Annotated in this window: 49 protein-coding genes, 2 tRNA genes, 2 rRNA genes and 3 riboswitches (1 of these 56 running past the window's edge); of the genes, 17 read left to right on the top strand and 36 right to left on the bottom strand. The window is 34.7% G+C overall.

Features of this window, described 5'->3' with window-relative positions; all coding sequences use genetic code 11:
- The 7 genes from ptsG to ACFYKX_RS25920 form a co-directional block, all read right to left on the bottom strand.
- Window positions 1-200, bottom strand: partial view of a glucose-specific PTS transporter subunit IIBC gene (ptsG, locus tag ACFYKX_RS25950; RefSeq protein WP_389365031.1) — the 5' end (the start) only. Its footprint begins 1,870 nt before the window's first position; only the first 200 of its 2,070 coding nucleotides appear in the window; the start codon lies at window positions 198-200; its stop codon lies off the left edge, out of view.
- A gap of 223 nt (window positions 201-423) precedes the next feature.
- A complete protein-coding gene (gene glcT, locus ACFYKX_RS25945) occupies window positions 424-1,266 on the bottom strand; it encodes a glucose PTS transporter transcription antiterminator GlcT (RefSeq protein ID WP_389365029.1) in 843 nt (280 codons plus the stop codon).
- Window positions 1,267-1,426: 160 nt separating this feature from the next.
- Window positions 1,427-2,755 carry an NCS2 family permease gene (locus ACFYKX_RS25940; RefSeq protein ID WP_389365027.1) on the bottom strand — a complete coding sequence of 443 codons (1,329 nt, stop codon included), beginning with the start codon at window positions 2,753-2,755 and terminating at the stop codon, window positions 1,427-1,429.
- Between the two features lie 108 nt (window positions 2,756-2,863).
- A riboswitch (purine riboswitch) is annotated at window positions 2,864-2,965 on the bottom strand.
- 92 nt (window positions 2,966-3,057) lie between these two features.
- Entirely contained in the window at window positions 3,058-4,611 is a 1,554-nt protein-coding gene (gene guaA, locus ACFYKX_RS25935) for a glutamine-hydrolyzing GMP synthase (RefSeq protein WP_389365025.1), read from the bottom strand.
- Window positions 4,612-4,743: 132 nt separating this feature from the next.
- A riboswitch (purine riboswitch) is annotated at window positions 4,744-4,845 on the bottom strand.
- A 33-nt stretch (window positions 4,846-4,878) separates the two neighbouring features.
- The gene (locus ACFYKX_RS25930) at window positions 4,879-7,077 is read right to left on the bottom strand and encodes a DUF4129 domain-containing transglutaminase family protein (RefSeq protein WP_389365023.1); all 2,199 of its coding nucleotides are present in this window, start codon (window positions 7,075-7,077) and stop codon (window positions 4,879-4,881) included.
- Complete coding sequence (locus tag ACFYKX_RS25925; RefSeq protein WP_389365021.1) at window positions 7,074-8,291, bottom strand: DUF58 domain-containing protein; 1,218 nt, start codon at window positions 8,289-8,291, stop codon at window positions 7,074-7,076. The genes ACFYKX_RS25930 and ACFYKX_RS25925 overlap by 4 nt, the downstream gene beginning before the upstream one ends.
- A gap of 1 nt (window position 8,292) precedes the next feature.
- Window positions 8,293-9,249, bottom strand: coding sequence for an AAA family ATPase (locus tag ACFYKX_RS25920; RefSeq protein ID WP_389365019.1), 957 nt, complete (start codon window positions 9,247-9,249; stop codon window positions 8,293-8,295).
- 383 nt (window positions 9,250-9,632) lie between these two features.
- Between ACFYKX_RS25920 and ACFYKX_RS25915 the strand changes: the two genes are divergently transcribed.
- Window positions 9,633-9,899 carry a Parvovirus coat protein VP1-like protein gene (locus ACFYKX_RS25915; RefSeq protein ID WP_389365018.1) on the top strand — a complete coding sequence of 89 codons (267 nt, stop codon included), beginning with the start codon at window positions 9,633-9,635 and terminating at the stop codon, window positions 9,897-9,899.
- A 178-nt stretch (window positions 9,900-10,077) separates the two neighbouring features.
- On the opposite strand, the gene ACFYKX_RS25910 is transcribed toward ACFYKX_RS25915, so the two are convergent.
- Entirely contained in the window at window positions 10,078-10,632 is a 555-nt protein-coding gene (locus ACFYKX_RS25910) for a hypothetical protein (RefSeq protein ID WP_389365016.1), read from the bottom strand.
- Between the two features lie 60 nt (window positions 10,633-10,692).
- Entirely contained in the window at window positions 10,693-12,390 is a 1,698-nt protein-coding gene (locus ACFYKX_RS25905) for a transglutaminase domain-containing protein (RefSeq protein WP_389365014.1), read from the bottom strand.
- A gap of 435 nt (window positions 12,391-12,825) precedes the next feature.
- Between ACFYKX_RS25905 and ACFYKX_RS25900 the strand changes: the two genes are divergently transcribed.
- Window positions 12,826-14,001, top strand: a complete 1,176-nt coding sequence (locus ACFYKX_RS25900) for a DUF4317 domain-containing protein (protein WP_389365012.1) — start codon at window positions 12,826-12,828, stop codon at window positions 13,999-14,001.
- A gap of 70 nt (window positions 14,002-14,071) precedes the next feature.
- On the opposite strand, the gene ACFYKX_RS25895 is transcribed toward ACFYKX_RS25900, so the two are convergent.
- From ACFYKX_RS25895 to ACFYKX_RS25860, 8 genes are all read right to left on the bottom strand, one after another.
- Window positions 14,072-15,031 carry a hypothetical protein gene (locus ACFYKX_RS25895; protein WP_389365010.1) on the bottom strand — a complete coding sequence of 320 codons (960 nt, stop codon included), beginning with the start codon at window positions 15,029-15,031 and terminating at the stop codon, window positions 14,072-14,074.
- Window positions 15,032-15,084: 53 nt separating this feature from the next.
- A complete protein-coding gene (locus ACFYKX_RS25890; protein ID WP_389365008.1) occupies window positions 15,085-16,074 on the bottom strand; it encodes an alpha/beta fold hydrolase in 990 nt (329 codons plus the stop codon).
- Between the two features lie 469 nt (window positions 16,075-16,543).
- The gene (locus ACFYKX_RS25885; RefSeq protein WP_389365006.1) at window positions 16,544-16,708 is read right to left on the bottom strand and encodes a hypothetical protein; all 165 of its coding nucleotides are present in this window, start codon (window positions 16,706-16,708) and stop codon (window positions 16,544-16,546) included.
- Between the two features lie 136 nt (window positions 16,709-16,844).
- On the bottom strand, window positions 16,845-17,183 hold the full coding sequence (locus tag ACFYKX_RS25880) for a hypothetical protein (RefSeq protein ID WP_389365004.1): 339 nt from the start codon (window positions 17,181-17,183) through the stop codon (window positions 16,845-16,847).
- Window positions 17,143-19,587, bottom strand: coding sequence for a hypothetical protein (locus ACFYKX_RS25875; protein WP_389365002.1), 2,445 nt, complete (start codon window positions 19,585-19,587; stop codon window positions 17,143-17,145). Before ACFYKX_RS25875 ends, ACFYKX_RS25880 begins: the two co-directional genes overlap by 41 nt.
- 74 nt (window positions 19,588-19,661) lie before the next feature.
- Window positions 19,662-19,744, bottom strand: a riboswitch (cyclic di-GMP riboswitch).
- Window positions 19,745-19,864: 120 nt separating this feature from the next.
- Window positions 19,865-22,663, bottom strand: a complete 2,799-nt coding sequence (locus ACFYKX_RS25870; RefSeq protein WP_389365000.1) for a TrlF family AAA-like ATPase — start codon at window positions 22,661-22,663, stop codon at window positions 19,865-19,867.
- 312 nt (window positions 22,664-22,975) lie between these two features.
- Entirely contained in the window at window positions 22,976-24,577 is a 1,602-nt protein-coding gene (locus ACFYKX_RS25865; protein ID WP_389364999.1) for a hypothetical protein, read from the bottom strand.
- Between the two features lie 48 nt (window positions 24,578-24,625).
- Window positions 24,626-24,835 (bottom strand): hypothetical protein, encoded by a 210-nt coding sequence (locus ACFYKX_RS25860; protein ID WP_389364997.1) that lies wholly within the window; start codon window positions 24,833-24,835, stop codon window positions 24,626-24,628.
- A 455-nt stretch (window positions 24,836-25,290) separates the two neighbouring features.
- Between ACFYKX_RS25860 and ACFYKX_RS25855 the strand changes: the two genes are divergently transcribed.
- The 7 genes from ACFYKX_RS25855 (at window position 25,291) to ACFYKX_RS25825 (ending at window position 30,464) form a co-directional block, all read left to right on the top strand.
- Complete coding sequence (locus ACFYKX_RS25855) at window positions 25,291-25,467, top strand: hypothetical protein (RefSeq protein ID WP_389364995.1); 177 nt, start codon at window positions 25,291-25,293, stop codon at window positions 25,465-25,467.
- Window positions 25,433-25,576 (top strand): hypothetical protein, encoded by a 144-nt coding sequence (locus ACFYKX_RS25850; RefSeq protein ID WP_389364994.1) that lies wholly within the window; start codon window positions 25,433-25,435, stop codon window positions 25,574-25,576. Before ACFYKX_RS25855 ends, ACFYKX_RS25850 begins: the two co-directional genes overlap by 35 nt.
- A 64-nt stretch (window positions 25,577-25,640) precedes the next feature.
- Window positions 25,641-25,805 carry a hypothetical protein gene (locus ACFYKX_RS25845; RefSeq protein ID WP_160314235.1) on the top strand — a complete coding sequence of 55 codons (165 nt, stop codon included), beginning with the start codon at window positions 25,641-25,643 and terminating at the stop codon, window positions 25,803-25,805.
- 12 nt (window positions 25,806-25,817) lie between these two features.
- Complete coding sequence (locus ACFYKX_RS25840) at window positions 25,818-26,924, top strand: recombinase family protein (protein ID WP_389364992.1); 1,107 nt, start codon at window positions 25,818-25,820, stop codon at window positions 26,922-26,924.
- 100 nt (window positions 26,925-27,024) lie between these two features.
- Window positions 27,025-27,237 (top strand): hypothetical protein, encoded by a 213-nt coding sequence (locus ACFYKX_RS25835; protein WP_389364990.1) that lies wholly within the window; start codon window positions 27,025-27,027, stop codon window positions 27,235-27,237.
- Window positions 27,230-28,846 (top strand): recombinase family protein, encoded by a 1,617-nt coding sequence (locus ACFYKX_RS25830; protein ID WP_389365033.1) that lies wholly within the window; start codon window positions 27,230-27,232, stop codon window positions 28,844-28,846. Before ACFYKX_RS25835 ends, ACFYKX_RS25830 begins: the two co-directional genes overlap by 8 nt.
- A 385-nt stretch (window positions 28,847-29,231) precedes the next feature.
- A complete protein-coding gene (locus ACFYKX_RS25825) occupies window positions 29,232-30,464 on the top strand; it encodes an AAA family ATPase (protein WP_389364988.1) in 1,233 nt (410 codons plus the stop codon).
- A gap of 56 nt (window positions 30,465-30,520) precedes the next feature.
- Here the strand turns inward: ACFYKX_RS25825 and ACFYKX_RS25820 are convergent, their stop codons facing one another.
- Genes ACFYKX_RS25820 through ACFYKX_RS25805 form a run of 4 tightly spaced genes read right to left on the bottom strand, consistent with a single transcriptional unit; the run spans window position 30,521 to window position 37,248 of the window.
- Window positions 30,521-31,234 carry a M48 family metallopeptidase gene (locus ACFYKX_RS25820; RefSeq protein WP_389364986.1) on the bottom strand — a complete coding sequence of 238 codons (714 nt, stop codon included), beginning with the start codon at window positions 31,232-31,234 and terminating at the stop codon, window positions 30,521-30,523.
- Between the two features lie 13 nt (window positions 31,235-31,247).
- Window positions 31,248-34,403, bottom strand: coding sequence for a type I restriction endonuclease subunit R (locus tag ACFYKX_RS25815; RefSeq protein ID WP_389364985.1), 3,156 nt, complete (start codon window positions 34,401-34,403; stop codon window positions 31,248-31,250).
- Between the two features lie 12 nt (window positions 34,404-34,415).
- Window positions 34,416-35,714, bottom strand: a complete 1,299-nt coding sequence (locus ACFYKX_RS25810; RefSeq protein WP_389364983.1) for a restriction endonuclease subunit S — start codon at window positions 35,712-35,714, stop codon at window positions 34,416-34,418.
- Window positions 35,715-35,730: 16 nt separating this feature from the next.
- On the bottom strand, window positions 35,731-37,248 hold the full coding sequence (locus ACFYKX_RS25805; RefSeq protein ID WP_389364981.1) for a type I restriction-modification system subunit M: 1,518 nt from the start codon (window positions 37,246-37,248) through the stop codon (window positions 35,731-35,733).
- A gap of 231 nt (window positions 37,249-37,479) precedes the next feature.
- Here ACFYKX_RS25805 and ACFYKX_RS25800 point away from each other — a divergent pair, with 231 nt between their 5' ends.
- The gene (locus tag ACFYKX_RS25800) at window positions 37,480-37,716 is read left to right on the top strand and encodes a helix-turn-helix domain-containing protein (protein ID WP_389364979.1); all 237 of its coding nucleotides are present in this window, start codon (window positions 37,480-37,482) and stop codon (window positions 37,714-37,716) included.
- Between the two features lie 29 nt (window positions 37,717-37,745).
- The gene (locus tag ACFYKX_RS25795) at window positions 37,746-38,945 is read left to right on the top strand and encodes a site-specific integrase (RefSeq protein WP_389364977.1); all 1,200 of its coding nucleotides are present in this window, start codon (window positions 37,746-37,748) and stop codon (window positions 38,943-38,945) included.
- A 100-nt stretch (window positions 38,946-39,045) separates the two neighbouring features.
- Here ACFYKX_RS25795 and ACFYKX_RS25790 read toward each other — a convergent pair whose 3' ends face one another.
- Window positions 39,046-40,215 (bottom strand): DUF3800 domain-containing protein, encoded by a 1,170-nt coding sequence (locus ACFYKX_RS25790; protein ID WP_243530731.1) that lies wholly within the window; start codon window positions 40,213-40,215, stop codon window positions 39,046-39,048.
- A gap of 237 nt (window positions 40,216-40,452) precedes the next feature.
- Between ACFYKX_RS25790 and ACFYKX_RS25785 the strand changes: the two genes are divergently transcribed.
- Entirely contained in the window at window positions 40,453-41,664 is a 1,212-nt protein-coding gene (locus ACFYKX_RS25785) for a site-specific integrase (protein ID WP_389364975.1), read from the top strand.
- Between the two features lie 83 nt (window positions 41,665-41,747).
- Here the strand turns inward: ACFYKX_RS25785 and groL are convergent, their stop codons facing one another.
- Together groL and groES are read right to left on the bottom strand one after the other, a co-directional pair.
- Window positions 41,748-43,385: a chaperonin GroEL gene (gene groL, locus ACFYKX_RS25780; protein ID WP_389364973.1), complete on the bottom strand. Its 1,638-nt coding sequence runs from the start codon at window positions 43,383-43,385 to the stop codon at window positions 41,748-41,750.
- Between the two features lie 168 nt (window positions 43,386-43,553).
- Window positions 43,554-43,841 (bottom strand): co-chaperone GroES, encoded by a 288-nt coding sequence (gene groES, locus ACFYKX_RS25775; protein WP_389364971.1) that lies wholly within the window; start codon window positions 43,839-43,841, stop codon window positions 43,554-43,556.
- Between the two features lie 443 nt (window positions 43,842-44,284).
- On the opposite strand from groES, the gene ACFYKX_RS25770 reads away from it, so the two are divergent.
- The 4 genes from ACFYKX_RS25770 to ACFYKX_RS25755 all read left to right on the top strand — a co-directional run bounded on the left by ACFYKX_RS25770 (window position 44,285) and on the right by ACFYKX_RS25755 (window position 49,313).
- Window positions 44,285-45,016 (top strand): CPBP family intramembrane glutamic endopeptidase, encoded by a 732-nt coding sequence (locus ACFYKX_RS25770; RefSeq protein ID WP_389364969.1) that lies wholly within the window; start codon window positions 44,285-44,287, stop codon window positions 45,014-45,016.
- The gene (locus ACFYKX_RS25765) at window positions 45,013-45,222 is read left to right on the top strand and encodes a YdiK family protein (protein ID WP_389364967.1); all 210 of its coding nucleotides are present in this window, start codon (window positions 45,013-45,015) and stop codon (window positions 45,220-45,222) included. Before ACFYKX_RS25770 ends, ACFYKX_RS25765 begins: the two co-directional genes overlap by 4 nt.
- 178 nt (window positions 45,223-45,400) lie before the next feature.
- Window positions 45,401-46,822: an ABC transporter substrate-binding protein gene (locus ACFYKX_RS25760; protein WP_389364965.1), complete on the top strand. Its 1,422-nt coding sequence runs from the start codon at window positions 45,401-45,403 to the stop codon at window positions 46,820-46,822.
- On the top strand, window positions 46,806-49,313 hold the full coding sequence (locus ACFYKX_RS25755) for an EAL domain-containing protein (protein WP_389364963.1): 2,508 nt from the start codon (window positions 46,806-46,808) through the stop codon (window positions 49,311-49,313). Before ACFYKX_RS25760 ends, ACFYKX_RS25755 begins: the two co-directional genes overlap by 17 nt.
- A gap of 47 nt (window positions 49,314-49,360) precedes the next feature.
- Here ACFYKX_RS25755 and tatC read toward each other — a convergent pair whose 3' ends face one another.
- The 4 genes from tatC to moaC all read right to left on the bottom strand — a co-directional run bounded on the left by tatC (window position 49,361) and on the right by moaC (window position 51,690).
- Complete coding sequence (gene tatC / locus ACFYKX_RS25750) at window positions 49,361-50,107, bottom strand: twin-arginine translocase subunit TatC (protein ID WP_389364961.1); 747 nt, start codon at window positions 50,105-50,107, stop codon at window positions 49,361-49,363.
- 112 nt (window positions 50,108-50,219) lie between these two features.
- Window positions 50,220-50,408, bottom strand: a complete 189-nt coding sequence (locus tag ACFYKX_RS25745; RefSeq protein WP_389364959.1) for a twin-arginine translocase TatA/TatE family subunit — start codon at window positions 50,406-50,408, stop codon at window positions 50,220-50,222.
- Between the two features lie 100 nt (window positions 50,409-50,508).
- Complete coding sequence (locus ACFYKX_RS25740; protein WP_389364957.1) at window positions 50,509-51,165, bottom strand: redox-sensing transcriptional repressor Rex; 657 nt, start codon at window positions 51,163-51,165, stop codon at window positions 50,509-50,511.
- Between the two features lie 30 nt (window positions 51,166-51,195).
- Window positions 51,196-51,690: a cyclic pyranopterin monophosphate synthase MoaC gene (moaC, locus tag ACFYKX_RS25735; RefSeq protein WP_389364955.1), complete on the bottom strand. Its 495-nt coding sequence runs from the start codon at window positions 51,688-51,690 to the stop codon at window positions 51,196-51,198.
- Between the two features lie 197 nt (window positions 51,691-51,887).
- Between moaC and ACFYKX_RS25730 the strand changes: the two genes are divergently transcribed.
- A complete protein-coding gene (locus tag ACFYKX_RS25730; RefSeq protein WP_389364953.1) occupies window positions 51,888-53,816 on the top strand; it encodes an ABC-F family ATP-binding cassette domain-containing protein in 1,929 nt (642 codons plus the stop codon).
- A 245-nt stretch (window positions 53,817-54,061) separates the two neighbouring features.
- On the opposite strand, the gene tsaD is transcribed toward ACFYKX_RS25730, so the two are convergent.
- From tsaD to ACFYKX_RS25690, 8 genes are all read right to left on the bottom strand, one after another.
- On the bottom strand, window positions 54,062-55,087 hold the full coding sequence (gene tsaD / locus ACFYKX_RS25725) for a tRNA (adenosine(37)-N6)-threonylcarbamoyltransferase complex transferase subunit TsaD (protein WP_389364951.1): 1,026 nt from the start codon (window positions 55,085-55,087) through the stop codon (window positions 54,062-54,064).
- On the bottom strand, window positions 55,087-55,536 hold the full coding sequence (gene rimI / locus ACFYKX_RS25720; RefSeq protein ID WP_389364949.1) for a ribosomal protein S18-alanine N-acetyltransferase: 450 nt from the start codon (window positions 55,534-55,536) through the stop codon (window positions 55,087-55,089). The genes tsaD and rimI overlap by 1 nt, the downstream gene beginning before the upstream one ends.
- Window positions 55,537-55,555: 19 nt before the next feature.
- Window positions 55,556-56,251: a tRNA (adenosine(37)-N6)-threonylcarbamoyltransferase complex dimerization subunit type 1 TsaB gene (tsaB, locus tag ACFYKX_RS25715; RefSeq protein ID WP_389364947.1), complete on the bottom strand. Its 696-nt coding sequence runs from the start codon at window positions 56,249-56,251 to the stop codon at window positions 55,556-55,558.
- Complete coding sequence (gene tsaE / locus ACFYKX_RS25710; protein ID WP_389364945.1) at window positions 56,248-56,703, bottom strand: tRNA (adenosine(37)-N6)-threonylcarbamoyltransferase complex ATPase subunit type 1 TsaE; 456 nt, start codon at window positions 56,701-56,703, stop codon at window positions 56,248-56,250. Before tsaE ends, tsaB begins: the two co-directional genes overlap by 4 nt.
- A 256-nt stretch (window positions 56,704-56,959) precedes the next feature.
- Window positions 56,960-57,035 (bottom strand) — tRNA-Asp (locus ACFYKX_RS25705).
- Between the two features lie 8 nt (window positions 57,036-57,043).
- A tRNA-Met gene (locus ACFYKX_RS25700) sits at window positions 57,044-57,120 on the bottom strand.
- 79 nt (window positions 57,121-57,199) lie between these two features.
- A 5S ribosomal RNA gene (rrf, locus tag ACFYKX_RS25695) occupies window positions 57,200-57,316 on the bottom strand.
- A gap of 228 nt (window positions 57,317-57,544) precedes the next feature.
- A 23S ribosomal RNA gene (locus ACFYKX_RS25690) occupies window positions 57,545-57,671 on the bottom strand; the annotation flags it as partial.

Below are 57,671 nucleotides of genomic sequence, written 5' to 3'. Positions count from 1 at the left end.
ACGATATCTCCCGCATTCTGCATAATGGCTGCGACCATTTCTACTCCACTATTATCTAAGAATGGAGCAAGTTCTAGTAGAGTTGGATTTCTTAATGCTGCACCTAAAGCAAGCAATATACCTGCTGCTGGTAATAAAGCTACCGGTAGCATAAGTGCTCTACCTACTTTTTGGAGAACACCAAAAGCATTCTTAAACATGTAATTACCTCCTACTTTTTAGTTGTTAACTCATTAAGTCTCTTCCCTTACGAGCTTTTAAAAAACAAATAAAAAAGGCATGAGCGAATTAAAAATAACCGAAAAAGAGTTACTCAGGGATAGCATACCCCTTAAACTCTGTTTCAATTATCTTTTTTCACTCATGCCTAATCGAATTAGTAACACGTAATTAAAGATAAGATCTATTCATTTTAAAAGTTCACTATTTAACTTTCTTTTGAAGCCGTTGAAGGTGCATGGTCAAATAGACCGCTTCTGCATCAAATACTTGTTTTTTCAAAACTTGTTGCATCACCTTAATGAGTTTCCATGACAGATTGTAACACAGTGGGTACTCTTCTTTCAAGAGAGCAGTTATTTTTTCTGGTTCCTCAACCTTCTCTCCATTATTAACACGTTCAATGGTAAAACGAATATGACGAACAAGCCTCATATAATCAATACTGTCTTTATCAATTTGAACCTTAAGCTGTTCTTCAATCATATTAATTAGTTTTGTAACCAATTGGGAGTGTTGGTTTACTTCATTTAAGTTACGATTATTAACCGCACTGTGTATATGAAGGGCAATAAATCCAATCTCACCATCCGGTAAGTGAACATCTGTTTTTTCATTAATATGATTTACAACCTCTGTCGCAACATCATATTCAAATGGGTAGAGTGCTTTTGTCTCAATTAAGAAAGGATTCTTCATTTCTAACCCATTTGTAAGTCTATTTATTGCAAATAATAAGTGATCCGTTAAGGCTACGTGGATGTGTTCATTAAGAGGCGCACGGGTTCTCTCCTTTATTAATTGAATAGAGGAGATCACCACATCTAATAAATCATTATCTATAAAAGGAAGTAATTTAATATAGTTTTCCTGCTCTTTTTCGTTCTTAAGAACAAATAATTTTTCTACTAGCGAAGAGTCAATTAAATCCCCAGTTCTTCTCCCGAAGCCAATTCCTTTTCCGATTAACACAACTTCCCCAAAGGAAGAATGCTTCCCTATTAATACATTATTATTTAATACTTTAATCACCGTTACTTGTTCCATCGTCATTTCCTCTGTACGACATATTTCGACCTAGAATAGACTAATGTTATAAAAATATATAGTAAAAAGTCAATATCAATGGATGCTTCTCAATATTTTCCTCTTTAGTTCGATAAAAAAGAGACCACAGTATTAACGTGGTCTCTCAAAATTTATAATTTTAGTGTAAGAATACAAAGTAAAGGACGAAAATTACGAATAAGAAATACATAACCGGATGAATCTCTTTTGCACGACCCTTAACAATCATTGTAATTGGGTAGAAGATAAACCCAATCGCAATACCAGTAGCAATGCTATACGTTAATGGCATAGAGATAATGGTTAAGAATGCAGGTACTGCCACTTCGAATTTAGTCCAATCAATGTTACCTAAAGCTGAAACCATTAATACCCCAACAATAATTAGAGCTGGCGCCGTTACCGGAGCTGTAATTACTTCTAATAATGGGAAGAAGAAAATGGATAGCAAGAAGAATCCTGCTGTTACAACTGCTGCAAAGCCTGATCTAGCTCCTGCTGCTACCCCAGATGATGATTCAATATAAGATGTAGTTGTTGATGTACCAAGGATAGCACCCGTTACAGTAGCACATGAATCTGCAAATAAAGCTTTACCAGCTCTAGGAAGAACCTTCCCTTTCATAAGTCCTGCTTGGTTAGCAACTGCCACTAAAGTTCCAGCAGTATCAAAGAAATCAACGAATAAGAAAGTAAGAATTACAACAAGCATTTCTGTAGTATAGAAAGAGCTATCACCGAATGCACCGAACGCCGCTCCAAATGTTGGCTCTAAGCTTGGAACTGCACCAACGATACCGCTTGGTGGACTAATTAATCCAAAAATCATCCCTACTACTGCTGTGATAACCATACCGATGAATATACCAGCATTAAAACCACGAGTCATTAAGATTACCGTTACGATAATACCGAAAATTGCTAATAAAACAGGGCCTTGAGTAAAATCACCTAAACCTACTAAAACCGCATCATTATTTACAATGATTCCAGCGTTTTGAAAACCGATAAATGTAATAAAAAGACCAATACCCGCTCCAACAGCATATTTAAGTTCAGCTGGGATAGAGTTAATAATTTTTTCACGTAAGCCTGATAATGTTAAAAGAATAAATATAAGTCCAGAAACTAAAACTCCACCTAATGCGTTTTGCCATGAAATACCCATAGTCAAAACAACTGTGTAAGCAAAAAATGCATTTAAACCCATACCTGGAGCAAGAGCGATTGGATATTTGGCTATTAACCCCATCAGCAAGGAACCTACTGCTGCTGCAATGGCCGTTGCTACGAAAACTGCTCCATAATCCATTCTCATTGCGTCAGGAAGATCCGGAACCGTTGTTAAAGAAAGTGTAATTGGATTAACAACTAAGATATATGCCATAGCCAAGAAAGTTGTTAAACCACCAATGAACTCACGACGGTAATTCGTTCCAAGCTCTTCAAACTGGAAAAACTTCTTCATTCTGATTTCCTCCTATAATTAGAAAATAAATGCAAAAAACGTTCCGTTTTTCTACCGGAACGTTGACATGAAGTTTGTAGTTTAAAGAGGTGGAATAGAATACACCTAATAAACATTCACATACTTCGTAGTCAAGCTATTTACGGTAGCTCGGTAGAAACTTTCGGGCCATATTCCCGATATTATACGACGTAAATCGACAAATATTCTGTTCCTCTTCATTTTAGCAAGCAGCTCCGTAATCGTCAATAGAAAAAACGAACATTTTTAAAATGTCCGTTTCAAATGTTCGTATTTAACTATTATTCCCACTCAATCGTTGCTGGTGGCTTACTTGTAATATCGTAAACTACACGGTTAACATGATCTACTTCATTTACAATTCGAGTCGAGATTTTTTCAAGTACTTCCCAAGGGATTCTAGCCCAGTCAGAGGTCATCCCATCAATAGAAGTTACTGCTCTAATTCCGATTGTGTAATCATACGTACGTGCATCTCCCATTACCCCAACACTACGAATATCAGGCAACACCGTGAAATATTGCCAGATATCACGGTCTAGTCCTGCAATTTTGATTTCTTCACGTAAAATAGCATCAGATTCTCTTACAATTTCAAGTTTGTCTTCTGATATTTCACCAAGTACACGGATTCCAAGACCAGGACCTGGGAATGGTTGTCTCCAGACAATTTCATCTGGAATTCCTAACTCAGAACCTAGAGCTCGCACTTCATCCTTAAATAGAGTATTTAACGGCTCAATTAGCTTGAACTGCATATCTTCTGGTAATCCACCAACATTATGATGTGATTTAATCGTTTGAGCAGTAGCCGTTCCACTTTCAATTATATCTGTATAAAGAGTACCTTGAGCTAGGAATTCAATTCCTTCTAACTTTGTTGCTTCATCATCAAAAACGTAGATAAATTCGTTACCAATAATCTTACGTTTTCTCTCAGGATCACTTACACCTTTGAGCTTATCTAAGAAACGATCTTTTGCATCCACTTTAATTACATTCATGTTAAAACCTTCAGAGAACGTCTTCATGACGCTATCAGCTTCTCCTTTTCTAAGAAGCCCGTGGTCAACGAAAATACAAGTTAACTGATCCCCGATAGCTTTATGAATTAATACCGCAACGACAGAAGAGTCAACTCCTCCACTCAGTGCACAAAGAACTTTTTTGTCTCCAACTAACTGACGAATCTTTTCCATTTCGATTTCAATGAAATTTTCCATCGACCATTCGCCTTTACATTCACATACATTGAATACAAAGTTCTTTAGCAATTCATTTCCATGTACGGAATGACGAACTTCAGGGTGGAATTGTACGGCATATAACCCGCGAGATTCATCACTCATAGCGGCAATTGGGCAAGAAAGGTTCGTTGCATCAATGTTAAAACCTTGAGGAGCTTCAACTACTAAATCCCCATGACTCATCCAAACAACTTGTTCTTTAGGAAGGCTACCGAACAGCCTAGTTTCATTTTGAACATGAAGTGTTGCTTTACCATATTCTCTATGCTTAGCTCTTTCTACTTTCCCATTGAAGTGAGTAGTCATTAATTGCATTCCATAACAAATTCCTAAAATAGGTACACCTAAGTCAAATAATGCTTCATCACAACGGAAAGAGTTTTCATCGTAAACACTATTTGGCCCACCAGATAAGATAATTCCTTTTGGATTCATCTTTTTAATCTCTTCAGCTGTTATCGTATGTGGGTGTAATTCACTGTACACACCAAACTCACGAATTCTTCTCGTAATTAATTGGTTATACTGGCTACCGAAATCTAGTACGACGATAATTTCTTGGTTTTGTAATTCTACTTTGACCGCCATTAGTTCACCTCATAAAAGAATGTAATGTATATCATATAACTTCTGTTAACAGTGCTAAAAATATAAAAAAACTAGAATTCACTGGTCCAACAAATAAGTTGAAGGCAGAATTCTAGTCTTTTAAGCTTGACCGATAGAATGATCTGCCTTCATAGTCAAATCGTTTAAGGTGATTTGGTAGAGACTCTCGAACCATATTATCGAGGATATATGAAGGACGTATTTTTCTATATTCGTGAACATTGTATCAACATGTTCAAAATTTGGTCAAGCTATTGTCTTTTTAATTAAATTTTCCCACAATTCCTTTGATTCTTTCCAACTTCCTTCCTCTAGATGACCATTATACAAATATCGTTCATAACGGGACGTCAATCTACCCATCTCTCTAGAAGAAAAGAAATGATCGATATAACGGGCATATTCGCGTAGAGTTTGATTGTTTTTCCTCTTTAACCCATAGCGATCAAGTTGTTTTAATAGAACCAAATAGGCTTTAACGAAATCCTCATCCTTTTTCAATAGTTTAAATCTTAATAGGATTAATCGAGGTAACCATTTTAATCTCAATTTATAAAGTATAAAACCTGCTAGTCCTATAAGAGCTAGATAAATCAAAATCTTACCCCAATGTTTTACAAAGAACTCCTTCATACTATTAAATAGCTTTTCAAATGAGAATGATGAACTAGACGTTTGGTCTGTTTCTTCCGCATTTTCAGGCTTTTCTTGTTCAGGTTGTTCCTCTTGCTCTGGTGTTTCAGTATTCGTTGAAGTAGTTGTTTCGTCAAAGTTAAACTGTACGTTATTAGAGAAGCCTTGTGTTGGCTCAAAAGGTACCCATCCTACCCCCTCAAAATAGACTTCTACCCATGAGTGAGCATTATTATTTGTGATATTAAAGAATCTTTTTCCTGATGGAGCAACACCTGAGTACTCCCCTTCTGTATACCCTTTAACCCATCTAGCTGGAACACCGACTGATCTTAACAACACTACCATGGAAGAAGAGAAATTGTCACAGTAACCACGTTTAGTTTCAAACAGGAATTGGTCAACATAATCATCGTTCATCCCTGGAACGGCAACATTCTGCTGATCGTATGCATACTCATTTCTTCCGAAGTATCTTTCCACTGCTCTTGCCTTATCAAATAATGTTTCTTCACCTTCAGTGATTTCTAGCGCAAGGTCCTTAACACGTTGTGGAAGATTTTCTGGTAACTGAGTATACTGTTGCAATAATGCCGTATCAATTGGGTTCTGATCCCCTGCTTTCATTGCTGTTACACTGAATCTTGGGGAATCAAAGGTTAAATGATACTCCTCTAGAGGACTTACTGATGTCCTATCTAGGGAATAAATTTTTTCAATAGCTGAATCGACTTCAAATGTGTAATTTGCATCTGCCTGAACCTTCTTTAAACCTAATGGATAAATTAGATGCGGATACTGACTAAAGGCAAAGACGCTACTAATACGTTCCTCAGTTTCTATCGCTTCACCTGTAAGATTCGAAAAAGGAACAGGTTGATCCTGTGTAAAAGGCACTCGTTCTTCACCAATTTGAGATTCAACCCAGCCTTTCCCTGTATAAACATCCTTTGTTTCTATTCTCCAGTAATGTCTAGAGTCGACTTCAGCACGGAATACAATTTCATTATCCCCGATAAAAGGACCCCCAAGCCGTGAATCATCCGTCCCATAACCTACTTTACTAACAGAAGAACCTCCAGTTCCACTATCCTTTGAATAGGATTTAATGTAAGGGACTGGATCAGGCCAAATCGGATCAGCTTTTGGAGCTGCATACCCAACGATAACACTTAATCCAATCATCGTAGCCAGTGGGATCATCCATCTCTTTGAAAAAGAAAACTCTTTTTTGATCTTTTCTTTATCGATAATTCGATAGAATGTTAGCATCCCCATAATCGCGAATCCACAGATAACAGTCCGCACAATTGCATGATCTGCCTCATACGGGGTAAACGTATCTAATACGGTTACGTAAACCAGTGTCATGAAAAAGAAAATAAAGATTTGTCTACGATTAATCAACCAATATTGAATTAGATACGTCATAAGCCATAACAGAACAAAGAACAAAAAGCTTCGGAATAAATCACTTAGATTTGTCCAATCTGCATCAAAGACAGATGCTATATTTCTTTGGAAGACACTGATAAGCTCACCAATCCAACCGAATCCAAAGAAAGAACCTTGCAAATATAAGTTTTGTAAGGCATATAAAATATAAAGAACTTTAATAAAGGTACCTAAGAAAATATTGACTTTAAAATAAGATAGTGCAAACGATACGATGAGAAAAATAACGAACACACCTATATTGGCGGTATCCGTTAGTTGTTCAACTGGTCTTAACCATTCAGATAAAAGAAGAAAACCTAATACATACAAAAACAAGGAGGATACATCAAATTTCTTTTCTTGTTGAGAGGTCACCCTCTATTCACCTCCGAAAACGCATCTGAAAAATGTCCGTCATGAACAAATACAACTCGAACACCCCTTGCATTTGCAGAAGCCCTCAGAGATATTTCGTTCTGTGTAGGAGATTCCTTTTCATTTTTAATCGTAAAAATGGTAACTGATCCTTTTCTCGATGCGAAAAAACTAGCCTTTTCAATAAGTGCTTTTGTTAATTGTGATGTAATAAGCATTAAGGATGTATTTTGTTGAGCCAAGAAATTTTCCGCTTGAATGACCTTATCAAGTGTGACTGTACTTTGATCTTTAACTTTCGCTAAATGATAAAAAATCTGTTGCTGATGAGCTTCTCCACTTCTAATTTGAAAAGATGCTCGTTCAGCACTTGATGAAAGTAGACCAACCTGTGCCCCTTTTCTTAAAATGGCTCTCGTTATAGAAGCAGTAAAAGAAACAACCGCTTCAAAACGTTTTTCCGGTGCACAGTCCATAATAATGAGAACATCATGAGATTGTCGTTGTTCAAATTCCTTCGTCATAATATCATTTCTCTTGGCGGTTGCTTTCCAGTTAATCCAAGAGAAACGATCTCCAGGCTGATATTCTCTTAGCCCAATTGCCATCGTCGTGTCCCTTTGAACACGCTCTTTTGATGCCGTCATCCCTTGGTCATAATGATTCTCTAGAGGGCGATAAATTAATTCCTCATAAGCTGGATACACAATAATCTTATCATTGGAAGGAATGGTTCTTTGTTTTTCAACCAGCCCAAGTGGGTCTCCGATCTTTACTGTAACCCCATTAAAAACATGTTCTCCCCTAGGAAGCTCCTCTAACTCATAATCAAACAGTACTTCCTTCTGAAAATGTGGAAATAAAAGTGACTTAGACCTCTTTTTTTGCTTACAAAATGAAAGAGGCTCACTTAATTGATCATCCATTAACATATAAAACAGTGGAAATGATGAAAAACGTCTAAGCTTCACAGCTACTAGTAGTTTTTCACCCGCATTATAATCTGTCTTTAAGAATACTCTCTCTACACTCTGAATCTTAAACGGATAAATGGATAAAGCTATTCCATAGATAGCAAAAGGCAAGAAACTATAGAATAGGAACCAACTAACGAATCCCCCTTGAAACATCGCATAGGAAAAAGTGATGACAGTTAAAAACAGCAAACTAAATAATTTCCAAAGGTTTTTTACTACTGTTAAAACCTTTTTCATGTTACTTCACTAATCTCTGAACAGGGACAGGTACTCTCGCGATCACTCTATTTACGATGTCCTCTGCCGAGATCCCTTCGAATTTCGCTTCTGATTTTAAAATGATTCTATGTGCAAATACATTTGGTGCCAAATATTGAATATCGTCTGGCAATACATAATCTCGGCCGTACATAAAGGCATATGCTTGAGCTGCTTTCATTAAAGCAATCGAACCACGAGGGCTAGCCCCTAAATACACACTACCATGTGTTCTTGTTCTATTTGCTATATCAACAATATATCTCTTAATGGTATCGTCCACGTTTACTTCTTTAATTTGCTGCTGTAGCTCTCTTAGTTCTATCAAATCAATTACTGCCTCAAGCTCTTCAATTGGGGCTCTTTTTTGTGCTCGATTCAAAACTTCCATTTCTTCTTGAACGTCTGGATAACCCATCTTCATTTTTAATAAGAAGCGATCAAGCTGTGCTTCTGGTAGTGGATAAGTCCCTTCATATTCAATTGGATTCTGAGTAGCCATAACAAAGAAAGGCTTTTCAAGTCTGTGCGTTACACCATCAATCGTCACACTACTCTCTTCCATTCCTTCTAATAATGCCGATTGAGTCTTAGGGGATGTACGGTTAATCTCATCCGCTAAGATGATATTACCCATAATCGGTCCCGGTCTGAATTGGAATTCCATCTCTTTCGGATTATAGATAGAAACACCTGTTACATCCGACGGTAATAAGTCCGGGGTAAACTGAATACGTCTGAAATTAGCGCTAACAGATTTAGCTAAAGCACGAACCATCATCGTTTTTCCGACACCTGGAACATCCTCTAATAAAACATGTCCCTCGGCAAGCAATGCAACCAAACTTAGCTCCGCTACATTTCTTTTACCGATCATAACTTTCTCTATATTTTTAAGGATTCTTTCGACTGTTATGTTCATTGAATCACGTGACATAATTTCCCTCCTGATCTTTTCAGTTGATGGAATATTTCCTAAGACTTTTTATAAAACAAGACAATTCAATTATATATTCGATACTTCCTGTAAAATTCCTGTAATATTTAGGAAAGTTTGTAACATGTGCATACTATTTTTAGACGTTATTCTATCTTAAAAGGTTTCGCATTTATTTAATTGGATATAATTCACCAATTTGTCCTTCTATTTCCCCAAACCTAGTCAGACAAAAATTGCTCAAATATTTGTAAGGCAAAAACACAAACATATTGACCGCTTCATGAATATAAAGACATTAAAAGGAATGCAAGTCCACATAGATTCTGTTTTCAACAAATGTTAAATATTTGCCTATTATTAATTTTGAAAGGAGAAAGAGTATGAGAAGAAGAAGAGGTGGCTTCTGTGTACCTAGGTATAGGTGGTGTGGTCCTGGGTGCAGCGGTCCAGGAGCACCTACTAATGATGTAGATGCATGTTGTATGGCACATGACATGTGCTATAGAAGATTTGGACCATCAGGCTATTGTGACCAAAGATTTATGAATTGCCTTAAGCAAAGAATGCATCGGAATTCCCGGTATCGTCAGGATGCTAGCTTGTTTTATAATGTTATGAAACTTAAACAAGGATTTAGGTCGTATTAATAACAGCTTTTTGCTAGGCCGAAACCCATCATAACGATTTGTATAACGTGTCATTGGCAACAAAAAAGAGGCTACCAAAAGTTCCAAAGAACGATGGAAATACCCCTTTATTAAGCCGTTAAGGTAAATGGCACCTATAGACATTCTTCCCTTACGAATACCCTTTTGCAAAATGATCCTACTCTTTAAATTTTGTAAATTTCGGGATAGATCCTTGCGCAAATACAAGAAACCATAGAGAGAAAAGAAAGAATATGGTGGAGAAGTAAACATCAGAGTTTTCTCCAAGTTTTTCAATCACGTTCTTTGTCGTTGGATAGTAACCTCCTCCACCTAGAAGGAGTAGTATTGCTGCATATATCCAGTAGATTGCCCTATACTTCGTGTATCTCTTCTTTCCACTGAATAATATTTCTGCTATCAGTTCTCTATACTTAAAAGCACCTAAACCTACGATTAAAAAAATCAGGCTGGTCATTAAAGGAGATATCTTTATAATAGCTGGATATAGGGAATAAAGGGACATAATGATCAATCCTATATAAGCCGACAGTCCTCTTACTCTTCTAGACTGAATTGATTTTTTTGTAATATCCAAATAAATGTTAAAACAGAAATACGGTAGGATTGTTATTAAGACAAATATCACACTATATAAGCTTTCACTTCCAATAAATACTAGCATAGAAAAAATTAAAGGTAATAATGTAAAGATGGTCACTTTTTTAGACATGTTTTACCTTCCTTTTGATCAGAGTATTTGTATCAATTAATACAATAAAAAGGTTCTCTATCAGTAAGTAACCCCCTTACGATTATGTGTCTTTTCAAATTCAGATACGTCTGGATCAAAGTACTTTGTATTATACTCAGCCACAAATTGGCCATCCTTTATATACCCTGCTCCCCAAGTGGGATCCATTGTTAGCCACTCTCCATCAACCTTTATTTCTACCCATGCATGGTTAGATGGAAAGAAACCTCCAGTTGCTGTCCCTTCTATCATTCTAGCTTCCATATTACTCGCGCGTAATAAGGCAACGGCTAAGTATGCATAATCCTGACATACGCCTGTTTTAGAGTCTAGTGTTTTTAAGGCACTATCATCCCAACTAAACGTGTTATTTTCTAATTTATCTACATCGTATGAAATGTTGCTAGCCACATATTTATAGACAGCTAGTGCTTTTTCACGTTCATCACTAATGCCTGTAGTTAGCTGGTTAGCTAAATCGATGATTTCTGGCGCATCTGATTCAACACCTCTAGAAGGTAGTAGGTCACGTTGATCCTCACCAGTTGATTCAACTTCAAACTTTGCAAATCCAAAGAATCTAAAGTAGCTAGTGCTGAATCGAGTTGTTTCAGGAACACTTAGAGTAACCTCATACGTTCCAGGTCCAAATCTTAAATAAAAGGATCCATCAAAGACGAAATCTTCTACCGGAATAACATCCAGTGCTTCGTCCTCTCCCTTTTTTGTTGTGACATAAATATGGGTCGTTTCTGGCCCAAATTCGACACTAGGATCAATCTTTCCTTTTACCTCAAACATTCCATTTGACTCTACACCACCATATTGAGGGGATTCTAACGTTACCCCACGCTCTTCGTATGTTCTCGAGTATTCAATTGGCTTCATCACCCTATCAGACTCGTTTTCTATTAGAATCTTAGTTGCTGTTTGATAGTAATTGTCACGTTCTTTGTCAGGTACTAATATTTCTAATTCATGAACTCCCTTACCAAAAAATAACGGCACATCATAAGAGAATTTACCACCTTCTATAGGAAGGACGTGTTTCCAAGTATCTGCATCCTTGTTCAGTTTTAGCATAATCGTATCTTGATCCGTTAAGTTTCCAGCATCCCCATTTAAAGAAAACACTTCATTTTCTACGAGATAACCTTGATCCAGATTTATTGTGAGTCCCGCTTCTTGACCAAATGGGGAATAAGTTACATCCATCTTCTTTTCCGGATTTACATTATGTACCGTGAAAGAAGCTGTATCATAATAGTAGTTTTCTGAGTCCTTACTTGGAACCTGTACATCTACTTGATACACACCTTCACCATTAAAAAAGCGAATTTCTTGTTTGAATTTCCCCCTTTTGAGCATCGTATAGTATTCTTGTTGATTACCTGCAGGACCTTCTTCAGTTGAGTGGACTTTAATCCAGACATAATTTGATTTTAATTCTTCATATTTTTCAATGTTACCCTCTACAACAACTTTTCCATTTACCGCAAACTCTTTATAAATTGGTTCTTTTAACGTTGCTCCTACTTCCTCACTATAAGAAGTTAGCTCAATCGGTTGAAGTTCCAGTTCTTTGTTTTTTTCTTTGACTAGCTTCTCAAACTTATCTTCCTCTTGTTTCTTCACTTTCGTTTCAGCACTGCTTGGGCCTGAGCTACATGCAGATAAAAAGAGCAAAGTACTTAATAGACTAATCCAGACTATTAATAAAGGATTCTTTCTATTCATAACGTCCCCCTTAAATTCGAAAAAATAATATATCCAATTTATGTATTTATTTACGATTTATCACTCAGTTGGTTTCTAGGTCTTCTTTCCTCATTTAGGCTAGTGGGTACGTTAGTAAATTAGTATTACTTTTTCAGCCCTTTTCCACTAAGGCAAAAAAAGAAGACTAGCTAATGAACAACAGCTAATCTCCTATCTAATCTTTGTGAACTTTTCTTAGACTAACAGAAACGTTTATAAAGAAATGTAAGTTAATATTTTATTTTTCAAAGGATATCACTCCTACTATATTTAAAACTCAGTTTCCCTAATAATGACAGAAAGAAAATAACTTTAGAATCCCTCTAACCATTTATGTTAAAATTAATGCCTTAAAGGATTGATTTTTTCTCGTAATGTTCTAATCATCACGGCAATTTGGGAGTGGAATAAATTATGAATAAAAAAGACATAGCACAAATCCGAAAACAATTCAAAATGAATAATGACTTACTTAAAATCCACGATATTTTCAATGTTTATATTATGAAGGGATCTAGTGATATCTATCATCATCAAAGCCAACCATTCGAGATGTTAGACCAAGATCAACAAGAATTATTTTTGAGTAACTTTAAAAAATTACTTGCCGGCCAAGTCGATGAAAAGCTCTTTGAATTAAAATTTCAACGAAATGCTGAAAATAACAGTCAGCTTATATTGCATCAAGGTTTACTAAGCAGTGATGTAGAAGACTGGAAAGAGCAAATGCTAAAAATGGTAGGAAAAATGATTGCAGACAGACAATATGAAATGGATATTGTCGTCACATTTATTCGTGCAGAGTATTTAAAACCTACAAAACGTCGAAATGAAGAGGCTGAAGAAAGCGAACGAGATACGGTCTACTCCCACCCTTTTATTCTATGTAGCATCAATAATACACAAGAACCGAAAAAAGAGTTGCTTTTTGACTACGTAGAGAAAGAGTTCAAGTATCATTTTGTTGTTGATCCTATCATAAACCTTAATGCTCCAATTGCCGGTTTTCTCTTTCCTTGCTTTACTGACAACTCAGCAGATGTTAATCACATTCTCTATTCAGCAGGAAAGGTACATGAACCTGATTACCAATTCATAGAAGACGTTTTAAACGGCGAAGAAATAATGACGGCAAAGGACGATAAGATTGTATTTGAAGAAATTATTAAAGACGTCACAGGAGACCAGCTAAATACATCAACTCTGTCTAGTGTGTATGAAGAGATTAACCGTATGATTGTTGAAAATGAAGAAGAAGAACTACCAAAGTTAGATACTCAAGATGTAGAACGAGTTTTAAAGATAAGTGGCCTTGAAGATGTGAATACTGAAAAAGTAGAAATGGCTTTCAAAAAAGTAATTGATGATGAAAAATATGAAATAAAAGCGAGTAGTGTTTTGCCGAAGTTTTCTTCAAAATCTATTAAAATTCAAACGAAAATCGTAAATATATCTATCAGTCCTCAGGATCTAAGATATGTTAAACAAGTAAATCTTAGTGGAAAACGTTACCTCATGATTGAAGTGGAAGAAGATACTGTAATTGAGGGCTTCACCATGATTCCGGAGGCTTTTGGAGAATCAAATTAAAAAAGAGAGGCGATATCGTTCCGTGATGAACATATCGTCTCTCTTTAGTATAAAGTTAATGAACAAGCCCTTAACTACTGCAGCCGCCCCCACAACTAGAGCAGCTAGACCCTCCTGAATCTCCGCCACCACCTGAATCACCAGCATCACTGCCACAAGCAAAACCAGTACAAGATGATCCCCCACTGAATGGAGCCCCTTTTTCGTATTCTTCTGGAACAACTTCACTCATATGCTCATGAAATTCATCTTCATCATAAATGGAATAAAAGACAGCTGCCATTGCTGCATATGAATAAAGGTTAGTGCTACTTGTTGAGGTATGCGGAGCAAACTTCTTTGAGCCTGTGTTTTGCTGCTCAGCCTCATGAATCTCATTTTTCATCTTCCTAATTAAATACCTTTTTACTTCTATCCATTCATCATTTTTTCTAAAATATTTTGATAGTAGCTCATCTTCAGATAATAAACGAAAATCGTCTAGAATTTCTCTCTTAATCGGGTTCTGTAAAAAACGCCCCCAGATGGCTCTACTGTTCGTCGTCACTTCGAATAAACTAATATAAACCCAATCAAAAAAAGCTCGTTCCCCTGGAATTGGTGTACGATCCATATTAGGTGTATGGTGCAACTTATCGTTGTAAAAACTCTTAGAAAACTGCTCATAATCCCTAGTAAACATGAGCATCTCATGCCAAATTTCATCTACATGATGGCTAAACATCGGAACCGATTTTAATAAACTATTCATATAGAAATAACGCTTTAATTCAAACATTCCCCAGTCAAACTCGTGTTCTTTCCATTTCGTATGACTCTGTAGGACACGGTTTTTCACATTATCTATATAAAAGTCTGACAAGGATTGGTCGAGTTTTTTCACAATCTCTATTCCTTCTTCTACCTGTACACCTAATTTTTCAGGGATTGGGTCATTCGTTAATGATTTTTTCTTCCCAGCTGAAAACAATGTACTTCCTAGTAGAACAAAGATTCCAATGAAAATTAAACCAATAATAAGTTCCACCATAGCCCCTCCCTTTTTATAAGATGCATCTAACTCTTTATTTCCTTATATACGATTTAATCATACTTAAGTTTCGTGAATAAGGAAAAACAATATAAATTCCAATGCCCCAGGGTTTGATTGAGGTGGATATAGTGACTAGCATTTTTAACAACCAAATGTTTACTATTCTTAGATAAGGAAGCTGTTTGTCTTTGAAGATTGGACCACTCTGGGTAGTCTTCATGTTCTGCAGATAATATATATAGTGGCATTTCCCTGAATCCTTCCAGTTGAGCAGCGCGAACCTGATCCGCTGACTTCGTCATCATAAATTGGAGTTCGCTTATTTGGTCTGCGTTATAGAAGTGTTGATGGAAAAAATGGAGAGATAACTTGTCATTTGCAAAATGGTCATGAATAGGAAGCATATTAATTAACCCTAGTAATCTTCCAACACCTATTTCCTTCAACCCTCTAATTAAATAACTTTCACTCTTTGAAAAACCACCATCCTGAGCCACATGTGAGGAGTCAATTAGTATAAGCCCAGCAACATCTTCCTTATACTTCTGAGCAAATACCTGAGAAGTAAAGCCACCAAATGAATGACCGACTAAAATATATGGCCCTTTTTCGCCCGAGTGTTCGAGCAGACCATGAAGATCATCAGCAATTTTTTCTGTTGTTCGTTCGTTATTAGCAGGTTCACTCCAACCATATCCTGCTCGGTCATATGAAATGACCCTAGTATAATTAGAAAGTTCAGATTGTATCTTTTCCCAATCCTTATAAGAAGAAGGTGTTCCTAATCCAGATTCTAGTATGATAGTAGGACGATTATTTGCTTCCCCAAGAGCGTATAGGTGTAACTTATATTCCCCTATATTCACCGTTTCCCCCACTGGTTTATACTTATCAGCTGTCACTCTAGTAACAATTTGCTGATAAGAGAACCCTATGAAGATTAATACCCCAAAAGAGATTCCTATCCATTTAAAAAAAGTAAAAAAACCCCTAATCAAATGCTTTTTCCTAGTCTCGTTTAAACGTATTTGCTTTTCCATCTATTCACCTCAGACTTTATACAGAATATGTAAAATTATACCATCTAAATATGTTTAGACTATGAGTTTTATGTAAATTTTCCTTGGAGGTAAGGTCAGAGGTAAAAGGTTTTTCTCAACTTTCTACTACTTTTTCATTTCCATTTATCATACCTATACCAAAAGAAAAAGCCCTACATCATTTTGAATGATGTAGAGCTTTCATTTGCATAGTATGGTGCATGAATTACATCATGCCGCCCGTAAGCTTTGAGGGTGTAACATCGTTAACGAGAGGTGCAAAAAGCGCGGTAAATCAACGTTTTGGATATTATTTACTGTAACATCTTTAACGGTGATTTACCGTTTTTTACAGGAATGCGTTAGCAAAATGTTAGCATTTTGTTAATACCGTTGTTAAATGAGAATCTTCTTTAAGTGATAAATAAAAGCAGGTAAGAGATATTTTTTCCTTTTCCTGTTGTTACTTTCAACTTTTTGAATTTTCATTTTCGTTATTTTTATTTAATTCCTTAATTTTCAGTGTAACATCTACTGCAAATCCAACACCCTTGGCAGCGAGTTCTCCCATTTTACCAGCTGCTTTTAATCGAGTTTCTTCCGGTAATTGGTTCAATAAATCTTTTTTATTCATTTCATTTCCTCTAGGCATTTTAATTTGGTTTAAGATAAATCTAATTTATATAATTCCTCGTATTCATTTATTTAAATCAATGGTTATTTCTGTTTTTGAAACATTAGGCTATACTTTTTAGTTTTTAAATTCTTTTTTAAAAATCAAATCCTAAATTATTGGTTAGGTCACCATCAGGATTTGTTCTCTCATAACCTCCGCCTTCACTAGCAGTTAGGTCATGGTGAGTATTTCCATCTCCATCTCTCCAATAACCATCAACATGAGTACCGTCATTTCTTGTATAATCTTGAACATAATGTGGATTAACATCGTGTGTACCAACTAAATTATTTTCACTAACGTTATTAAGATTCTGCTGATTAGTAAATGGATTATTTTCAGATCCTCCACTTAATTGAATTTCCTCAACTTTACCCATGTTTTCAAATGGATCATTTGATTGTTGCTGTTGTCTGAAGGGATTTTGGAACATTTCCCGTTACCTCCTTCTGAAAGTTTTCTAGATATTGGTTACTTAAATTAACTGTTTGATGTGTTAATTCAACTAATTCCTTTTTCTTTATTGTAACAGAATCGTCAATCGGTAATTGCTTATATGTGTAATACTGTGTAATTTTATTAAACAATTCCTTTTGAACTTCTTTTGATTCAAGTTGCGGTTTATATATTTGATGAAGCTGTTGGAATGTTTGATAAACAGAGTTGTTTGTCTCATTAATATAATATGGTAATAGTGTTTGAATAAGATGTTCAAGAGAATCGGTCATCTTATCAACACTAAAGCTTATTCTATTTTTTTCATTGTTTTCTCTAATCTTCTCTTGCTCTTTTGCATAAGAATCAGAATACCTTGTATTAATACCTGTTAAAATTCCACTAAGAAAGAAAGGTGCAGCAAGACCACCACTTAAAGCTGTAGCCATAAATCCTAATACTCCCATACCAGTTGCTAATTTATACCCATCTTTTGTTCTCTTGTCAATTATTTTTGTATAATCTTCCCTTGGAATTAGAACAAAAGAAACTGATGCAATTGAATTTTCAATCTCATTTAATGAACGATTAATTTGGCTAGTTAAGCTCATTAAATTACGCTGTAAACTCTTATAAGGTATATGTACTGACTGATCTCTTAGAATATTTGCATCCTCATTTGCCAACGTAGAGGGAAGGTATATTGATACAGTATCAAAATGTTTTTTTAGTGCTTGTATAGAATAATATAAATAATTTATGATTTTCCCATTCTTTAAATCAATATTCTTTTCACTTTTCTGTATTTCTTTAAAACCATGATACATTGCAAAAATCTGCCCAAAGTAATGAAAGAGTATATAATCATTAACTTGGCGGCTATAACTCAAATACATCTGTTCTGCTGGTATCATTTCCAATGACTTGTTTTTCGAATAATAGTAAGTTTTATAGATTAAATCTTTTATTATTGTGTTTGGGACATTAATAACTAAATTTTTCTTATCATCTATTGTTGTAATTTGAATTTCCGAAAAGATTGAGTCCTTTTCTCCATAATTTATTATAGATATGTCAGTAATTTCTTCATTAAAATATTTATAATGAATTGTAGAAGGGCTTTGTGATAACAAAATTTTGTCTTCATCTTGTTTGATAAAGAATGGTTCATCCTTGGAAGTGTACCCAAATATATATGAACTACTGTTCTGTTGTGCAAAAAACTCTTTTATATGACTTTTTACAAATACTTTCAATAAAGCTATTTGATTTCTAGATATCATAAAGACATTATTGCTATCTATTTGAACTTCCATTTTTTTAATATCTAACGTATTTAGAAGTTTAAAATTACTTTTCAAATAAAACTTGACCTTTGAATCTTCTGAAATGATGCTTACTTCTTCACCTTTAAAGGATTCACCATCTAAAACACCACTTAATTTACCCATTCTACATAACAATTTATTACTGTTTTTTATATAGTTTTTCTCTAAATATTCTTTAAGACTACTACCGTCATAGATACTCAACTGATAAATAGTATTTTCATATTCAAACACTATTTTATTGTCAATTTTACTATAATAAGATTTTGCCTTAGAACTTTTAAGTGTAACTAAACATTCCTTTTCAAGTTCATCTACTAGGTAAATAGTGTTAGAGTCAAAACAAATTGCAATACTTTTATCAGTAACAAATCTATCAGAAATAGTCGCCGTTAAACTAGTCATAAAGATTTCAGAAACGTCTCCAACTAGATTAAATATATTCTGATTATAATTCTTCACATTATTTATAACCTCTTTTTTAAACTTTTCATCAAAAGTATATAGCTTTAATTCATATATAGTTGAATTTCTTAAAGAAAAGACCCCACAGATTGTAATATACTTGCCCTTATCCTCAATGCTCTTAATACGATAAAAAGGAATTTCATCAATATAATAATCTTTAGAAAATTTAAGTTTGTTTTTCTCTATTTTAATATTATCTGTAAAGGTAAAATAATCTCCAAATTTTCCATTTCCAATTCTATATTTACAAATACTATATATTTTACTATTACTCTTACTCACTAGTTTATTTTGAGGAAGTTTTTCGTAAACATTAATAAATTCCTGATCAGATAAGGTTACATTAAATGAAAATGCTCCGACTTCCCTATTTGATAATGTAATATTATTCTCATTAAATGAAATCTCTATATTTCCTATATAGACTTTACATTGTTCCTCACCAAAAATCCCCCCTGTATCGTGAGCAAAGACTCTTCCTTGGTTCGTAATATAAAAACTTTTTGTCCCTACAATAGATTTGTTAGAAAAATTAAACACATCTCCAGATTCATATATCGAAACTTCTCCTTGATAAAATTGATTACTTACAACTGAGACGACCATGTAATTCCCTCTATTCTTGTATTTTCGTTATAGTAAAAAAATAACGCCCATAGAAAAGGGCGTTTCAATTTATTAATTGCAACTGGCTGGCATTTCCACAGAATTAGCCCCTTTAGTTTTGCGTCCTACTTTTTCAAGTAGTTTGCCATTATTGAAATTTTATAGTAATTAATTCCTACTAAAATGTTACTATAAATATTATGAATTGGATAGTGGCTGTAAAAAATAAACATCTAATATTGCTTCCTTTACTGCATTGAGAATTATATATTTTCTACTAAAAACCATATTTCTTTTCCCGTATTTCAAAGGCTTCTTTCCCACCTTCAAGTATTTCACAAACATGTGTTTTTATACCTTTACCGTCGATTCTAATATCATGTTCCTTAAAATCACATTCTATTCCACCAGTCAAATATTCAAATCTATGATTGGCATTTTCTATAAGCTGGCCATCTTGATTTGCTACGATTACATTTTCCGAATCTGTTAATACTACTAAATTTGCATTATGAGTTACAATTATGATTTGTCTTGTATCTTTTTTTCTCTTCAATATATCAACAAGATCCTTGCTAATTGTTCTGTTATCTAGATTATCCTCTGGCTGATCAATCAAGATAGGGTGCTTCTCATCACTCATTTCTAAGAATAACTCTAAAAGCACTAAACCTCGTTTGCCCGGCGACATTTGATTTAAACTATCTCCGTCCTTTAGGAAATCAAAAACAATTTTTGTCTGTCCTGTATTAAACAAATGCTCTACGGCATCTTGTTTTGTAAATGATTTTCGAAGTTTTAATTTCGACTCATCAGTTTCTATAATCGAATCACAAATATGTTTCAATTTATCAAGATAATTCTCGATTTCAAATATAAATTGGTCATTCTCATCAAAAAGTAATAAACCTTCTGTATTTGGAAATAAGTTACTTATCTTTCCCCTCCTATTAAATAACGATAAGAAGCTTTCCTCAAATTTCGTATTTTCAAAGATAATATCAGTTTTAAGAATCAAATTTGAGAACTCATTTTTGTCATCAAAATAGTTCTTTATTTCTAATAGAATTTCTAAATATTTTTCAAAAGTATAATATATCCCTTCTTTTATCTGGTTAATAGTAATCTTCAGTTCCTTGTTTGTTCCCTCATATATCTCTAATTGCTTTATTAATTTTTCTTGTTCACTTAAACTTTGTTGATACTGAGATATATCTGATAAACCTTTTAATTTGTCTTGATATGGCTTTAGCTTTTCTTCAATTGACACAATCTTTTCATCCTGAAGTTTTTTCCACTCTAAATATGCTTTACTCTTAATATCAAATTCATTTAGCGTATTCACAAAAGCCTTATTTACTTGAATACTTAACTTATCCGTAAGCTCTAAATATTCATGAGGTAACCCTATAGATAAGTCCTTTATACTACTATTAAAATATGAAACCAAAGAATTTAATTCTCTTGAAGCAGTTATGCCTTTTTCGTTATTTTGAATATTTTCTCTGATTAAATTCTGAATTTCTTTCTTTTCGTTTTCGAATTGTTTCATTTCCAATTCACCCTTTGGTGATATGTTGGAAGATTTAATTCTCTCATCTATCAGTTTTTGAAGTTTGTCATATTCTTTTTGGAGTGCCTCTTTATTTCCTTCACTTTTGATTTTTTCTTCATTTGTAATTAAATCCTGAATTTTCTCAAATAATCGTCCAATATCAAATTTGATTTCTTTAGAGAAATTTTTTATTTGCTCTCGTTTTTCTGTGAAGAACCTCGAATGAGCTTCATTTTGCATTAAAATTTCTACAATCTTTTTCTGTAGATCTTTATTAGCTGTTTCCTCTGATAAAGAATTTATATACATTTGTGGAATATATGTAACTTTACCTTTACTTTCAGAAAAATTATTAGAAGAATCTCCATTTCTCCAGTTAACTTGAAATTTTAAACCTTCTATAAAACTGGATGAATATGGATTCTTCCAATTATCATCCATCATCCGAGTTTCTAATTCATCTGTAGAAATTGCTTGTGCTATTTTGTATAGAAGTAGCGATTTACCAGAAGATTTACCTCCAATTATTGTGTTCAATCCAGAATTCAACTTGATCTCTGTAGAAGTAAACTCGTTGCTATCAAGAAATTTAATTGAATTAATAATATTGTAATCCGATTTTAAATCAGGGTTATTTTCCTGTATGGTAACTCTTTTTTCTGGTTCGTGAATAATCTGTAATAACCCATTAAACGTGGGATCCGACTTGATCCATGTATATCTATTCAATTCTGGTTTACATATTCTTTCTATTTTATGTGCATCTGAACCATGAATACATGGTTTCAGCGAGCCATAGTTTTCTATTATTTTTTCTTTCGAATGATTTGACGCTTTACCAAGAAAAAAATCCCTATCTACAGGTCTACTTGAAAAGACAGCATCAGCGAACTGATAAATTTTTCGCTGTTCTATTTGCATAGAATTTTCTCTAACACCAGAAGCTCCATCAGTAGATTTATTAGCAACAATTGTGAATACGTTATTCTCAAAGATCTTTTTATTTTGACTAAAAACATTTTTTAATCTATCAATAGAAATTTTAAATTGGTTCATACCTTCTTTTAGTGCTTCCTGATCGCTAATATCCCTAGTTTTAGTCATTTTTCCTAATTCTATTAAATCATCATTTGTACAACTAAACGTGTTCCCACCATATTCATATTTAAGTTCTCTAAAAAACTTATCATTTATATGTTCTATAATATTTGGTGAAAAAATAACGTGGGTATTAATTGGCCTATCCCGTGCAGTAACAGTATCAATTCTCAATTCTACATTGGGAAGAATTAAATCTATATTGTTTAATCCTCCAGCATTTTTATACTCCATTACTCTTAAATAACCCTCAATAGAGTAATAGTCTGTTATACCTAAGACACTTATATCTTCTAAGGACTCTAGCTTTTCAAAATATTCCTCCCACGATCCAAACTCATTATGTAAGATTGAGGCTGGAGAATGAACATGTAAATCCCACTTACGCCATATTGAACCCGCACTATTTAAGAATTTCTTCACCTTATAACATCCCCTTAAATTTTTTCTAGAAAGGAAACCATTTATATAGTTATTCAGAAAGTTAGTACTTTTGTAATATTCACTAAAATTCTACACCACTCAACACATTTATCCAATACTTACCATTGAATTATTGTAGTTTGTATCGGTATTTCAAGATGCGATTTTAAAGCCTCACCGTACCTTTGGTTCAATTTTATTGCCAATATGTCTTCAATTTAAAGAACAAAAAAATGCTACTAGGAAACATGAACTACCCTTTGATAATCTCATGTAACCTATAGCATTTTTTTAATATTTCCATGTAATTGTTCACTTCATTTTTTTGTCAAATTGGCTAACATCTTTTTCAATTTCCTTCATTTTCGTTTCATTATCCATATAAACGGCAATTATTTTGGTAAGCAACTTATTTTCAAACATCGCTTTCCGAACATCCGAATGAGATTTCAAATGTTTCAAATCATTTGCATCATCAATAATTAACTTTACTAGTAAAATTCTCACCAATAGAGAATCATCTGTCTCATCAATCCACTGCCACGCTTGCTCTGTTAGAATCATGTTGAACTTTTCATTAACAAAGGCAGCTAATAGTAGCTTTAGTTTTTCTAAAGGTACAGAGAGAAATTCCTTTAAAGCTCCTTCTCTGTTTAAGAAAGTCTTAATACTGTAGGCAATTACTTTTAAAGTAAACTCTTGTTCGTCAGTTAATACCATCGTGCTGCCGTCATAGTATAGATAAGCATCTTCATCAGCTAAATACATTTTGTCTTCAGTTGAAGCTTCCTTAATTTCTAGAGCTGGACGGATTTGATTATGAAAGGCTAATAATTGATCTTCAATCTTGGTGATTTCCTGTTTTAACATTGATTCGATATCACTTGTTGTATTAGTTAAAAAAGCCTCTAGATCTTGAACAACTTCGGTTAATGGGATATATGTTTTTATCTCCCGCCCTGTTAACATCACATCCATCATTACTGTACCAAATTGCCGTTCCATTACTTCGGGATAATCAGAAACTTTGGCGAATACATCTAAAAAGGAGAATTTTTCTCTTGGCAAGCAAACCCATGTCCGGGCAACAGCTCTGATTATTTCTGAATCAGAAAACTGCGGTCCGTATTTAGATTTACATATGTTATCAAGTAAATCATTTAAGTCAGCCGTTATATTAATAAAATAAATTAACATTTTCAATGCGCCAAGCTGGTTAGGAGAAGAATATGCTTTTAACTCATTGCCAAACCACTCTATAAAAAACTTTCTAGAGAAGTGACGGTAAATCAGTTTAAACTTTTCTTCTTGTTCAGCAATCAGCCATTTATTAATAAATTGAAGCTGCTCCATCTCATTATTAACATAGGAGCTTTTAGACAGTAACCTGTCCACATCGACTCTTACTGGTATTTCGATTGGTGATGAGAGAAATTGATCTGCCCATTGTTTTGCCTTCACACATTGATCATAATCGATATTTCCACTCACCATACTTTTACTTGGCAAGCGGCTCTCAATTAACATTGCTATTGCCAAAATGTACAAATGATATTCATAGCCCTGTGTTTTAGAATTGAAAACATCAATCAGTAACCGGTCCTCCTCAAAGAAAATATCTTTTTGGATGCTTTCTAATTTCACCGATTGATAATGACTGATATCCCTATACAAAGTAAAAGTTTCCGCAAATCTTTTACTTTGTAAATTTCCTCTAGTAACCCAATGTCGTTCTGGATCTATTTTTTCTACAGCCTTAGCATAGACGGGAAGCTCATATCCAAAGTATTCTCCTTTTACAACGTCTGCAAAAGGAAAGGCATTTACTAACTTTAAACTTTCATCATAAACTTGCTCCCATTCAAAATTAGATATTCTACTAGGTACTATTGATAGACTAATATACGTTCCCACTTTTAACGCTCCTTAATTCTAGTAAACTATTGGGTCGATTGGATTTTTTTATTTTTTGTCAACCATCGGCGTTACTAAGATGCTCAAACCAAACTCCTCATAATCCCACATCTTAGTCCATGCAAAAGTTCCTTCTGGTAAAATAAACTCTCTTTCCTCTAAATGTTTAATAGGTTCTTTATTAGTAATACATTCCTGAAAAGTTGCAGGGTGAATTTTCACTCGTCTACCCGTGTCATTATAAAACACAAATTTCATTAGATAGCACTCCTTTCATTCAGTTAATTCCCTAGCTTTGCTAGGATCTTTTACATATAGATTGACTATATTTCCATTCCATTTATACGCTAACAATATTATCCAGTAATAATCAATATTATACATACGGGGCTTGTGTTCTTATTTTTGGAGATAATGGGGTATAACATTTTTAATAATTGAACACCCTAGAATTGTTAGTGCAATTTGTATGTCAAAGGAAAGAAGAAATGCCTATGTGCATTTCTTCTTTTTCTTTTTTGAAATTTTCTTGTATCTGATATTAAAATGAGAGAAATCTCAAGATATAATGATTCCTGATTAACCGGTTGATTAAAAATTTATTATAGTAAACAAACAAGCGAAGTCCGCAGTTTACATGACGTTATCCCTATAGAGGATAACTATGTGCTGCGGTCTTTTCTTTCTATAGTGACAATTGGAGGAAAGTTCAAATGACAGAAGATAAGAGTAAGAAACGAGAATTGCATGAAGATTGGATTGATAGATTATTAGACAAGTGTGAAGAGGCTGGAGTCTCGAAACACGTTTTTGAAAGATTTATTCATTACTATGTTAGGCAAGGAGGTGATAACGGTGCAAAATCTGATTCAGCTACTGAGCGAACTTGAAGTACCAGCAATTGAACCAAAGATCGTTATTGTATCAAGAGATGGTAACACAGAATGTGATTTCTCGTATCAATTGCATATAGATTTAGATTCTGATAACGAAAAGTAAATAGTATAAAATTCTCTCTACCCGTCAATGATTGTACTAATTTTATTTGACAGGAGGGGAAATCATGGACTTCAAACCTGTTGTAAAGGTTACTTTTAACGAAGAACTACAAGCAGATTCGTATTACTTCTTAAAAAGACTCATTGAGAAAATTGTCATTGATGAACTTGAATTAACTCCAACAACGAAAGGAATGTTGCTAATGGAAAGTGAGAAAATTATGGAATAGGAGTAGAGTTTTATGCTTTATATTGATAAAGAGAAAATTTATGAGGATTTTATTGCTGTGTACTCAAGAGTTAGTACCGCTCAACAAGATATTCAAAAGCAAATCCAAACTGCAAAAGCGTATATTCATAATCATAAAATTGATGAGGATAAGGTAATTTGGTTAGAAGACGATGGGTATTCTGCCAACAAATTAACAACTAAGGAAATACCAAAGTTGCAAGAATTACTGATGCTCATTAAACAAGGTAAAGTAAAAACCATTATTGTTTATCATCGTGACCGATTAGCAAGAAATTTTTATGAATACGTCGCACTAGTGAAAGTGTTTTATAAGCATGGAGTAAAGGTTATCTTTACTGCAAGTAATCAACCACCATTTTCAAAAAAACTAGCTATTGAGGCATTGTATGGAATGTTTGCTCAGAGTGACGGGATGAATATATCATCTAGGAGAAATGATACCAATAAACAATTTCCTTCAAATATTTTCGGATATCAAAGAATTGGTAAAAAGAAAGATGTGAAATATATACCAAATCCCAAAATAGAAAATTCTTTAAGATCTTTTTTCTACGAGGTAATGAGAATCAAAAGTACAGAGGATCTATTCCAAGTGATTATGAAGTACAAGAAAGTTTTAAATAATAAACAATATCACAACTTGCTAAAGTATTTAAGCAACCCTTTCTACGCGGGACACATGGAAACTATTTATGGATTTGAAAAATTGAATCACGTTACCCCAATAGTTTCTTTAGAAGGTTTCCAAGATATTCAAGAAGTATTAAAGAATTTAAATGACGATTTAGTAGCAGCTATGACGGAAGCAACAAAACATAGCATTGTGACACCATGTTGCAGTATTTGCCAACAAAGTATGACTTTTAGAACTGCTGAACTTGGAGAAAGCGGCTATTATATATGTCAAAAGAAGCATAAAAAGGTGAAAATAGAGGTTACCCAACTTAACGCTTTAATTTCTGAACACTTAAATCAAGTGATTAACGGTATTGAAATTGCCAAGGTAGAAGCAGAAGTAGTTGCTTATCTAAATAAACTTAAAGGTAATAATGATTCCAAGCTCATTTCTTATAATAGAAAATTAGCTGATTCATAAAGAAATCACAGAAAATTTCACCATAGAACCCAGTATCAAATTTGAAAAGCTAGTTTATAAAGCTAGATGTATAAAAAAAGAGATTGAAGAAACTCACTCAATGTTAATTAAAATTGATGATGCTAAAAATAATTTAAAAGAACACGTTCAAATAATAAAAAATACCATGAATGAAGAATTGCAAGGATATGACCTTTATTTTTTGTCTTCTTTACTTTTTTCTAAAGTAGATGTTAGTCTAGATTCTATCATTTATTACGTGAATTTTGGTAAATTCATTAAGGATGGTGATCCCATTGAACTTAATGCATAAATATTGCTACCAGCATAATGGGGTATGTTTCCTTACTGAAGAACCCTTACCAAACTTTGAAGTAGCAAAAAAACCGTGGAATATTTATAGAGATTCTATAAAGCTGCTTACAGCATATATTCGTTGGTCCGATGAGAAACAAACATCTGGCCATTCACTAAACACACAATTGTTAGAAATATTAGCAAGAACTAAAATAGAAGGCTACAATGCTATTGTTATTTTTATTGATAAAGCTACATCTGCCTTTCATGTTCCAGCCCAAAAGCGGGAAAAGATGTTAGAAATGAAGAGCTTTATTCTTAGTAACAAAAATGCAATCGGCACTATCTTTTTTGATGAATCCAGACAAACAAGGTTAATTGAAGATTATGTTTTGAACATTCTTAGACCAATTAAAGATTTCAAACCTAACTTTAAAGTTTACTCTACTAAGATAGATGGCGAGTGGGATGAAAATAATCTTCAGGTTCAAGTAAGACTTTCCTTTGCTCATGATGAGTCAGTTGAAAAATCAACGAAAGCTTACGACTTTCATAACATATTAACTAAAAATAAACCTAAACCACAGCGTCCCCCATCACGTAATCCTCTAGGTTATTCGCTAACTATTGAGGAACCAGATAAATTTGAAACAAACGATTTTGTGTTCATCGTGCTGCTCATATTTTATTTGTACAGCTATGGATATAGCGAAGACAAGATTGCTGATTTTCTAAATAAGGCTAAAATCCCAACACCATCACAGGATGCTAAAGAGTGGTGGGATTCAAGCATAAGGTATATTTTAAATAATTATTGGTATTCTGGTGACCTAGCATGGTTTGCACGTACTAGTTTTGAAAATAGTAAACGTAGACCCGAAGGTGAGTTTTTTTTGGAACCAAACCACCATGAACCGCTAATCGGGATGAACCTTTGGAACACTACTCGTTATTTAAGGGAGTACAAAAAAAATAAGGAACAGATGAATAGTCCATTTATTTTACGAAATATAGCTATCTGTAGCTCCTGTAATACTAAGCTTACTACCAAAAACTCTACACCCGTTAAATCAAAAAAGAAATATATGTATTATCGGTGTCCTTCATGTAAGCAAAAGTTGAACATGGACGATTTAAACGAAGTCATAGTAAATGACTTGTCAAAACGATGGTCTAAAGAATTAAATCAACACCTAAAAGAAATAGAAAAGATTCTCATGAGTTGGAATAAAGTTCTCAGAAAAAAAATTACTGAAACAAAGGATTCTATTTCAAAATTAAAATACAAATTCAGTATGCTAGATCAAAGCCAAGCGTTTTTCAAAGATGTGAAAGAAAGCTTTGAACTTCAAATTAGGTTCTTTGAAAAGAATAACACAGAGTTAAATACTGCTCTTGAACAAATAAAAGCTTTACAAGATGACGAAAAACAAATTGAATTGATTGATCGATTTAAACAAAGCATTCACGAATACTCTCTGGAAGAAAAACGATACATTATCTTGCTCGCTGTTGAATCAGTTGAAGTTGATTTTAATAGAAAGAATCACATTAAAATTGAATATAGACTTACTCCGTATATTGACTTAGAGAACTTGGTAAATTCTATTAATGAGTCTGCATAGCTGCTGTTTAATACACAGTAGCTTTTTTTATGAAAACCATCTGCTTGCTTTACCTAAAAAATTATAGTTGTACTACTTGCAATACCTAAAGATTTTGCCAATAATCATATTTCCTATTTCTTAAATTCCCAGAACCCATTGATATCAAAGCTTTTTTACGTTATTAATTAGGGATAATAAGCATCGAGGGATCCCTAGATACTTATATTACCTAAAGCATTATTATCTTTATGCCCACTATACCGAAATTATATACAGTACTAGTTAGAATTAACCTATTTTCACCAAATATCTAACCAAACATTATTGATATTACCCCTTCTATTAGATACATTTAAATCATGATTAAAATTTGGAAGTTTAATTTTGATAGGGGGACATATCTTTGTATAAAAAAAGAAAAGAAATAAATGAAGTCTTTACTCCACGTAATGATACTGTAAACACTAAAATGTACATACATAGACCATCACTAGAAGAAAATCTTAAGAGAAAAATAAATGGCTCTAAGCACGTTGTTGTATATGGCGAAAGTGGTTGTGGAAAATCATGGCTTTACAAGAATATTTTAAATGAAGGAAAAATACGCTTTGGAACAATAAACCTTAGTAAAGCAAAAAGATTAGGGAGCATCACAAATGTGTTTCAAGATGAATTATCTAACAGAATACCTTTTATAAAATCAGAATATCAAAACACTTCTAGCGTTGGCGGCAGTGCAGTAATTAGAGCGGACAGGCGCTATCAAGAAAAATATCAAAAGTTAAGTGGGGATCCGGTTCGAGAATACATAAAAAGTTTCAATGATAATAATTTAATAATAATCCTAGAAAATTTAGAGTCTATTTTCTCAAAACATGATTTGATGGAAGAGCTTGGTGATATCTTAACATTATTAGATGATTCAGACTATAACGCTAAATTTATTATTGTAGGCGTACCTTCAGGAGTAGTCCAATATTTTAATAATAGAGAATTACTTAAGACCATAGCCAACCGGATGGTTGAAGTACCTGAAGTAAAAGGACTCTCAGAAGAACAAGTAAAAGAGTTTTTAGTAAAGGGATTTATAGAGCAACTAAAAGTAGGATTAACAGCAATAGATATAGAAAAAATAACTAAATATGTTTTTTGGATTACAAATGGAACACCTCAAAAATTACAGGAATTTTGTGAAATTCTTGCTTACAAAATAAAATCAAATGATTGGAATTATGATAATGTAATGCTTGAAAAGTCGAGTAAGGAATGGGTTAGTGATGCACTTCATAGAAATTACACTTTAATTTCAAATATGATGAATTCTATTGAAACAGATTTGGGTCGGAGAAACCAAGTCTTGTATTGCTTGGGTAAAATAAACACCTCTACATTTAAAGCTTCTGAAATTGAACAGTTACTTAGGGGGGAATTTCCTAATACTACTAAAGATAAAAAACTAAATGTAAGTTTAATATTAAATGACCTTGAAAGCTGGTCTAATAGTTTTATTCAGAAAAATAACGGGGAGTATTTAATCAAAGACAAACAAAGTATTCTTTGTATTAGAATAATGCTCAAAAAGAATACATCTGAAAAAATAGAAAAGATGGATATAACAGAATTGAATAATATTTAAATGAGATAAAAGTAATCGATTTCTTTTATAATCGATTACTTTATTCATTATAATTATTAAAGATCCATCCTAACCCCAAAATTCTTCAACCATTCTTTCCGTCTCTCATAATCAGGCATAACAGATGAGAGCAAGTCCCAAAACTCTTGTGAGTGATTCATATGATACATGTGACACATCTCATGAACAACGATGTAATCAATCACATGAGAAGGTGCCATTGCACAACGCCAATTAAACAAAAGTTCGTTCTTAGAAGTGCAGCTCGCCCAGCGCTTTTGTTGTTCCTTCACTTTTATATCATTTGGTTTTTTCTTGAAGAAATGCTGAAAGTAGTTAACTTTCTCTGATACTTTCTCTAGGGTTTTCTCTCTATACCATTTTTCTAATGATATTCTTAATGGTTCTTGGCTCTTTGTAGGAGTAGTAATAAGAAATTTACCTTGATAGAGTTTTACAGTTGGTTCCTTTATACTCTCATCAATTATAAGTTGTAATGAGTAATTGCGCCCCATATACATAAAGGACTCTCCATTTACTAGTTCTCTGTTAATTTTTTGGAATTCCATATCCTTAAACAGAAATAACTTTTGTACAATCCACTGTGCCTTCTTTTTTACCTTTTGTTCAATTATTTCCTCTGGAGTGTTTAGCGGAGCCACAACACTAACAACATTCGGTGCCTCCACACTAATTTCCAACGATTTTCGTTCACGAAATTCTACTGAGTATTCAATTGTTTTTGTACCATATTCAATAGAACGAATCATTTTTTTCTACCTCTTATTCTCTTGTTGCAAAGTGTTTTTTCGCTAGTTGTAGAAGAGGGCCGACTAATTGCTTTCTTACTTCAAGTTTTATTTGCTTGAAATATTTTGTTGTTAACATCATAAAGATGGAACGTTCAATGTCAGCTGTCTTAGATGGATTTGTTGTCCAATCAATTACCCATGTATTTGCAACAATATCAGCCACATTTTGTGCCATTTCTTTTGAAAGGTCAATAATATCTTGGCTAATGTATAATTCAGATGCCTCTTTTGCATGACCCGCTTTGGATACCTCTTCAGGGTCAAGAAGATGCTTCTTAATTACTTCAAAAAATGCAAATTCTTTTCTTGATAATCCAAGGGCTTCTGCTTCTTCAGTCTCACCTGTTTTAACATCCTTATTAATAAATTCTTCTAATTGCTTCTTTCTCTCTTCCCAATTGTTCCTAGTTTCATCAAGAATCTGCTGGAGTTTTTCTAATAAAGAAGTGTAATACACTGGATTGTCATCCATCTTTACACTTATTACATGTTTTACAGCGTGTTCCATACTAGAAGCAATAGCCTCGTCTGACTTTAGAGTTTCTAGCTTTGTTTGGTAATCTTGATCAAAAAGAGTAATTGGCTTTATCCACTGTTGGACACCTTGGGATGTTAAGTGTTTATTTATGATTTTCCGAACCTTTTCTCCACAGTCAGCAATATCTAGCTTTGTTTCTGGCTCAAATCTAGCCTTTGCAGCAGCCCGAATATATGAAAGCCATTTCAAATCATTTGTATTATCAGTTGAGACATGACCGGGCATAAGCTGTTCCATTGTTCCAGCAAAGCGCTTATAAGCAAGTTCAAATTCAGCTCTTTTATCTTCAGGTTCTAATTGTTTAACTAATGCGTCAAGGTTATCCTTTTCAATACCCTTAAACATTCCCATGACTGCTTCACGATAAGAAAGCATTTGTTTATGAACTCCATCTAACGATTCCATTGGTTCGCCCAAATCTTCTTTATCAAATATCTTTAAAGCTTCCTCAAGATGATTTGAAATACCATAGTAATCTACGACATAGCCACATTTCTTCTTGTCTCCAAATGTCCGGTTCACACGTGCAATAGCTTGTAATAGATTATGCTCTTTTAATGGTCTATCTAAGTACATCACTTGCTCAATGGGAGCATCAAACCCTGTTAGTAACATATCTTTGACTATAATAAAGCACAATTTATTCTCGGAAATGGGCTTCGTAAATTTATTAATGATATCTTCCTGTTCAGTCTTTGTTGTAAAATGCTCTTTCAAGTGAGGCGGATCATTTAGATTCCCTGAAAAGATTACTTTAACCTCTAATTCCTCACCCATAATCTCTTTCATGTGTTTATTCAATGCATTGTAGTACTTAACTACCGCTTCACGAGAAACACATACTATTTGCGCTTTAAAACCATTCGGATATATATATTCCTTGTAATGCTGAAGCATATCCTTGGCAATATCATCAATTCTTTCATCTGCCTCGACGATAGCTTTCTTATTAGCATATTTTTGTTTAATGGCTTCTTTTTCTTCATCTGTTCTGTCATCAAAAGCTTGATCAAACAATTGTTCTAATGTGTCAGCCTTTACTTGAAGGTCTGGCCTTCTTCCTTCATAAACAATACGAACGGTGGCACCATCATTTACAGCTTCTTGAATGCCATATTTATCAATATAGGACCCAAAAGTACGAGGTGTTGACTTGTCTTCTTTCTCAATCGGCGTGCCTGTAAAACCTATAAATGCTGCATTGGGTAAAGCATGACGCATATTACGTGCATATCCTTTATATTGACTACGATGAGCCTCATCAGCCATGACAATAACATTTGACTTTAGGGTAAGAACAGGAAACTCTTTTTCAAGATACAAACCAGATTGTTGAGTTGCATCTTTTAAAACTTCCTGCTCTTCTTCATCACTTTGAAACTTGTGTATCGTTGTCATAATGATTTGCGGTTGTGCATTTGATAGGAGTTCTTTCATGGTACTGACTTTATCCGCTCGAACTGGAGTAGTGATAGTCGATAAGGTCCTAAGGAATGTTTGGAAAATCTGCTTATCTAAATCAACACGATCAGTTACAACAACGATAGTTGCATCCGATAACTCTTGTAATCTTCTTATTTTCCTAGCAAGAAGAACCATAGTGAGTGATTTACCTGAACCTTGTGTATGCCAAATGACACCTCCACGAGAAACTGAATCTCGTCCATACACTAAGCGATCCAGAGCTTTATTTACAGCACGAAATTGTTGATAGCGGCTAATCTTCTTTATTTTTCTAGAAGACGTTGTATCAACCTCAAATAATAGAAAGTTTTGTAGAATATCTAATAAGTTATGCTTCTCTAATAACCCTTGAAGGAATACATTTTGACCGTTATTTCCAACGTCTTCTATTTGCTCTTTTTTGTATGGATAAGGATCTTTCCATTCAACATAGTGAGTGTACTGAGAGCTAATCGTTCCAACATAAGCTCTATATTTATTTAAAATACCAGTAAAAAAATTGGTGTAAAATAAGCGAGGTGCGCCTTCAATCCGCTCTGAATCTCTCAAATCCATGTATCTTCGTAATTGATCAAAGGCTGCCTTCTTGCCGATATTCTCATTTTTTCCTTTTTCTAAGAAAGGAGACTTACATTCCAAAACAACGACTGGAATACCATTTATGAAAATAATGATATCAGGGATAATTTTTTCGTTTGGGCCTTGGATAACAAACTGCCTAGTCACTAAGAACTTATTGTTCTCAACATTGGTCCAATCAATGAATTTAACAGTGTGAAAGCTCTTTCTACCTGATCCATCTAAATCTTGATCTACTGCAAAGTTTAAATTAACAATTGCGTCATAGATTCGTTCGTTGATTTCTAACAAGTTAGTACCGTGTTGTTCAGCTCTTGATAAAAAACGAATAGCTTTGTTCAAATTTGTTTCATCTATCCAAGGATTCAATCGTTTAATTGACCTTTTTAATCGCTGAACAAGAATAACTTCATTCAACGACCCTCGTTCATTTTGTTCAGGTGTTAATTTTTCACCATGTACAAATTCATAACCTAACTTGTTTTGCAGATAATCTATGGCGGGTAACTCAACAAGCGTTTCTTCATTCCCTAGATAATTAGCCATAATGATCCCCCACTATACTCTCACACGAATTTTACCAGTTAAAAGTTTTTGCATTAGTCCTTTTTTAAGAAGTTTAAATTTTTTCTGATTTGCAACTAATAAGTCTATTTTAGCATCTATAGTTGATAGTATTTTGACAATTTCCAGTTGTTCTTCTTTTGACTGTGGTATTGGCACCTCCATTTTACCTAATTTAGTAATATAAATATGTTTAATTGTTGAGCCACCAGCATCAAATAATATTCTTTGTTGAACCTTATTAGATGATAATAAGTAGTAAATAAAACGGACATCTACTAAATCATGTTTTATCCTAAGTGTAGCTACAGACTGATTAATACATATATCTTCTTTATCTACAATTGCGAGTCTACCTAGAGTACCGTCCTTTGTAATTAGTAAATCATTTATTACTGGTTTACTCTTAGATGTTAACTCATTTTCGAATTTATCTATATCTGTTTTTCTTACGGTATCATAGTTTATTTTGCCATTTATAATATCCTTTGCAGTTATCATGAATGGACCATTTTTAGTTTCAGGCATAGGATTAGTGAATCCGTATGTAATGTGTTCAGATAAATACTCTAAGGGTATTAAATCCCAACTATTTGGTATTTCTCCAAACTCTGTCTTCTTAAATTCATTATGATTTATACCTTTTGTTAATAATTTTTGCATTATCCCTTTTTTTAACTCTTTTGTTTTTTCAATCAATTGATCCGTGTTTTCTATTTGCTGATCGACTGTTGAAAGGATATCAGCTATAATTTCCTGTTCTCTAATTGAAGGAATTAATATAACAACTTTCCCAATATTACTCTTCGATATTCCATACACTGAAGTCCCCGTTGCTAATGCTCTAAACTGTTTCCTTACATGATTAGTGCTGAAGCAATATCTTTTAAATTTTATATCTAGTTGAGCAGACTTATCCCTTGCTATAATGGTATGTAATCCAGAAACAAAATTTTCACTGGATGGATTTTCTATTACAACACTTTTTCCTATTCCATCATAATCCTCCGAAGCATCTGCAAAAACTATATCACCGTTTTGCAAAAAAACGTGTTCTTTAAAAGTAGATGGGTCTTTATCTAATCTTGGTAACCAGCCTTCATCTTCATCAACATTTATATAGTTCTTTTTCAAAATGTGAATATCACCATAATGTAAATATAATGAGCCGATATTAGTTAATTGAGACCTAGAAGCAGAAAAACCTCCAAAAAAGTCAAAAAGTTGCTCAATCATTTTTGACTCCCAGCTCTCTGGTAATGTAGAATTATCGATTTTAAATAAATCCTTCATTAACCTAACCTCCTTTCTATATTTCTTCCATGCCAAGTTCTTTTAAATAACTATTCAATTTTTGCTCTGTAATTTGGTATCTTTCTTTAATTTCTTTAATCTCTGTTAATACTGCTTCAACATTTATTATTTCTTCATCTTCTGATATATCCACATACCTACTAATATTCAAGTTATAATCATTTTCTTTAATCGTGTCTAATTCAACAACTGTTGAATATTTTTCTATTTCTTTAAATCTATTGGAAGTTTTAACGATTTTTTCAATATCTTCTTTACGCAACCTATTTTTATTTCCATCCTTTATAAACCCTTGACTTGCATCTATCATTAGTACTTTATTTCTACGGTCAATAGGTTTATTTTTATTAATAATGATTAAAGCAGCAGGAATACTTGTCCCATAAAATACATTGGAAGGTAATCCAATAACCGCTTCTATAAGGTCATCTTTTAAGTAACCTTTTCGAATTTTACCTTCAGATCCACCGCGGAATAACACACCGTGAGGTACAACTGTTCCTAATTTTCCTTTCTGGTTTAAACTAGCTACCATATGGGATACGAAACCTAAATCACCATATGACTTCGGCGGAATTCCATAAGAAAAACGATTATATGGATCACTCTCTGCCTCTTCAACTCCCCAATTTTTAAGAGAAAATGGTGGATTTGCTAAAATTATATCAAAAGTTTTAAGTACTCCACCCTCAGTGTGCATTGGATTTCGTATTGTATCACCTTTTCGAATATCTGCACCTCTAGCAAAATGGAATAACATATTCATCTTACAAATAGCCCACGTACTTAGGTTAATTTCTTGACCAAAAAGAGACACGTTTCTTTCATTCCCACCATGCTCTTTTATGTAGTGCATAGATTCTATCAACATACCACCACTACCCACTGTTGGATCGTAAATTCTATCTCCTTCTTGAGGTTTTAATATATTAACCAATACCTTTACTACTTCACGAGGGGTATAAAACTCCCCACCCTTTGTACCGCCATCATCTGCAAATTGTTTAATTAAATATTGATACGCATCCCCTAAGACATCAGGGTTCTCTAGGTTTTCATATGCTAAATTGTGTTTATCGAATAGTAGCAATAGCTGTGATAACTTTTTATCTGGTACACGTTCCTTGTCGTTATAGTTAGCAGTAGTTAGAACACCTATCAATTCAGCGTTTTTTGGCTCATCTTCAATTGATTTAAAAGCTTTATCTAGTTCAGGACCTATATTTAAAGTTAGATTTCTTAATTTGTCCCAACGTGCAGCAGGTGGCACAAAGAAAGTTTCATACATAGTTGGTTCTTCAAGTAACATCTCAACTTCTTCTAATTCCATTCCTTGAGAGACAAACTCATCTTTTTTGGTATCACGTTCAAGTGAGAATTGATCATTCATCCGCTTTAAGAACATTAAACCGAAAATGTAATCTTTATATACAGCTGCATTCAATTCTCCACGAAGTATATCTGCAGCATCCCATAACGTTTTTTCTAATTCTTGCAGTGTTAACTTGCTCATTTAATTCATCCCTTCAATTAAAACAGTCTTACCTTACAATATATCACATTTTCCTAGTAGATTTTTTAGAAGTATCTCGTATATTAGGTGAATGTTATTAACTTCCTCTAATTTTAGAAAAATATTTTTAAATTGCTATTCGAACGGGAAAATTTTTCGGGTATGATGTTTCAGAATTTGATTGTAGATCAATTCAATAATCAAATATGACAATCAAGGAGGACATATACAATGAAAACAACCCTAAAATACTCTACTTGGGAATCACTACCCGATACTCTGACAGCAATGCACATTTCACAATTTCTTGGTATTTCCAGAAGAAGAGTTTATGAATTGTTTCAAATACCAGTGGATAAGGGTGGGATTCCTCATTTTCGAATTGGAGCTTCTAAGAGAGTGGAAAAGGAAGACTTTAGACAATGGGTTACACAATTGAAGAAGAGAAATAGGAAGATCATCAGCTAAATTTATTTTTAAGAAAGAGAGGAATTATTATGAAAGGTCATTACTATAAAAGAGACTGCAAGTGCCAAGTGGAGGATTGTACTTGCAAGTGGACATTTGTTGTTGACAATGGAATTAACCCTAAAACTGGTAGAAGGCGTCAGAAATCTAAGGGAGGTTTCAGCACCAAACATGAGGCTCAAATGGCTGCATTCGCCTTCTTGGATGAAGTAAAAGAAGGGAAGTCTGTAGTTAAAAAAGACATTAAATTTAAAGATTTTATTCAAGACTGGTTAGAATATTATATTGATAGAAATGCACCAAAACCCGGAACCATAGACAATAGACTTTATAGTATAAATAAATTAATGCCATTCTTTGCCCATCTAAAACTAAATGATATTACTGAAGATATATATCAGGAAGCATTGCATACTTTAAAGAGTCAAAATCTAACCAGAAATACATTAGAAGGTATTCATACTACTGGAAAAATGATTTTTAATTTTGCAACTAGTAAAAAGGTTATTGAAACAAACCCAACAGAGCAGGCTTACATTAGAAAAGATCAAAAAACCATCATTGAGGATGATGTGGAAGAACTTCCTAATTTCTTCGAAAGAAATGAGCTTCTGATGTTTTTGGATACCGTTAATGAAAAAGGTCTATATATGGATGAAGTCATTTTTACTACATTAGCCTATACAGGTATTCGTGTGGGAGAATTGGTAGCACTTCAATGGAAAGATATTGATTTTAAAAAACACACAATCCGAATTACAAAAACGTACTATAACAAGAAAAATAATACTCGGAACTATCAACTGGTTCCACCAAAAACATTAAAGTCACGTCGTATTGTTTCAGTGGATGAAATTGTAATTAACGCACTTAAAAAGCACAAATTAGAGCAGGAAGCATTAATTAGGCATTTTGGAGACAGATACTCTGACTATGGGTATATTTTTGCTAACTTTAATCGTTATCCGGGCTATCCTGTCTTAATCAAATTAGTTGAAACAAGGATGACAAGGATACTCAAGTTGGGAGAATTGAATAAAGGCCTTACTCCACACTCACTTCGCCATACACATACATCCCTACTTGCACAAGCTGGGGCAACTCTGGAAGAAATCATGGATCGGTTAGGCCATTATGATGAAGAGGTGACTAGAAAAGTATATCTTCATTTCACAACAGAAGTGAAAAGAGCTGCTTGTGATAAATTTAGTAAGTTATTACAGAGGTGATTATAGTTATTCTTTGAAAGCAAAATGTATTCATTTCGCTTTCACCTTACATATACAGTTAATATTTTCTCCATAATTAAAACTAACATTTGATCAATTGTTATACTAATCCCTTTGATAGCTCTACAATTCTTTTAATATCTTCATATTCTGCTTTATCAAGAATATCTATCTCATTATTAGTAGCTAATAAAATTTGGTCTCTACATTTAGTTATTCTTTGAATCATTGGATGTATATTTAAACTAGTCAGGTTAACAAAGTCATACAGATCTTCTATACATGTAGGTAACTTATATCCCTTATTACTACTGGCAATTAATAACCCATTATCCCGTAACTTAGATACAATATTAGATCTAAAGTAATGGATGTTGATCTTTTGGTTTCTAATAGCATTGAGGTTATCAAGAATTTCATGTGTATATATATATTCATTTGGATTTTGATACGTTTTTAATAACAAAAACTTCAGAAAATCAACTCTGTCCTTTTCATCAATATCTTCAATATTGCTAGACTTATCTATATATTGGTAAGCCAAGTTGACAGCCTGTTTTAAAATCACTTCATCATATGGCGTTTTATTTTCACTTTTTGATGTATCAACCAAAAAATTTCTATAGTCCTTTGGCCAATATTCTAACCTAATAATGTGTTTTTCTAAGATCTTATAAAAAGTCTGATATTCATCTGAAAGTTGGTTTTTATCATATCCCTTAGCGATTGTCCCCGCCAGTAGATCAGCTAATTGAATAAGGATATTAGACTTACTATTATTAAATCCGAAACTAGAGAAGTTAAATAAATCGGGGATACTCTTCCGTTTCACATACGCTTTAAACTCTTCCATGAACTCTTTATTTCCATATTCATCCGCAACAAGCTCCAGTTGGTCAAAAGTTTTAAATAAATCATCATATAATTGTCTATTTAAAAATTTGAAAAAAGACTTCTTAAAACGAATTCCCGCGTTTTCATTTATTTTCCTTTTATCTATAACATAAGCAAAAATGTGGAAAGGCAGACCTTTTAGCTCATTTAGAATCAAACTTCTTCTCTTATGGTTGTTTCTGATTTTACTGGACTTCATTTCACCAGCCTGAAAATACTTCTGCCTTATATATTCTACTTTTTCCTCTAATATCTCTTTATTAGAACCTTTAACAAGAATAGCAACAATTATAAAATGTGTTGAGACGTCATTTTTCTCGAAATCAAAGCCATAGTTCCCATATTCATCTACAAAAGCAAATTGAACATCGTTCACCAGCTATTCACTCCAACTTATAGTAATAATTATTATGACTAATTTCTACAAATTGTTCTCATTCACCTCCTAATTTTAGGAATTAATTATAACAACTAGACAATTGGACATACCAATTCATAAACAATATAGCTACATTCTCTTTTAGTAGCTCTTGGAAGGAATTGTTCTTTTTTATATTGGACATAATGGAAATTCAGTAACAAATCCATTAAGAAAGTGAGGTTTTTTAATGAAATGAAAGGACATTTTTACCGGCGAAACTGTACTTGCAAGAAGAAAAAATGCATATGTGGTTCAAAGTGGGCTTTCACAATTGATATAGGATTAGATCCAATCACTGGGAAGAGAAAGCAGAAGGTAAAAAGCGGCTTTAATACTAAGCAAGAAGCTGAAGAATTTGCTACCACTCTAATTCATGAATTAAACCAAGGAACATATTTAGAGGAAACAGATAAAACTTTTAGCGACTTTGCAAAAGAGTGGCTTCCCGTTTATAGCGAAGCAAAAAATGTAAAGCCCGGAACCATTCGCGTCCGTCTCCATGAAATCGGTAAATTGTTACCCTATTTCGCTCAATTAAAACTAAAAGACATTACGCGAAAAATGTATCAGGATGCTCTAAACGACCTAAAGGAAAAAGGGTATTCTGATAGCACCAGAGAGGGAATTAATAGGACAGGAAGGATGATATTCCGAAAAGCATTAGAACTGGAATTGATTAAAAAAGATCCTACTGAATTCGCCTATGTAAAAAAAGAAAAGAAAACAATTGAACAATTAGAAGAAGAGGAAGTTCCACGATATCTTGAAAAAGAAGAACTTGCTCTGTTTTTAAAAACAGCCAAGGATTACGGTTTGGAGCATGATTACTTGATGTATTTAATTTTAGCCTACACCGGAATAAGGGTTGGTGAACTGGTTGCCCTAAAGTGGAAAGATATAGATTTAATAAACCATACAATTAGCATAAGTAAAACGTATTACAACCCAAAGAATAATGCTTTGGAATATCAGTTAGTCACACCAAAAACGAGAAAATCACGCCGAAAAATCATTGTGGATGAAGAGGTAATACATGTATTGACGGATCATAAAAGAGTTCAGGAGAAAGTTATCGAACGTCTAGGGGATGCTTATCATAATAAAGATTTCATATTCGCTAAAATGGAAAGACAATACGGTTATCCTATCGTGGTTAAAAATGTACGAGATCGAATGAAAAGATTGCTTAAAATTGCAAGGCTAAATGAAGATTTAACGCCACATAGTTTAAGACACACGCACACATCACTACTTGCCGAGGCAGGTGTCAGTCTCGAACAAATTATGGACCGTTTAGGTCATACTGACGATCAAATTACGAAAAATGTGTACCTCCACGTAACCCAAGAAATGAAAAAAGAAGCCTCTCAAAAGTTCGCTGAACTCATGAGAAGCCTCCGTTAATTTACCTCAATGTTAGCAAAATGTTAGCATTTCACTCTCACCTTACTCAAAAACCCACTCATATCAAGGGTTTGAGGGCGTTATTACATCATGCCGCCCATTCCGCCCATGCCACCCATAGCACCCATATCAGGCATGCCACCAGCATTTTCTTCAGGCTTGTCAGCAACTACAGCTTCTGTCGTTAAGAACATAGCTGCAACTGATCCAGCGTTTTGAAGTGCAGAACGAGTTACTTTAGTTGGGTCAACGATACCAGCTTCGATCATGTTTACCCATGCACCAGTAGCTGCGTTGAAACCAGTTCCAACTGCTTCACGCTTTAAGCGGTCAACGATAACTGATCCTTCAAGACCTGCGTTGTGAGCGATTGTACGTACAGGCTCTTCCATCGCACGTAGAACGATGTTAATACCAGTAGCTTCGTCACCTTCAGCTTGAAGCTCAGCAACTTTATTGTATACGTTAAGAAGTGCAACTCCACCACCAGAAACGATACCTTCTTCTACTGCAGCACGAGTAGAGTTTAAAGCATCTTCGATACGAAGTTTGCGCTCTTTTAATTCAGTTTCAGTAGCAGCTCCAACTTTAACAACTGCAACTCCACCAGCTAATTTAGCTAGGCGCTCTTGTAATTTTTCACGGTCAAATTCAGAAGTTGTTTCTTCCATTTGTACGCGAATTTGGTTTACACGACCAGCGATTTGAGCTGAGTCTCCAGCACCTTCAACGATTGTAGTATTTTCTTTTGTTACTACAACTTTAGCAGCGCGTCCTAAAGATTGGATTGTAGCAGATTTAAGGTCACGTCCTAATTCTTCAGTGATTACTTCACCACCAGTTAGGATCGCAATGTCTTCTAACATAGCTTTACGACGGTCACCAAATCCAGGAGCTTTAACAGCTACTGCATTGAACGTACCACGTAATTTATTTACTACTAATGTAGCAAGAGCTTCACCTTCAACATCTTCAGCAACTAGTAAAAGTGGCTTACCTTGTTGAACAACTTGCTCAAGAACTGGTAGGATTTCTTGGATGCTACCAATCTTCTTGTCAGTGATTAAGATATATGGGTTATCAAGAACAGCTTCCATTTTATCTGAATCAGTTACCATGTATGGAGATGCATATCCACGGTCGAATTGCATACCTTCAACTACATCTAACTCAGTAGTGAAACCTTTAGACTCTTCAATTGTGATAACGCCGTCGTTACCAACGCGCTCCATAGCTTCAGCGATTAATTGACCGATTTCTTCGTCAGCAGCTGAAATTGCAGCAACTTGTGCAATGGAAGCTTTTCCTTCGATTGGCTTAGAAATAGCTCTTAACTCTTCAACAGCAGTTGTAACCGCTTTTTCGATTCCTTTACGGATACCCATTGGGTTAGCACCAGCTGTAACGTTTTTAAGACCTTCACGAATCATCGCTTGAGCAAGTACTGTAGCAGTAGTTGTACCGTCACCAGCAACATCGTTCGTTTTGCTAGCAACTTCAGCAACAAGCTTAGCACCCATGTTTTCGAATGCATCTTCTAATTCAATTTCTTTCGCGATTGTTACTCCATCGTTTGTAATAAGTGGAGAACCGAATTTTTTCTCAAGAACCACGTTGCGTCCTTTTGGTCCAAGAGTTACTTTTACTGCATTTGCAAGTGCGTCCACACCACGTAGCATTGAGCGGCGTGCTTCTTCACTAAATTTAATCTCTTTTGCCATTTTCAAAAACCTCCTAAAAATAAAATCTTCTTATGATTGGGATACTCCCATAATAGATATAAAACTTAAAATACTAGAATAGGATCACGATGAATCCACCCAGAAACGGGGGAGAATAAACGTTCACATGTCTGTCGCGTTATCCTCCAACTAGTTTTTGAGTTGTAATTATTCGCCTACTACAGCTAGAATGTCATTTTCACGTAGAATTAAGTACTCTTTTCCATCATACTTAACTTCTGTACCAGCGTACTTTGAGAAGATAATGCGGTTGCCTTCTGAAACTTCTAAAGCAACTCGCTCACCGTTTTCAAGAACGCGTCCAGTACCTACAGCAACTACGCGGCCTTCTTGAGGCTTTTCTTTAGCTGTGTCCGGTAAAACGATACCGCTTGCAGTTTTTTCTTCTGTTTCAACAAGCTCAATAACAATGCGATCACCTAATGGCTTTAACAAGTGAAACAACCTCCTCAAATATATATGTAAGAATTTTATTATTAGCACTCTCTCTTATTGAGTGCTAACACAATTATTATATTAATGAAATCGATGAATATTTGCAAGCGTCAAGAACAAATTTTTTACATAAAATTTTTAAAAATTGCTGACCCTCTGAAAATATGCATGTTTCTTTCAACCTTTCAAAGTATGCACATAAATTGAAGAATTAACCATATGATTTAAATATTTCTGAATCAACCTTTACATAGATGTATTAATTATAAGAGGGTAAAACGCTTGCCTATCCTTTTGTCACATTCTTTCTTATTTAAATCGAACACCCTGTAATAGTTACTCATAACTAATTAAATCTGCTTATTTGAAACATTGAGGTTATTATTAGTAGAATGAGTATAGTGCTTTTTCATTTTTACAGACTTTTAAAGGAGAAATATATATTGAAGAGAGAATATTGGATCATCTTAATTGCATATATAGCCATGCAGCTCTCCAGTCTTATTGGTGTTCCGCTTGTTACATTTGGAGGAGTCTCCCTAGGAAAGTCACTTGAGGAGATGGAAATTTTAGGTGTCGTCATATGGCTAGTCTTTAGTTTTACTGCTACATTGATTATAGTCCTATTTTTACTAAGAAAAGATATGAAAATGGAGTATCGTGATAGTGCCCCGCTAAGCATATCGTTACTTTGGGCATTTGGTGGTGTGTTCCTTGCTTTAATATCTCAGGCTGTTGCAGCAAACATCGAGAGATTATTAGGAATTGAAATGGGCTCAGAAAATACTCAGCAAATCATCAACCTTATCGAAGCGTTTCCAATTATTATCATGGTAAGTTCCATTATTGGACCTATATTAGAAGAAATCGTATTTCGAAAAATTATATTTGGTTCTCTTTATAAACGATTTAATTTCTTTATTTCAGGATTAATCAGTTCTGTTATTTTCGCCTTTGCTCACTTTGAACCTGAACATCTAATCCTATATTCTGCAATGGGATTCACCTTTGCATTTTTATATGTAAAAACAAACCGAATTATTGTTCCAATAATTGCTCATGTTGCCATGAATACATTTGTTGTTCTGGTTCAATCTATTTTTAAAGAGGATCTAGAAAGAATGATACAAGAAGCTGAAAGAATTCAAAGCTTTATCGGAGGATTTTTTATATGAGGCAGTCACCTTTGTTTTCGGGTATTATCTATATTGTACTCGGTTTATTATTTACCTATTTCGCAGTCATGGATGTACAAAGAACCGGCGAATGGGGATTTTTCACTTACCTACTTGTTCTACTTGCCACGTTTGATCTTGGATCAGGAATCAGAATGGTATTGCTACACTATAAAATTAAAAATGTAAAAAAAGATAAGAAGTAAGCCTTAACCCTTTCCACTTATAACGGAAAGGGTTTTTATATTCCCTATCTAATGTATAATTTATCCACTAATTTTACATATTCTCTTACTCAAAAGGCTACGTTCGTCTATTACAATATAGAGGAAAGAAGTGCCATTTAATTTACCCTTCCTCATTTTTATTGTAAGAGGTGATCTTGTGAAATGGAGATTAGTTGTTCCTTTATTGCTCGGGTTGTCACTGATAGGTTGCGACAAGACTACAACTGTCCCTTTAGAAAATGAAGGTGTCAATGACCGTTTAATTCCGATTAAAATTATTGCCGATTCCCCTGGAGCTATTTCCTTTTTTAAAAAAGAAGAAAAGGAGATTGCCGAGAAGTATGGAATCCGTCTTGTCTATAATTACCCCGAACGGCTCACAGAAAGAATGGAAGATTTCTTATTCGCTACCGACGAGCAGTATGATATATATGTTCTTTTTCCTGTTAAAGTACCCATGTATGTTGAGCGTGATATGCTCTTACCTCTTGATTCCTATTTTACGGAGGAATATTCAGAGGACATCCTGCCGCTCTATAAGAATGTCTATATGAAGTATGGGAACCATTCTTACGGAGCTCCTTATGATGGTGACAATCACTTACTTTTTTATCGCAAGGATTTGTTCAAGAAATATAACGAAGAGTACCACCTGAAATATGGAAAAGACTTAGAGCCACCGAGAACATGGGAAGAGTATGACCAGATTGCAAAATTTCTTAGTCGAGATACAAATGGAGATGGAAAAATCAATCAATATGGAACTGCCATCTTAAATGGGGACGGAATGAGATACATATGGTTTGCTGAACGCTTTCTATCCACAGGCGGAGCTTACTTTGATGAGGAAATGAAGCCGCTTATTCATTCTGAAAAAGGAATTCAAGTACTAACTGATTTAGTTAACCTAGTGAACAGTGAGGCTGTTCCACCCAATTCAATGTATGACTGGGTTGATTTAAATAATGTGTTTTTACAAGGAAATGTAGCCATGGTTGTACAGTGGAGTGATACAGCACGGTTTTCCTTTGACACAAAGACATGGGATTCGAAGATTGTAGACCAGGTAGATTGGACTTTAGTTCCAGGAGATTTAGAGGGATCCCCTCGTGGCGGTACTTGGATAGGTAGAGTGCTTTCCATCTCAAAGGATTCAAAGGATCCAGCTAAGGCTTGGCAAGTGATTGAACATCTTACTTCTAAAGAGAACAGTATCGATTCCATTAACTCTTATGAAACGATTAATGATCCCTATCGCTATAGTCATTTTGAAGTGACTGGTAAAGGTCCTTTCCCAAGTGAAGAGATTAGTAGGGATTTTCTTTCCACACTTAAGGATAGCTTGAAGAATACGAACACCGATCTTATGATTCCTGGGAGCTGGGAATATATGCAGAGCCTTGATAGAAATATGGGACTAGCCCTTATTAATAGGCTCTCCCCAGAAGAAGCTTTACAGAATACAGCCACTGAATGGGAAAGCATTACGAACAAATATGATAGAGAAGAACAAAAGAAATATTATCGTGAGTGGTTAGCACAACTAGAGGAGGCAAGGAAAAGTGAAATGGACCAATAGTATCGCGTTTAAAATTTGGTTATCCACAAACATTATTTTACTTGCTGGTATTGCCTCATTAAGTGTGACTTATATTTGGAAAGAAAAAGCGCATATTGAAAGTGCTTTACGTAATGAAGGGCAGACAGCAGCTAATACATTAAATTCAGCCATTGCCCTTTCTATGTTAGAGGAAAATTATACGTTAATTACGCCGTTGGTATATTCTTTGCTAGACCAACCGAACATTCAATACGTCATTGTAAAAGATAAACATGGAACCATTGTAAATCAAAAAGGAGACACACTAGAAGAAGACAAAGTATTGGTTGAAAAAGTACCTCTTGAGTATTTTAATTCAAACTTAGGAGAAATTGAAATTGCTTTAAAAACCGATGAACTGAATAAACAACTTTTTTCAATCATAACCTATACCGTTTTTATATCTCTTTTAGTCTCAGTTCTCGCTATGTTTGTGTCGTCTTTTATTAGCAAGCGTATTTCTTCCCCTTTGGTCAGTTTGATGAAAGCATCTCAGAACTTGATTGACGGAAAAAGAAAGGTTCGCGTGATCGAGGAAGGAACCAATGAAGCGAAATCGTTATCACATATGTTTAACAAGATGGCAAAAAGAATAGAAGCCAACGAGGCCACTCTGCAAACCGAAATTGATAAAGCAACGAAAAGCCTTACTGAAAATATAAACATGCTTGAAACCAATAGAAAAATTGCACAATCCGTGATAAAGAAAGATATTCTCCGTGAAGAGGTCTTACTCGTAATCTTAAAAGAAATCCAAGATTTTATGAAAATCGAAGCAACCTCTATTAGTTTAGTTGACCAACAATTGAAAGATGGCGGTAGGTTATATTTTTTAAAGAATAGTGACATACAGACTTCTTCGTTAACTAATAATGTTTTGCAAAACGTGATGAACAGTGATGTTCCATTTATCCAGAACCATATGGGCTTTAGTGAACTTAAAGGTATCTTTGTAGAACCAAACATCAGGTCTTCACTCATCATTCCATTGACTAGTAAGGAAAAACCCATAGGTACATTAAATCTAGGGAGCATGAAGGAGAATTATTTCAGTGATTCAATGGTACAGTCTCTCTCCGTTTTCACGAACCAAATTGCTCTCTCATTGGATTTAATTTTTGCCTATGAATCTTTACATCATTCTGCCTATCATGATTATATTACGCAGCTTCCAAATTTTCGTTTTTTCAAAGAAAAGGTCGGACAAGCAATTCAGAAGAAAAACAACGAAGAAGAATCATCCTTACTTGCCGTGTTGTTTCTCGATTTGGATCGATTTAAGAAGGTTAATGACTCTCTAGGACATGATTTTGGGGATTTACTTTTAAAAAACGTTGGGGGACAAATTCGTGACTGTATCGGTCCTGATGACATTGTCGCAAAGATAGGAGGAGATGAGTTTCTCATTCTTTTACCTGCCATCAGTGAAGGCAAGGACGCTATCCAAGTCGCTGAAAAAATCGTTCAAACCATCAATAAGCCCATTATCATAAACGGGTATGAAATCCTTACCACAGCAAGTATTGGGATCTCCTTATACCCAACAGATGGCGAAGATGTGGAGTCATTGATTAAACATGCAAATTTCGCTATGTTTAGGGTTAAAGAACTCGGGAATACGTTTTCCTTGTATTCACCTATTGTTGAAGATCTAACCTACGAAGAACTAGTATTTGAAAATGATCTTCGAAAGGCCATTGAGCGTAATGAGTTCATGGTATATTATCAGCCGAAGGTTAACGTTCAAACAGGAGAATTAACAGGCGTTGAGGCTCTCATTCGTTGGAACCATCCAGAAAAAGGACTTATCTCACCAGGAAAGTTTATTCCAATAGCGGAGGAAACCGGATTAATTGTTCCGATTGGAGAATTTGTTTTAAGAACTGCTTGTAAGCAAGTGACAGAATGGAAGAACAATGGTCTCCCTACTTTGTCTATATCTGTGAACTTATCTACTAGGCAATTTTTACAATCAAATCTTATCAATATGGTTGCTTCTGTCCTAGAAGAAACCGGGCTTGAGCCGCATTTACTAGAACTAGAAATTACGGAGAGCATGACAATAGATGTGAAACAGGCGATTCCGGTTCTAAATGATTTGAAAAAACTTGGAATTAAAATAAGCATTGATGATTTTGGAACTGGATACAGCTCTCTCAACTATCTAAAGGTACTACCTATCGACCGTCTAAAGATTGATCGTTCCTTTGTAAAAGATATTGCAAGCAATCAGGCAAATGCTGCGATTGTTTCGACCATCATTACAATGGCACAAAATTTAAACCTACTAGTTATTGCAGAAGGCGTAGAGGAAGAGGATCAAGTAGTGATTTTACAAAAAAATAACTGTACTGAAATACAAGGTTATTTCTTTGGACATCCCCTTCCCCCTGAAGAACTAGAAGAGAAAATTGGCGAGATTCAAGTTCGAGCGATTAAGTGGGCTAAACAACCGACAGAGATAAGTTAACACATTAAAGTGGCCATCAGAATTTTACTTCTGATGGCCTTTATTGTTTATATTTCCTCTTCTAAAATCTGTTCAGCCTGCTGGGCTTTTTTATAAGCAAATCTCGAAATTAATATACTCACTTCGTACAGGATTAGTAGCGGCACTGTAACCATCATATGAGATAAAAGCTCAGGTGGCGTAATAAATGCTGCTATGACAATCAGAATAAAGTAAGCGTATTTTCGAACCTTTGCCAAGTACATAGGTGTCACAATTCCTAATCGCGTTAAAAACATGATAATAACGGGTAGCTGAAACAGTAATCCAAATGGAATCGTCAATTGGAATAGGAATTGAAAGTACTCATTAATTCCAATTACCTGATTAATATCTAATCGGTTTGCGATTCTCGTCATGAATTCGACGACAAATGGAAACAAAATAAAATAAGAAAAAGCAATACCACTAATAAATAGAATAACGGATATTGGAATGTAGCTTAGCGTCACTTTCCTCTCTTTTTCATACAAGCCGGGACTTATAAAAGCCCATAATTGATATAAAAGAAAGGGTGAAGTCATAACAAATGCAATCAGAAAAGCAAATTGCATATAAATCTTGATTGGATCTGTCAGACGAAACGCATTCATCGTAAGTTCTTTTGCTTCATCAGCTTTCTGCAAATAGACGATTAACGGCTCCGCAATAAAGAAACTTGCAATTGTTGCAACGAAGAAGAAAACGACCGAAATAACAAGCCGTTTTCTTAACTCGCCAATATGTTCAAACATCGTCATATCTTTATGACTCATTGTATTTCATCCTAACATCACATAAAAATAAGTATTCACCGTACATATAAATTAATAAAGGATAAAACTTATGAAAATCTGGAATTAAGCTCACCTTTATTTGTATAAAAATTTAATTTGTGTCGCTCTTATTTTCTTTTTTTGTATCGTCATCATCATCTGCTAAACCTTTAGTAGCGTTTTTAAATTCACGTAAAGTGTTCCCTGCTGCTTTACCTAGCTCAGGTAACTTCTTAGGACCAAATATTAATAAAGCAACGAACACAATAAGTATGAGGCTTCCCATACCGATATTCATCATCCTGCCTCACCTCCCTCATTCTATCATAACGGATTTATTACTATCTTCAACTATTTTATATTGGTTAATTCTTTTTGCACTTTACTAGATTTTCGTGATTTTATTCACTATCCTCGGCTTCAACGCCATAGTGCTTCAGAAAATAAACAAGTGATTGCAATTCAACAGCTAAATCAATATGATGGACCCTAATGAAAGATGGTACTGTTAACCTTGCCGGTGTGAAGTTTAATATTCCCTTTACATTAACTTGTACAAGACGATCTGTAATGGACTGGGCAAACGTCGATGGAACCGTCAGAATAGCCACTTGAACATCTTCCTTCTCGATTACCTTCTCTAAATCATCCATATGGTGAATAGGAACATCGCCTATACTAGTACCTACTTTACCGTGGTCAACGTCAAAAGCGACTTCAATTTTTGTATTATTATTCTTTAAGAAATTGTAATTTAAAAATGCTGTACCTAAGTTACCTACACCGATTAATGCTACTTTCGTTAACTCATCTTGATCTAGCGTTTTTCGGAAGAAAGATAGTAGATAATTTACATTGTATCCATAACCCTTTTTCCCTAAAGCTCCAAAATACGAAAAATCCCTTCGGATTGTTGCTGAATCTACTTTCACCGCTTCACTTAACTCAGCAGAAGAAACTCTTTGTTTTCCTGATGAGTGAAGGTTTTTTAAAAATCGATAATATAGAGGTAACCGCTTTGCCGTTGCTTGCGGAATCTTCATTGTTTCATTATTCATCCGAAATCCCCCGCCCGTATTTTAATTGGCTTATTTTAATCTATCTTCTCTTTTAAAATCCCCATTTTTACCGCCAGTTTTTTCAACTAGATAGGTTTTACCTATCACCATTCCTTTATCTACAGCCTTACACATATCATATACAGTCAAAGCACAAGCAGATGCTGCTGTTAGCGCTTCCATTTCCACACCCGTGTTCCCTTTTGTCTTTACAGAAGCTGCTATGAAAAGGGTGTATTGATCCTCTTCTTGTTCCCATGTGAATGAAATGTCAATCCCAGTCAAAGGAATAGGGTGGCACATTGGGATAATCTCTGATGTTTTTTTACATGCCATAATTCCAGCCACTTGCGCTACAGCTAGAACATCTCCTTTTTTCATCTCATTATTGGTAATTCGATCGTAAATCTCTTTATTTACCGTTATACTAGAGTTAGCAATGGCCGTTCGAACTGTCTCTACTTTATCACTCACATCGACCATTTTCGCTCTACCTTCATTATTAAAGTGGGTAAATTCCCCCATCTTACAACACCTCACTCAAATCATACACTATTTTACCCATTCTGTAAGTAAAGATTGTACTATCCTTCACAATAAAAGTTTACTACGGCTTTGCGTAATATTGATAGTTAACAGGAATTCGATTCCTTTCATTTACTTTTATTGCTCTACTCCTTTTATTACGTTAAACTAACTCTAGAAATATAGAGGTGAAAGTTATGATATTACTGCAAGTGAACCAATTATCAAAATCATACGGTGCTGACCCTATTTTAACGAATATAAAGCTAGAAGTGCAAACGCGTGACCGAATTGCTTTAGTAGGTAGGAATGGAGCGGGGAAATCAACTCTACTTAAAATCATTGCTGGGCATATGTCTAAAGACAGCGGGGACATTATTAAGCCAAAAGAGGTAACCATTGGTTATCTTGCTCAAAATACCGGTTTAGAGTCAGGTCTCTCCATTTGGGATGAAATGCTTACTGTATTTGAAAACCTTAGACGCCAAGAGAAAGAACTCCGTAAACTCGAAGAAGCCATGTCTGACCCTTCTTCCTTTCAGTCGAGTGAATACGAACGGATTCTAAAAGAGTACGATCTATTGCAAGTTCAATTTAAAGAAAATGGTGGTTATCAGTACGAATCAGATATTCGTTCTGTTCTTCACGGACTTAACTTCCATTCCTTTGATTACTCGACTAAAATAGATAGCTTAAGCGGTGGGCAAAAGACAAGATTAGCTCTAGGTAAGCTGCTATTAAAAAAGCCTGATATTCTAATCTTAGACGAGCCGACAAACCATTTAGATATCGATACGCTTTCCTGGCTTGAGCAGTATTTACAAGGATATCATGGAGCCATTTTAATTGTTTCCCATGACCGATATTTCCTAGACAAAGTCGTCAATCAAGTATACGAGATATCCCGTAAGCAAATTACAAAGTTTACTGGAAACTATAGTGCTTACCTTGACCAAAAAGCAGAGAATTATGAACGTGATATGAAACAATATGAAAAGCAACAAGAAGAAGTAGCAAAGCTTCAGGATTTTATTCAACGAAACCTTGCACGAGCTTCAACAACTAAAAGAGCTCAAAGTCGACGCAAAAAGCTCGAAAAAATGCAATTAATGGATAAACCTCTCGGCGATGAAAAGTCAGCCAACTTTTCTTTTGAAATCGAAAGACAAAGTGGCAATGATGTACTTAAAGTTGAGGATCTTGCTATCGGATACAACGGTGAAAAAGTATCCGAACAAATCTCTTTCCGTCTAACAAGGGGAGAAAGCATCGCTCTAGTTGGACCAAATGGGGTTGGAAAATCAACTCTTTTAAAAACCATTGTTGAGACACTTCCCTCAATTTCTGGTGAAATCCATTATGGTTCAAATGTAGGAATAGGTTACTATGACCAAGAACAGGCTAAACTCACCTCTAATAAAAGGGTACTAAATGAACTGTGGGATGACTATCCACTAAAAAATGAAAAAGATATTCGAACCATCCTAGGTAACTTTTTATTTTCAGGCGATGATGTATTAAAAATTGTTTCATCCTTAAGTGGTGGAGAAAAAGCTAGATTAGCATTGGCCAAACTTATGATGCAAAAGGCAAATTTCTTAATATTGGACGAGCCAACCAACCATCTAGATTTAGATAGCAAAGAGATACTAGAAAATGCATTGATTGACTACCCCGGAACAATTCTATTTGTATCTCACGACCGTTATTTTATTAACCGAATTGCAACAAAGGTTCTTGAACTAAGCAATAATAAAGTAGCAGAATTCTTAGGTGACTATGATTACTACATTGAGAAAAAGCTAGAACAGGAAGAACTAAAGGCATTAGAAAGTAAAGCCAATTCTCTTAATTCTTCTTCCGCTTCTCATAGTCTAGAAAAAACAAATTACCAACAAGATAAAGAAGCAAAAAAACTGGAAAGACAGCGTAAAAGACGTATAGAGGAATTAGAAGATTTAATCGCTAATCTTGAGGTTGAAATTGAGCAATATGAAGAATTACTATGCCAACCGGAAGTTTTTCAAGACCATGAGAAAGTATTAGAAATTAATCAAAAAAATGAAAACGCAAAAGAAAAGCTGGATCAGTTAATGGAGGAATGGACGGAGTTAGCTGAGGAATAGTTTTTCAAAGTCTTAATCAAAATCACTATGTAATTAGAACCGGGAGTTTATTGCTATCCCGGTTTTTATTTATCCCCAACTATATCCACAAACTTAATACATAATTATAGGCTTTCCACACACTTTTCCACATAATCCACAGAAAAGGTATGTTTTATCCACATTATCCACTAAATATTTATTGAATATAGTAGTTATCAACAAAAAAAGCCCCCATTCCATTTGGGGACTTTCACCTACTCTGTTTAATTGTTGTGGATAGCTAAATCTAATCCCGGATTTGCATTCAAGGCAAGATTGGCTCTTTGACCTTTTTCAAATAAAACACTTCCTGCCGCAGCAATCATGGCAGCGTTATCTGTACAAAGATAAAGTGGAGGAATTGTAAGAGTTACCCCTTCAATTTGCTCAAACTTTTCTTCTAGTGTTGCTCTTAATCCTTTGTTTGCAGCAACACCACCAGCTAGCACAACCTGTTTTACATCAAACTCTTTTGTTGCTTGAATGGTTTTTGTAACTAAAACATCAATCACACTCTGTTGAAAACTTGCAGCTAATTCCTCAGGAGCAATCTTTTCCCCTCTTTGTTCAGCATTATGCACAGTATTTATGACGGCAGACTTTAGACCACTAAAACTAAAATCATAGGATCCTTCTTCCAACCATGCTCTAGGTAAATCAATCGTTGGTTTCCCCTCTTGAGCAAGTCGATCAATATGGGGACCTCCTGGATAAGGGAGATTCAATACTCGTGCAACCTTGTCATAGGCTTCTCCTGCAGCATCATCTCGAGTTTCTCCGATTACTTCAAAATGGCCATGTTCTTTCATATATACAAGTTCTGTATGTCCACCCGATACAACGAGGGCCAATAATGGAAACTCCATTTCTGTAATGATGCGATTGGCGTAAATATGACCTGCAATGTGATGCACACCAATAAGAGGGATATTTTTCGCAAATGCTATAGCTTTAGCCGCATTTACTCCGATTAACAATGCTCCAACTAAACCAGGTCCTTCTGTGACTGCTATGGCATCAATGTCAGTGAAATTTAATTTTGCTTGTTCCATTGCCTCTTCTAATACAATTGTCATCTGTTCAACATGGTGACGCGATGCAATCTCTGGAACAACTCCCCCGAACCTTTTATGGCTCTCAATTTGAGATGCGACCACATTTGCAATAATCTCTCGTCCATTTTTTATAATAGCGACAGCTGTCTCATCACAGCTTGTCTCAATACCTAGAATAAATTGATCCTTATTCATTATATATTCACCCACATTACTAAGGCATCCTCTTGGTTATCGGTGTAATAATTTTTTCTAATTGCACCTTCTTGGAAGCCGAATTTACGGTATAAAGATTGTGCAACAAAATTAGTGACCCTTACTTCTAATGTCATTGATTTTGCTCCCATCTCTTTAGCCAATTCAATCATCTTTCTCATCAATGCCTCGCCCAGCTTGTTTCCACGGAATTGTGGTAAAATAGCGATATTTGTTATATGTGCTTCATCCACAACTATCCAAACACCACAGTACCCAACCACTTGCTCTTCATCTTCCAAAACAATATATACGGCAAATTGATTCTTCGTTAATTCATTTTCAAAGGCTTCCCTACTCCAAGGAGTAGCAAAAGACTGCTCTTCAATTTTTAGAATTTGGTCTATATCCTCTTCATTCATAAAGCGAAAAGTTAAAGATTTGGTCATGTCTTATTCTTCCTTAAAACTAATTTTTATTTTCTTCTAGCCATTTCGCTTCCGCTTCTGCTAAACGAATATAGTTAGGGACGAAGCTATGCACTTCTTCCCCTTCACGATCTCTTCCTAATAGAGCTAACTCTGAGGGGCGTGGATTATGTTCTGTAATCTCAGCAAATATGAATTTTTCCTTCAGTATAGGTTCAATGATGGATCTGTGAATAGATAAGTCGTTTCCTACAAATAAGATAGGGCTTTCCAGACTTACTAGTTGATGTGCCCAGTCTTGAGACTGTATTAGTTGATCATTTTTTACTGTCTCAATTAGTCCTCTTTTATATTGATATAGCCCTGTATAAATCTGGCCTCTTCTAGCATCAAATAAGGGGGATACAACTCCTTGAAAATAACGACCTGTTGAAGCCGCTAACACTTCCAAACTTGATATACCTACAATAGGGATATTCAGTGTCCATGCCAAAGTCTTTGCAAGTGTAACTCCTATTCTTACGCCTGTATAGGATCCCGGGCCCTTAGCAACTACTATTTTTGAGATATCCTTAGGCTTAACATCACAATCCTTCAACAAAGCATCTATAGCTGGCATTGCCCTTACAGAGTGATTTTTCTTTAGATTGGTTATGTATTCTCCGATCACTTGATCACCGTCAAGAACTGCCACTCCTAATACATAATTAGACGTATCAATTGCTAATACTTTCATGAAAATAACTCCTTACATAGTTCCTCATAGCGAGTACCTTTAGGGATTAATGTTAACACTCTTGATTCATTTTCCCCATGTTTGATATTTATGCTTAACAATTCTTCAGGTAGAAGGTCTTCGATAAGATGTGCCCATTCCACAACGGTCACACCATTACCTTCAAAATATTCATCAAATCCAAGGTCCTCATCAGAATTCTCTAACCTATAAACATCCATATGATATAAAGGCATCTTGCCATGATATTCTTTTATAATAGTGAATGTTGGGCTATTTACAGTTCTCTTAATATCCAACCCCTTTGCTAACCCTTTCGTAAATGTTGTCTTCCCTGCTCCAAGATCACCTTCCAGAGTGATTACATCTCCTGGCTTTAGCAGCTCAGCTAAATTTTTTGAAAAGTCCATGGTTTGTTCCGCATCTGTTGAAACAATGCTAAATTCACTCATAAAATCACCTTAATTCTACTGATTTAGGGGCATTTACATTTTAATATCCCCAATATATATCATTAGCTAATTGTATTTTAATTTAGATACAGTCAAGAATATTGCTAATTATAAAAAAACCTTAGGATCTTCTCCTAAGGAAAACATTTTCTTACTATGTAGTTTACATGATTTTGTTCATTTGAGCAAAAAGGTAAAAAAGGCATAAAAAAAACGAAACATCGTTTCGTACTAGTAAATTAGTATTCTATTAAAATGGCGGTCCCGACGGGAATCGAACCCGCGATCTCCTGCGTGACAGGCAGGCATGTTAACCGCTACACCACGGGACCTAAAATTTTGGTTGCGGGGACAGGATTTGAACCTGCGACCTTCGGGTTATGAGCCCGACGAGCTACCAGACTGCTCCACCCCGCGATAATAAAAATGTTATTTTAATGCTAATACTTATATTATATGCTAACCTTACCAAAAATATAAGTAATTTTTTAAATCAGCCTGGCGACGTCCTACTCTCACAAGGGGACAGCCCCTAACTACCATTGGCGCTGAGAAGCTTAACTTCCGTGTTCGGTATGGGAACGGGTGTGACCTTCTCGCCATCATCACCAGACTATTTAATTCAGGAATGGAAACCTATTTTCGCTTCGCGAAAAAGCTTTATTCCCTCAAAACTAGATAATGCTATGAAGAAGAAGTAAATCATTCGAGTAATCTTTGTCCAGCTACGGCTCCTAACTTCTCGTCTGTTTCAATCCGCCCCCACAAATCCAAAACCGGGATTTGCACGGTCGGCTTTCCAACATCTGTCGAAGTTGTACAGTCGCCTTCGCTTTTCTATTTGGTTAAGTCCTCGATCGATTAGTATCAGTCAGCTCCACACGTCACCGCGCTTCCACCTCTGACCTATCAACCTGATCATCTTTCAGGGATCTTACTAGCTTGCGCTATGGGAAATCTCATCTTGA

The sequence above is a fragment of the Cytobacillus spartinae genome (genome assembly GCF_042865285.1).
GTDB classification, from domain to species: Bacteria; Bacillota; Bacilli; order Bacillales; family Cytobacillaceae; genus Robertmurraya_A; species Robertmurraya_A spartinae.
This window is presented reverse-complemented; position numbering and strand designations above follow the sequence as displayed.

What these genes read in the sequence shown, in the direction of transcription:
- ACFYKX_RS25900 (WP_389365012.1), top strand. Translation starts at nt 12,826, where the DNA reads ATGAATAAAAAAGACATAGCACAAATCCGAAAACAATTCAAAATGAAT.
- ACFYKX_RS25745 (WP_389364959.1), bottom strand. Translation starts at nt 50,408, where the DNA reads ATGATGAATATCGGTATGGGAAGCCTCATACTTATTGTGTTCGTTGCT.
- ACFYKX_RS25875 (WP_389365002.1), bottom strand. Translation starts at nt 19,587, where the DNA reads ATGGTCGTCTCAGTTGTAAGTAATCAATTTTATCAAGGAGAAGTTTCG.
- ACFYKX_RS25940 (WP_389365027.1), bottom strand. Translation starts at nt 2,755, where the DNA reads ATGAAGAAGTTTTTCCAGTTTGAAGAGCTTGGAACGAATTACCGTCGT.
- ACFYKX_RS25835 (WP_389364990.1), top strand. Translation starts at nt 27,025, where the DNA reads ATGTTAATTAAAATTGATGATGCTAAAAATAATTTAAAAGAACACGTT.
- ACFYKX_RS25815 (WP_389364985.1), bottom strand. Translation starts at nt 34,403, where the DNA reads ATGGCTAATTATCTAGGGAATGAAGAAACGCTTGTTGAGTTACCCGCC.
- ACFYKX_RS25795 (WP_389364977.1), top strand. Translation starts at nt 37,746, where the DNA reads ATGAAAGGTCATTACTATAAAAGAGACTGCAAGTGCCAAGTGGAGGAT.
- ACFYKX_RS25890 (WP_389365008.1), bottom strand. Translation starts at nt 16,074, where the DNA reads ATGGAAAAGCAAATACGTTTAAACGAGACTAGGAAAAAGCATTTGATT.
- guaA (WP_389365025.1), bottom strand. Translation starts at nt 4,611, where the DNA reads ATGGCGGTCAAAGTAGAATTACAAAACCAAGAAATTATCGTCGTACTA.
- ACFYKX_RS25920 (WP_389365019.1), bottom strand. Translation starts at nt 9,249, where the DNA reads ATGTCACGTGATTCAATGAACATAACAGTCGAAAGAATCCTTAAAAAT.
- ACFYKX_RS25895 (WP_389365010.1), bottom strand. Translation starts at nt 15,031, where the DNA reads ATGGTGGAACTTATTATTGGTTTAATTTTCATTGGAATCTTTGTTCTA.
- ACFYKX_RS25855 (WP_389364995.1), top strand. Translation starts at nt 25,291, where the DNA reads ATGACAGAAGATAAGAGTAAGAAACGAGAATTGCATGAAGATTGGATT.
- ACFYKX_RS25885 (WP_389365006.1), bottom strand. Translation starts at nt 16,708, where the DNA reads ATGAATAAAAAAGATTTATTGAACCAATTACCGGAAGAAACTCGATTA.
- ACFYKX_RS25840 (WP_389364992.1), top strand. Translation starts at nt 25,818, where the DNA reads ATGCTTTATATTGATAAAGAGAAAATTTATGAGGATTTTATTGCTGTG.
- ACFYKX_RS25740 (WP_389364957.1), bottom strand. Translation starts at nt 51,165, where the DNA reads ATGAATAATGAAACAATGAAGATTCCGCAAGCAACGGCAAAGCGGTTA.
- tatC (WP_389364961.1), bottom strand. Translation starts at nt 50,107, where the DNA reads ATGAGTCATAAAGATATGACGATGTTTGAACATATTGGCGAGTTAAGA.
- tsaB (WP_389364947.1), bottom strand. Translation starts at nt 56,251, where the DNA reads ATGAAAGTATTAGCAATTGATACGTCTAATTATGTATTAGGAGTGGCA.
- ACFYKX_RS25785 (WP_389364975.1), top strand. Translation starts at nt 40,453, where the DNA reads ATGAAAGGACATTTTTACCGGCGAAACTGTACTTGCAAGAAGAAAAAA.
- ACFYKX_RS25925 (WP_389365021.1), bottom strand. Translation starts at nt 8,291, where the DNA reads ATGAAAAAGGTTTTAACAGTAGTAAAAAACCTTTGGAAATTATTTAGT.
- groL (WP_389364973.1), bottom strand. Translation starts at nt 43,385, where the DNA reads ATGGCAAAAGAGATTAAATTTAGTGAAGAAGCACGCCGCTCAATGCTA.
- ACFYKX_RS25820 (WP_389364986.1), bottom strand. Translation starts at nt 31,234, where the DNA reads ATGATTCGTTCTATTGAATATGGTACAAAAACAATTGAATACTCAGTA.
- ACFYKX_RS25905 (WP_389365014.1), bottom strand. Translation starts at nt 12,390, where the DNA reads ATGAATAGAAAGAATCCTTTATTAATAGTCTGGATTAGTCTATTAAGT.
- ACFYKX_RS25845 (WP_160314235.1), top strand. Translation starts at nt 25,641, where the DNA reads ATGGACTTCAAACCTGTTGTAAAGGTTACTTTTAACGAAGAACTACAA.
- ACFYKX_RS25730 (WP_389364953.1), top strand. Translation starts at nt 51,888, where the DNA reads ATGATATTACTGCAAGTGAACCAATTATCAAAATCATACGGTGCTGAC.
- rimI (WP_389364949.1), bottom strand. Translation starts at nt 55,536, where the DNA reads ATGACCAAATCTTTAACTTTTCGCTTTATGAATGAAGAGGATATAGAC.
- tsaE (WP_389364945.1), bottom strand. Translation starts at nt 56,703, where the DNA reads ATGAGTGAATTTAGCATTGTTTCAACAGATGCGGAACAAACCATGGAC.
- ACFYKX_RS25830 (WP_389365033.1), top strand. Translation starts at nt 27,230, where the DNA reads ATGCATAAATATTGCTACCAGCATAATGGGGTATGTTTCCTTACTGAA.
- glcT (WP_389365029.1), bottom strand. Translation starts at nt 1,266, where the DNA reads ATGGAACAAGTAACGGTGATTAAAGTATTAAATAATAATGTATTAATA.
- ACFYKX_RS25880 (WP_389365004.1), bottom strand. Translation starts at nt 17,183, where the DNA reads ATGTTCCAAAATCCCTTCAGACAACAGCAACAATCAAATGATCCATTT.
- ACFYKX_RS25915 (WP_389365018.1), top strand. Translation starts at nt 9,633, where the DNA reads ATGAGAAGAAGAAGAGGTGGCTTCTGTGTACCTAGGTATAGGTGGTGT.
- ACFYKX_RS25810 (WP_389364983.1), bottom strand. Translation starts at nt 35,714, where the DNA reads ATGAAGGATTTATTTAAAATCGATAATTCTACATTACCAGAGAGCTGG.
- ACFYKX_RS25910 (WP_389365016.1), bottom strand. Translation starts at nt 10,632, where the DNA reads ATGTCTAAAAAAGTGACCATCTTTACATTATTACCTTTAATTTTTTCT.
- ACFYKX_RS25800 (WP_389364979.1), top strand. Translation starts at nt 37,480, where the DNA reads ATGAAAACAACCCTAAAATACTCTACTTGGGAATCACTACCCGATACT.
- ACFYKX_RS25860 (WP_389364997.1), bottom strand. Translation starts at nt 24,835, where the DNA reads ATGAAATTTGTGTTTTATAATGACACGGGTAGACGAGTGAAAATTCAC.
- ACFYKX_RS25765 (WP_389364967.1), top strand. Translation starts at nt 45,013, where the DNA reads ATGAGGCAGTCACCTTTGTTTTCGGGTATTATCTATATTGTACTCGGT.
- tsaD (WP_389364951.1), bottom strand. Translation starts at nt 55,087, where the DNA reads ATGAATAAGGATCAATTTATTCTAGGTATTGAGACAAGCTGTGATGAG.
- ACFYKX_RS25805 (WP_389364981.1), bottom strand. Translation starts at nt 37,248, where the DNA reads ATGAGCAAGTTAACACTGCAAGAATTAGAAAAAACGTTATGGGATGCT.
- moaC (WP_389364955.1), bottom strand. Translation starts at nt 51,690, where the DNA reads ATGGGGGAATTTACCCACTTTAATAATGAAGGTAGAGCGAAAATGGTC.